This window comes from Allobosea sp. P4_C6, assembly GCF_056402015.1.
On sequence record NZ_JBFUIF010000021.1, the window covers coordinates 1 to 56314 of the forward strand.

Annotated in this window: 53 protein-coding genes and 1 pseudogene (1 of these 54 cut by a window edge); 15 read left to right on the forward strand and 39 right to left on the reverse strand. The window is 66.4% G+C overall.

Annotated elements, in window-relative coordinates:
• Positions 1-124 precede the first annotated feature (124 nt).
• From AC1DVA_RS16125 to AC1DVA_RS16135, 3 genes are all read right to left on the reverse strand, one after another.
• Complete coding sequence (locus AC1DVA_RS16125; protein ID WP_476806528.1) at positions 125-346, reverse strand: hypothetical protein; 222 nt, start codon at positions 344-346, stop codon at positions 125-127.
• Between the two features lie 10 nt (positions 347-356).
• Entirely contained in the window at positions 357-587 is a 231-nt protein-coding gene (locus AC1DVA_RS16130; protein WP_476806529.1) for a helix-turn-helix domain-containing protein, read from the reverse strand.
• Positions 588-906: 319 nt separating this feature from the next.
• Entirely contained in the window at positions 907-2127 is a 1221-nt protein-coding gene (locus AC1DVA_RS16135) for a vanadium-dependent haloperoxidase (protein ID WP_476806530.1), read from the reverse strand.
• A gap of 494 nt (positions 2128-2621) precedes the next feature.
• Between AC1DVA_RS16135 and AC1DVA_RS16140 the strand changes: the two genes are divergently transcribed.
• Positions 2622-3428: a class I SAM-dependent methyltransferase gene (locus AC1DVA_RS16140; RefSeq protein ID WP_476806531.1), complete on the forward strand. Its 807-nt coding sequence runs from the start codon at positions 2622-2624 to the stop codon at positions 3426-3428.
• Positions 3429-4167: 739 nt separating this feature from the next.
• Here AC1DVA_RS16140 and AC1DVA_RS16145 read toward each other — a convergent pair.
• From AC1DVA_RS16145 to AC1DVA_RS16185, 9 genes and pseudogenes are all read right to left on the reverse strand, one after another.
• A pseudogene (locus AC1DVA_RS16145) lies at positions 4168-4289 on the reverse strand (HNH endonuclease); the annotation flags it as partial.
• A gap of 150 nt (positions 4290-4439) precedes the next feature.
• Complete coding sequence (locus AC1DVA_RS16150; RefSeq protein ID WP_476806532.1) at positions 4440-5225, reverse strand: SDR family oxidoreductase; 786 nt, start codon at positions 5223-5225, stop codon at positions 4440-4442.
• Positions 5225-6154, reverse strand: a complete 930-nt coding sequence (locus AC1DVA_RS16155) for a dihydrodipicolinate synthase family protein (RefSeq protein WP_476806533.1) — start codon at positions 6152-6154, stop codon at positions 5225-5227. Before AC1DVA_RS16155 ends, AC1DVA_RS16150 begins: the two co-directional genes overlap by 1 nt.
• A gap of 8 nt (positions 6155-6162) precedes the next feature.
• Positions 6163-7587: an FAD-binding oxidoreductase gene (locus AC1DVA_RS16160; protein ID WP_476806534.1), complete on the reverse strand. Its 1425-nt coding sequence runs from the start codon at positions 7585-7587 to the stop codon at positions 6163-6165.
• A gap of 3 nt (positions 7588-7590) precedes the next feature.
• Positions 7591-8274, reverse strand: a complete 684-nt coding sequence (locus AC1DVA_RS16165) for an aspartate/glutamate racemase family protein (protein WP_476806535.1) — start codon at positions 8272-8274, stop codon at positions 7591-7593.
• Complete coding sequence (locus AC1DVA_RS16170) at positions 8271-8939, reverse strand: flavin reductase family protein (RefSeq protein ID WP_476806536.1); 669 nt, start codon at positions 8937-8939, stop codon at positions 8271-8273. The genes AC1DVA_RS16165 and AC1DVA_RS16170 overlap by 4 nt, the downstream gene beginning before the upstream one ends.
• A gap of 4 nt (positions 8940-8943) precedes the next feature.
• Entirely contained in the window at positions 8944-10188 is a 1245-nt protein-coding gene (locus AC1DVA_RS16175; RefSeq protein ID WP_476806537.1) for a hydantoinase/carbamoylase family amidase, read from the reverse strand.
• A 7-nt stretch (positions 10189-10195) separates the two neighbouring features.
• Positions 10196-11545, reverse strand: coding sequence for a dihydroorotase (locus AC1DVA_RS16180; protein WP_265050580.1), 1350 nt, complete (start codon positions 11543-11545; stop codon positions 10196-10198).
• 50 nt (positions 11546-11595) lie between these two features.
• Positions 11596-12693, reverse strand: a complete 1098-nt coding sequence (locus AC1DVA_RS16185) for a DUF917 domain-containing protein (RefSeq protein WP_476806538.1) — start codon at positions 12691-12693, stop codon at positions 11596-11598.
• A gap of 118 nt (positions 12694-12811) precedes the next feature.
• Here AC1DVA_RS16185 and AC1DVA_RS16190 point away from each other — a divergent pair, with 118 nt between their 5' ends.
• The 5 genes from AC1DVA_RS16190 to AC1DVA_RS16210 all read left to right on the forward strand — a co-directional run bounded on the left by AC1DVA_RS16190 (position 12812) and on the right by AC1DVA_RS16210 (position 16879).
• A complete protein-coding gene (locus AC1DVA_RS16190; RefSeq protein WP_476806539.1) occupies positions 12812-13738 on the forward strand; it encodes a LysR family transcriptional regulator in 927 nt (308 codons plus the stop codon).
• A gap of 143 nt (positions 13739-13881) precedes the next feature.
• On the forward strand, positions 13882-14757 hold the full coding sequence (locus AC1DVA_RS16195; RefSeq protein ID WP_265050577.1) for a substrate-binding periplasmic protein: 876 nt from the start codon (positions 13882-13884) through the stop codon (positions 14755-14757).
• Positions 14758-14771: 14 nt separating this feature from the next.
• Positions 14772-15521: an amino acid ABC transporter ATP-binding protein gene (locus AC1DVA_RS16200; protein WP_265050576.1), complete on the forward strand. Its 750-nt coding sequence runs from the start codon at positions 14772-14774 to the stop codon at positions 15519-15521.
• 9 nt (positions 15522-15530) lie between these two features.
• Positions 15531-16205 (forward strand): amino acid ABC transporter permease, encoded by a 675-nt coding sequence (locus AC1DVA_RS16205; RefSeq protein WP_265050575.1) that lies wholly within the window; start codon positions 15531-15533, stop codon positions 16203-16205.
• Positions 16205-16879, forward strand: coding sequence for an amino acid ABC transporter permease (locus AC1DVA_RS16210; RefSeq protein ID WP_265050574.1), 675 nt, complete (start codon positions 16205-16207; stop codon positions 16877-16879). Before AC1DVA_RS16205 ends, AC1DVA_RS16210 begins: the two co-directional genes overlap by 1 nt.
• A gap of 172 nt (positions 16880-17051) precedes the next feature.
• Here AC1DVA_RS16210 and AC1DVA_RS16215 read toward each other — a convergent pair whose 3' ends face one another.
• Positions 17052-17903 carry an NHL repeat-containing protein gene (locus AC1DVA_RS16215; protein ID WP_476806540.1) on the reverse strand — a complete coding sequence of 284 codons (852 nt, stop codon included), beginning with the start codon at positions 17901-17903 and terminating at the stop codon, positions 17052-17054.
• A gap of 74 nt (positions 17904-17977) precedes the next feature.
• On the opposite strand from AC1DVA_RS16215, the gene hydA reads away from it, so the two are divergent.
• Entirely contained in the window at positions 17978-19420 is a 1443-nt protein-coding gene (hydA, locus tag AC1DVA_RS16220) for a dihydropyrimidinase (RefSeq protein WP_476806541.1), read from the forward strand.
• Positions 19421-19438: 18 nt separating this feature from the next.
• On the opposite strand, the gene AC1DVA_RS16225 is transcribed toward hydA, so the two are convergent.
• Entirely contained in the window at positions 19439-20386 is a 948-nt protein-coding gene (locus tag AC1DVA_RS16225; protein ID WP_265050571.1) for an N-carbamoyl-D-amino-acid hydrolase, read from the reverse strand.
• Between the two features lie 341 nt (positions 20387-20727).
• Between AC1DVA_RS16225 and AC1DVA_RS16230 the strand changes: the two genes are divergently transcribed.
• Positions 20728-21675 carry a sugar-binding transcriptional regulator gene (locus tag AC1DVA_RS16230; protein WP_476806542.1) on the forward strand — a complete coding sequence of 316 codons (948 nt, stop codon included), beginning with the start codon at positions 20728-20730 and terminating at the stop codon, positions 21673-21675.
• 51 nt (positions 21676-21726) lie between these two features.
• Here the strand turns inward: AC1DVA_RS16230 and AC1DVA_RS16235 are convergent, their stop codons facing one another.
• The 8 genes from AC1DVA_RS16235 to AC1DVA_RS16270 form a co-directional block, all read right to left on the reverse strand.
• Positions 21727-22518, reverse strand: a complete 792-nt coding sequence (locus AC1DVA_RS16235) for an inositol monophosphatase family protein (protein WP_476806543.1) — start codon at positions 22516-22518, stop codon at positions 21727-21729.
• Positions 22511-23356, reverse strand: coding sequence for a phosphodiesterase (locus AC1DVA_RS16240; protein ID WP_476806544.1), 846 nt, complete (start codon positions 23354-23356; stop codon positions 22511-22513). The genes AC1DVA_RS16235 and AC1DVA_RS16240 overlap by 8 nt, the downstream gene beginning before the upstream one ends.
• Before the next feature lie 81 nt (positions 23357-23437).
• Positions 23438-24709 (reverse strand): extracellular solute-binding protein, encoded by a 1272-nt coding sequence (locus AC1DVA_RS16245; RefSeq protein WP_476806545.1) that lies wholly within the window; start codon positions 24707-24709, stop codon positions 23438-23440.
• 99 nt (positions 24710-24808) lie between these two features.
• Positions 24809-25687 (reverse strand): carbohydrate ABC transporter permease, encoded by an 879-nt coding sequence (locus AC1DVA_RS16250; protein WP_265050566.1) that lies wholly within the window; start codon positions 25685-25687, stop codon positions 24809-24811.
• Positions 25687-26610 carry a carbohydrate ABC transporter permease gene (locus AC1DVA_RS16255; protein ID WP_265050565.1) on the reverse strand — a complete coding sequence of 308 codons (924 nt, stop codon included), beginning with the start codon at positions 26608-26610 and terminating at the stop codon, positions 25687-25689. The genes AC1DVA_RS16250 and AC1DVA_RS16255 overlap by 1 nt, the downstream gene beginning before the upstream one ends.
• A gap of 2 nt (positions 26611-26612) precedes the next feature.
• Complete coding sequence (locus AC1DVA_RS16260) at positions 26613-27797, reverse strand: ABC transporter ATP-binding protein (RefSeq protein WP_265050564.1); 1185 nt, start codon at positions 27795-27797, stop codon at positions 26613-26615.
• A gap of 81 nt (positions 27798-27878) precedes the next feature.
• The gene (locus AC1DVA_RS16265; protein WP_265050563.1) at positions 27879-28700 is read right to left on the reverse strand and encodes a metallophosphoesterase family protein; all 822 of its coding nucleotides are present in this window, start codon (positions 28698-28700) and stop codon (positions 27879-27881) included.
• Positions 28701-28874: 174 nt separating this feature from the next.
• A complete protein-coding gene (locus tag AC1DVA_RS16270; RefSeq protein WP_476806546.1) occupies positions 28875-30116 on the reverse strand; it encodes an MFS transporter in 1242 nt (413 codons plus the stop codon).
• 382 nt (positions 30117-30498) lie between these two features.
• Here AC1DVA_RS16270 and AC1DVA_RS16275 point away from each other — a divergent pair, with 382 nt between their 5' ends.
• Together AC1DVA_RS16275 and AC1DVA_RS16280 are read left to right on the forward strand one after the other, a co-directional pair.
• On the forward strand, positions 30499-31209 hold the full coding sequence (locus AC1DVA_RS16275; protein ID WP_265050561.1) for an orotate phosphoribosyltransferase: 711 nt from the start codon (positions 30499-30501) through the stop codon (positions 31207-31209).
• Positions 31210-31213: 4 nt separating this feature from the next.
• Positions 31214-31849 carry a TIGR00725 family protein gene (locus AC1DVA_RS16280; RefSeq protein ID WP_476806547.1) on the forward strand — a complete coding sequence of 212 codons (636 nt, stop codon included), beginning with the start codon at positions 31214-31216 and terminating at the stop codon, positions 31847-31849.
• Between the two features lie 36 nt (positions 31850-31885).
• On the opposite strand, the gene AC1DVA_RS16285 is transcribed toward AC1DVA_RS16280, so the two are convergent.
• Complete coding sequence (locus tag AC1DVA_RS16285; RefSeq protein WP_476806548.1) at positions 31886-32380, reverse strand: MarR family winged helix-turn-helix transcriptional regulator; 495 nt, start codon at positions 32378-32380, stop codon at positions 31886-31888.
• 45 nt (positions 32381-32425) lie between these two features.
• Between AC1DVA_RS16285 and AC1DVA_RS16290 the strand changes: the two genes are divergently transcribed.
• Positions 32426-33316, forward strand: a complete 891-nt coding sequence (locus AC1DVA_RS16290; RefSeq protein ID WP_476806549.1) for an alpha/beta fold hydrolase — start codon at positions 32426-32428, stop codon at positions 33314-33316.
• A 189-nt stretch (positions 33317-33505) separates the two neighbouring features.
• Here the strand turns inward: AC1DVA_RS16290 and hemH are convergent, their stop codons facing one another.
• Complete coding sequence (gene hemH, locus AC1DVA_RS16295; RefSeq protein ID WP_476806550.1) at positions 33506-34570, reverse strand: ferrochelatase; 1065 nt, start codon at positions 34568-34570, stop codon at positions 33506-33508.
• Positions 34571-34745: 175 nt separating this feature from the next.
• Here hemH and AC1DVA_RS16300 point away from each other — a divergent pair, with 175 nt between their 5' ends.
• Together AC1DVA_RS16300 and ung are read left to right on the forward strand one after the other, a co-directional pair.
• Positions 34746-36266: a bifunctional metallophosphatase/5'-nucleotidase gene (locus tag AC1DVA_RS16300; protein WP_476806551.1), complete on the forward strand. Its 1521-nt coding sequence runs from the start codon at positions 34746-34748 to the stop codon at positions 36264-36266.
• Positions 36263-36961, forward strand: coding sequence for a uracil-DNA glycosylase (gene ung, locus AC1DVA_RS16305; protein ID WP_476806552.1), 699 nt, complete (start codon positions 36263-36265; stop codon positions 36959-36961). Before AC1DVA_RS16300 ends, ung begins: the two co-directional genes overlap by 4 nt.
• 115 nt (positions 36962-37076) lie before the next feature.
• Here the strand turns inward: ung and AC1DVA_RS16310 are convergent, their stop codons facing one another.
• The 11 genes from AC1DVA_RS16310 to AC1DVA_RS16360 form a co-directional block, all read right to left on the reverse strand.
• A complete protein-coding gene (locus tag AC1DVA_RS16310; protein ID WP_476806553.1) occupies positions 37077-38309 on the reverse strand; it encodes a phenylacetate--CoA ligase family protein in 1233 nt (410 codons plus the stop codon).
• A 170-nt stretch (positions 38310-38479) separates the two neighbouring features.
• Complete coding sequence (locus AC1DVA_RS16315; RefSeq protein WP_265050553.1) at positions 38480-39325, reverse strand: ABC transporter ATP-binding protein; 846 nt, start codon at positions 39323-39325, stop codon at positions 38480-38482.
• Positions 39326-39514: 189 nt separating this feature from the next.
• Positions 39515-40846 (reverse strand): ABC transporter substrate-binding protein, encoded by a 1332-nt coding sequence (locus tag AC1DVA_RS16320; protein WP_476806554.1) that lies wholly within the window; start codon positions 40844-40846, stop codon positions 39515-39517.
• Between the two features lie 124 nt (positions 40847-40970).
• Positions 40971-42050 (reverse strand): branched-chain amino acid ABC transporter permease, encoded by a 1080-nt coding sequence (locus tag AC1DVA_RS16325; protein WP_265050551.1) that lies wholly within the window; start codon positions 42048-42050, stop codon positions 40971-40973.
• A 166-nt stretch (positions 42051-42216) separates the two neighbouring features.
• Positions 42217-43131 carry a branched-chain amino acid ABC transporter permease gene (locus tag AC1DVA_RS16330; RefSeq protein ID WP_265054933.1) on the reverse strand — a complete coding sequence of 305 codons (915 nt, stop codon included), beginning with the start codon at positions 43129-43131 and terminating at the stop codon, positions 42217-42219.
• 337 nt (positions 43132-43468) lie between these two features.
• Positions 43469-44269 carry an ABC transporter ATP-binding protein gene (locus AC1DVA_RS16335; RefSeq protein ID WP_476806590.1) on the reverse strand — a complete coding sequence of 267 codons (801 nt, stop codon included), beginning with the start codon at positions 44267-44269 and terminating at the stop codon, positions 43469-43471.
• An 11-nt stretch (positions 44270-44280) separates the two neighbouring features.
• Positions 44281-46266 carry an AMP-dependent synthetase/ligase gene (locus AC1DVA_RS16340; RefSeq protein WP_476806591.1) on the reverse strand — a complete coding sequence of 662 codons (1986 nt, stop codon included), beginning with the start codon at positions 46264-46266 and terminating at the stop codon, positions 44281-44283.
• 329 nt (positions 46267-46595) lie between these two features.
• Positions 46596-46901, reverse strand: coding sequence for a hypothetical protein (locus AC1DVA_RS16345; RefSeq protein WP_265050549.1), 306 nt, complete (start codon positions 46899-46901; stop codon positions 46596-46598).
• A gap of 79 nt (positions 46902-46980) precedes the next feature.
• Positions 46981-47190 (reverse strand): hypothetical protein, encoded by a 210-nt coding sequence (locus AC1DVA_RS16350; protein WP_476806555.1) that lies wholly within the window; start codon positions 47188-47190, stop codon positions 46981-46983.
• A gap of 79 nt (positions 47191-47269) precedes the next feature.
• Entirely contained in the window at positions 47270-47944 is a 675-nt protein-coding gene (locus AC1DVA_RS16355; protein WP_476806556.1) for a Crp/Fnr family transcriptional regulator, read from the reverse strand.
• 166 nt (positions 47945-48110) lie between these two features.
• Positions 48111-51668, reverse strand: coding sequence for an indolepyruvate ferredoxin oxidoreductase family protein (locus AC1DVA_RS16360; protein ID WP_476806557.1), 3558 nt, complete (start codon positions 51666-51668; stop codon positions 48111-48113).
• Positions 51669-51980: 312 nt separating this feature from the next.
• Here AC1DVA_RS16360 and AC1DVA_RS16365 point away from each other — a divergent pair, with 312 nt between their 5' ends.
• Both AC1DVA_RS16365 and AC1DVA_RS16370 read left to right on the forward strand, forming a co-directional pair.
• Entirely contained in the window at positions 51981-52622 is a 642-nt protein-coding gene (locus tag AC1DVA_RS16365) for a DUF1007 family protein (RefSeq protein ID WP_476806558.1), read from the forward strand.
• Positions 52613-53638, forward strand: coding sequence for a nickel/cobalt transporter (locus tag AC1DVA_RS16370; protein WP_476806559.1), 1026 nt, complete (start codon positions 52613-52615; stop codon positions 53636-53638). The genes AC1DVA_RS16365 and AC1DVA_RS16370 overlap by 10 nt, the downstream gene beginning before the upstream one ends.
• 3 nt (positions 53639-53641) lie before the next feature.
• On the opposite strand, the gene AC1DVA_RS16375 is transcribed toward AC1DVA_RS16370, so the two are convergent.
• The 4 genes in view from AC1DVA_RS16375 to nthA are tightly spaced (at most 57 nt apart) and all read right to left on the reverse strand, a layout consistent with a single transcriptional unit that may run on beyond the window.
• Complete coding sequence (locus AC1DVA_RS16375; RefSeq protein WP_476806560.1) at positions 53642-54580, reverse strand: DUF6454 family protein; 939 nt, start codon at positions 54578-54580, stop codon at positions 53642-53644.
• Positions 54581-54637: 57 nt separating this feature from the next.
• Positions 54638-55045 (reverse strand): nitrile hydratase accessory protein, encoded by a 408-nt coding sequence (locus tag AC1DVA_RS16380; RefSeq protein ID WP_476806561.1) that lies wholly within the window; start codon positions 55043-55045, stop codon positions 54638-54640.
• Positions 55032-55691 (reverse strand): nitrile hydratase subunit beta, encoded by a 660-nt coding sequence (nthB, locus tag AC1DVA_RS16385; RefSeq protein WP_476806562.1) that lies wholly within the window; start codon positions 55689-55691, stop codon positions 55032-55034. The genes AC1DVA_RS16380 and nthB overlap by 14 nt, the downstream gene beginning before the upstream one ends.
• Positions 55688-56314 carry the 3' portion of a nitrile hydratase subunit alpha gene (gene nthA / locus AC1DVA_RS16390; RefSeq protein ID WP_476806563.1) on the reverse strand. Its footprint extends 12 nt past the window's final position, so the window shows 627 of its 639 coding nt (coding positions 13-639); its start codon lies beyond the right edge, outside the window — the gene reads right to left on this strand; it ends in the stop codon at positions 55688-55690. The genes nthB and nthA overlap by 4 nt, the downstream gene beginning before the upstream one ends.

The following is a 56314-nucleotide window of genomic DNA, read 5'->3' on the forward strand; positions in this document are numbered from 1 at the left end:
ATCGCCTCCGCGACCGGGCGCCCCTGGGACAACAGCACGTCGACCTGCCGCAGCTTCGCGACGATCTCTTCAGGCTTGTGCTTCTTCTGCGGCATCGCGGGCATCCTCCAAAGGCTCAAAACGCCTACTTCAGGGAGGGCCACTTTTCAGGGGGCAGGCCAGAGAAGCTGGCCCGCGCATGCGGCGCGGCGGCCTGTTGCTGTTCCAGAAGCAGGAGGGCGACCTCATAGATTTCTGTGATGTCGGCGGCCTGCAGAACGCCCTTTTGAACGAGGCAGCGCAGCAACCCGGCCATCGTCGCCGAGGAGACCAGAGTGCTGGCCGCCATCGCATCGGATGTGGTCATGTGCAGGCCCTCACTGAGCCGGATGCGCCGGCTCGGGCACATCGTAGCCATCGGCGGCGTATGAGCCGATCTTGTTGCGCAAGGTGCGTAAAGCAATGCCGAGCAGGTTGGCGGCATGGGTGCGGTTCCCGCCCGTTTCCCGCAAGGTTGCCAGAATCAGCTCTCTCTCGACATCKGCAACGGGCTGGCCGACAAGCTGATCCACGACGGCCTGCGCAGGCTGGCGATCGTGCATGGTCATGGTCCTTTCCGAGCTCCCCCAAGCCCCGTTGGACAGAATGCCAGTGGGCGCCCCCATGGTTAAGAAATGTTAAATGCGTTTGCATGCCGCGAAATGCCGGCCGTGCCGTGACTGCCGAACTCGTAGGAACAATAGGGCTGAAAAAGACCGACAAGTCCGGGCCCGCTCCGAATTGTTACATGGCCCAAGCGGGATCAGTTGAAATCGAGCGTCTTGTCAGGAATTTCTCAAATTTCCGATTTTGGGGCTGACTTCCATACCCAAAAAAGCCAGCCCCGAACCTCCTAAAACCGCGCCGTCCAATTTCGGTGTTGCGGCATCATTGCAAGGGCTTGAGCGAGTGCTCCACCATGTACTCGGCGATCTGTTTGCCCATGTCCACGCCGACCTCAAGCGAGGTGCGAAAATGGATTCCGCCCCAAACTCGCACATCACACTGCTCGTCCGCCAATTGTTTAATGCTGGCAAACTGAAGCGTCTTGGTCGGATCGATTAAGTCTGTCGCCGTCACCGGTACGCTTTGCGCGGACGGAACAACCAATTCCAACACGCGTACCGACACTCCGGCGACAATCGCCGCCTGTGACGGGTATTCCGGGTGCATCGGCGTTGCATTCGACGACGTCCAGCCGGCATCGCGTTCGGTGGCATCGTTGCCATCCATATCGCCGTTGCGTATCGCCGTAACTGGCCGCCAGAAGTTATAGGTGAACTTGGCATCCCAGTCGTTAATGAAGGTGTTCGCCATGGCCATGTTGAGCAATGCGAAGAGCCGTGCATTCTCCGCGAGTCCCAGTCCCTTGGCCGCCGAGATCTGGCGTGCCGCTTCCTGCCAGGCGGGGCTGATATTCGCTTGCGTCCAGAACTTCACGATGTCGGATTGCTCTGCTGTACGCGTGGTGTTTCGGATGCCACCTAAACTTTTCGTCTCGTTGTAATCGCGGGCATAAATCGCACTCGCCAATTGCGGCGGTGGACCCGGGCGGAACTGGTCAGCGCTCTTGAGCACCCAAGGTTTTGCTTGGGCATATTGTGCCAATAATGGCGGCGTCGTGGGTATCCAAATTCCCGGTGTGGCAACGGGTCGATAGGTGTCGGGGGCACTGGTACCGTCCGCCGCGCGATCGGCGTGGACGAGCGTAGCCACCTTTTCGCCGAGCGCTATGCCCGATGTCTTCCCTGCACCATCAGGGATCGCCTTGGTTGAGGTGGTGAAAGCCTCCTCAATTATGACCTTCTGAGCGGGATGGAGTTGGAGCAGGATCTGCCGGGCGGCCGACGCGGCTGCGGCTTCGGCCGAAGCATCGCGCGTCAAATCCCCTGTGGCAACATATCGGCCATATCGACCCTGCACCGAGTTGACGGCATCGGACATCGCAACATGGACCATCGCCATGCTGCGGGTCCACGGATTGCCGGCAATGTTCGCGTCCTTGAGAACCCCGATCGCTGTCTGATTCCAGTCTGTGACGGTGTCGGCGTTTGCCGTGCATGTTGCGAAAGACATCAGAAGGCCGATTGCTACGGCTGCATGTTTCATGTCGCTCCCCGTCTGCTGTAAATCCCTGCTCAGTTGGCTGGTGAAACGCAGCTTATCCAGTTTTCGAGCGAGCGGGAGGAAAAGAAGGAGCAGCTTACTGTGAGGAAGGCGGACATGGTTCCTGGTCGCAAAATGTCCGCTTCCGGCGTGACCGGTATGCGCAGGTGATCGACGTCAGAGTCAGTGATCTGGTTCATTTGGGACGTAGCAGGGGGATACTTCGACCCCAACGCGGCTTCTTCCGATTCGGCACGTCAGACGGAACCGCTTAGCGTTCGCTCGGCATCAATTCAGGCGGGCGTGGCAGCTATTGAAGCCGCTCACCCCTAAATGCACGGTGGAGAGCGACAACTGCGTCGGCGATTGGGATCGCCTGGGCCGCTGGTAGCTTGGGATCCCGCCTGATCGTGGTGGGCCGTTCTCCAACCTAGCCTCATCTCCGCCATTTCGCCTCGACAGGACGGTGTGTAGACTCACCGTTTGGGGGCGTGGCCATGACCGAGAGTGCACGACACGACGCTTGGAGCRCCGGAGACAGCTACAACCGCTACATGGGCCGGTGGAGCCGACAGATCGCACCACAGTTTCTTGATTGGCTCGATGCACCGGTCGGTGTGGACTGGCTCGATGTAGGGTCCGGAACCGGCGCGCTTTCGGCCGCCATTGTCGCTCGGTGTTCGCCAAAAAGTGTGCTTGCCATCGATCCCTCAGAGGGTTTTCTCCAGACAGCGCAGGGCGCGCTCTCGGATGAGCGCGTGCAATTTCGACTAGGCGATGCCCAGGCCCTTCCGGCTGAGGCCGGAAGCGTTGACGTAATTGTCTCCGCTCTGGTCCTGAATTTTGTGCCGGATCGTAAAATGGCGTTTGGCGAGATGCGGCGCGTTGGGCGTCCGGGTGCGCTGATCGGGTTCTATGTTTGGGATTATCCCGGCGGTGGCATCGAGTTCATCCGAGCATTTTGGCGGGCTGCGATCCAACTCGATTCAAAGGTCCTCGATCTGATGGAAAGCCGACGCTTCCCGTTTTGCACCCCAGATGAGCTGACAGCGCTGGTCAAGGATGCGGGCCTGGATGTCCTCGATCATGCGCTGATCGAAGCGCCCACGATATTCCAGGACTTCGACGACTACTGGCAGCCGTTCACGCTCGGAGCAGGCCCAGCCCCGGGCTACTGCATGAGTCTGAAGCCCGACCATCGCGAACGTTTGCGGCAGAAGCTCGCCGAGACATTACCCCGCCAGGAGGACGGTTCGATCCATCTGAAGGCGAGAGCGTGGGCGGTCAAGGCGCAGGTCGTGTGAAAGTTCATCGCACTCTGATGTCCTGACTTCTCGGACGACGCCGCGGATTGGCGAATCTGGAAGGATCATTATGGACGATGCGCATGAGCATGCCCGGATCATTCGGATCGCGCGGGCCATGTGTCGAGCGAAGCGATTGGATCCCGACCGCCCGCTCGACGGGGCGATACCCGCTGTCACTGGCGCTAGGCCATTCATTGATAGCCTGCCGAGCAGCGATGTTCCGACGTGGCTATTGTTCGTGAGCGAAGCAAAGAAATTTGTCGACGCGAACCAGGACGACACATCACAGTTGTGAGCATGTGGCGTTGTATGAAACGCGGGCTGGAAAATGCAAATGCACCACGCTCGCGGTTACCCCGCGGTTACAGTCTCCCCCCTCCACTGCAGTTCACGGAAGTCGCGTGGGTTCATGGCACTCAAACTCTTACGGACTGTACAATTCGTACTCCGACGTTCCAGAGCGACACTCCGGAACGCGAACGAACTACTGCGATAAGTTGCTAAATCGCTTGCCAAGGTTGGGGTCGAGGGTTCGAATCCCTTCGCCCGCTCCAGACAATCTCAAGGCTTGAGAAGCATGCAAGCGTCGGGTTTCCCGGCGCTTTTTGCTTTTTCGGCTCGGATAATTCGCCGCCATTTCTGAAAGTGCCAGAAAGCCCGTGGTTACCTGCGGGTTGCAAGTTCTCTCCGGCGCGATTCACACAGCTCACTGTTTGAAGCATTTCTCTCGGTGCCAGGGACGGATGTGAGCTGCAGCGACTTCAGCCCCGCCGCCACTGATCGGCTTTATATCGCGCAGCGTTCGTCGTAAGCGCGCAGGACGATGCGGCGAAGAACGCGATCGAGGACAATCCGGGAAGTCAGAGTGACAGGCAGCGGCGAGGGGCGCCATCGGCGCTTCTCGGAGGCGCTGCCTTACGCCGTTACTTCCTCGCCGCTTCCAGTCTCGATCAAGCTGGCAGAATGTCTGCGCCAGCCTCGACGGAGCTGGCGCAGGCGGATTTGCACTCAGATGCCCCTGATCAGACCGCCGTCGATCCGGATCTTGGCGCCCGTCACATAGCTCGCCCGCTCACTGGCGAGGAAGGCGACGACATCGGCGAATTCCTGCGGCTTGCCGTAGCGGCCGGCCGGGATCGCCGCCATCGAGGCTTTCGCCACCGCGTCGCGCGTGCCGCCGCTGCGGGCCGCCGCGGCGTCGTCGAGCTGGTCGACGCGGTCGGTGTGGATGCGGCCGGGCAGGACGACATTGACCGTCACGCCGCTGCCCGCGACCTCCGAGGCCAGCGTCTTCGACCAGCCGATCACGGCGGCGCGGATGCCGTTGGAGAGGGCGAGGCGCGGAATCGGCTGCTCGACGCCGGAGGAGGCGATGGTAACGATGCGGCCGAAGCCACGCTGCGTCATGCCGGGCAGGAGCTGCTGCGCCAGATGGAAGAGATTGGCGGCCATGGCCTCGAAATGAACGAGCCAGTCGGCCCGCTTGGCGTCGCGGGCCTCGCCGGGCGGCGGGCCGCCGGAGTTGCCGATGAGGATGTCGACGCCGCCTTCCGCGACGAGACGCTCCGCGAGCGCATCGACCGAGGCGAGATCGGCAAGGTCGAGCTTCGCGGCGCTGACGCGGGCGCGCTGCTCCGCAGGCAGGGCGGCGATCCAGCTTTCCGTGACATCGGTGCTGCGGGCGGCGGCGATGACGGTCGCGCCCTCCGTGGCGAGCGCCTGCGCGATCGCCGCGCCGAGCCCGCGGCTCGCGCCCAATACGAGCGCGCGCTTTCCAACAAGTCCCAGATCCATCAGCCGATCTCCTTCAGGCGCTGTTCCTGCCGCGCGATGAGCCGTTCGATATCGGCGATATCCGCCTTGGACAATGCTCCGCCCGGCTTGCGCAAAGCGCCGGAGGCGATGGCGCCGCGCTTCGCCAGGATATGCTTGCGGATGGCGAGGCCGAGGCCGGGCTGCTGCTCGTAGCGGGCGAGCGGCAGATAGGCGTCGAACAGGTTATGCGCGCGCTCGACATTGCCGGCCGCATGGGCCTTCCAGACATCCACCATCATCTCGGGATAGGCGAAGCCGGTCATGGCGCCATCGGCGCCGCGCGAGAGCTCTTCCGGCAGGAACATGCCGCCATTGCCGACGAGGATCGAGATGCGGCGGCCGCCCTGGTCACTTGCCGCGCGCAGCGCCGAGATCTTGGCGAGTCCCGGCCAGTCCTCATGCTTGAGCATGACGCAGCTCGGATGGGCGGCGACGATCTTGAGGATCACGGCCGGGGTGATCTGCACCTGCGTGACCAATGGGAAATCCTGCAGCACGAACGGCGTCTTCGGGCCCAGCGTCTCGGCCACCATCGCGTAGTAGGAGGTGATCTGGTCGTCGGTGCGCAGGTTGGAGGGCGGCGCGACCATGACGCCGGCGGCGCCGTCGCCCATCACGCTCTCGCTGAGCTCGCGCATAGCGGCGAAGCCGGCTGCGGAGACGCCGGCAACGACCGGAACGCGGCCCTGCACGCGCGCCAGCACGCGGCGTACGAAGATGCGGGATTCATCCGCCGTCAGCTTGGGCGCCTCGCCCATCATGCCGAGCACGGTGAGGCCGGTCGCGCCCTTCTCCAGATAGAAATCGACCATCCGGTCGGTGCTTTCGAGATCGAGCGCGCCGGTCTCGGTGAAGGGTGTCACCGCGATGACGTAGACACCCTCAGCGGTTTCATCGAGCAGAGCCATGATCGTCCTCAGTTGGTGGGGGAAGCGGGCAGGAGCTTGCCCGGGTTCAGCAGGCCTGCCGGATCGAGCAGGTGCTTGAGCTGGTGCATCAGTTCGAGTTCGAGCGGCGCCTTGCGCAGGGGCATCTCGCCGACGCGCAACTGGCCGATGCCGTGCTCGGCGCTGATCGAGCCGCGCCGGCGGCCGATCTCGTCATGGACGATGCGGGTGAGGCCCGGCGCGATCGCCGCGAAATCGGCCGGGGCCTGTCCCTCAGCCGGCAGCAGGTTGTAATGCAGGTTGCCGTCGCCGAGATGGCCGAAGACGATCGGCCTGATGCCGGGCGCTGCGGCCCGTACGGCCGCGTCAGTCGACGTGACGAAATCGGCCATGGCCGAGACCGGCATCGAGACGTCGTGCTTGGCCGCCTTGCCCTCCCGCACCAGTGCCTCGGAGACACCTTCGCGGATGCGCCAGAAGGCCTTGGCCTGGGTCCCGTCCTGCGCGACGGCCGCGTCGAGCACGAGGCCGGCTTCGACGCTATCGATCAGCCCGGCTTCGAGGCGCTCGCGCAGTCCGGGTTCGTCGTCCTGGTCCGACAGCTCGATCAGAACCGCGGCGGGCGGCATCGCGGCAAGCGGCAGGCGGGCGTCGCCGATATGGCGCAGGATCAGCGCCAGGCACTCGCCCGTCATGAACTCGAAGGCGGTCAGCCGGTCGCCGCAACGATCACGGACCGCCGAGAGCAGGGCGAGCGCGGCCGCCGCATCCTGAACGGCTACGAAGGCGGTGGCGCGGGCATGGGGCCGGGCGAAGAGCTTGAGCACTGCGCCGGTGATGATGCCGAGCGTGCCTTCCGAGCCGATGAAGAGGTCGCGCAGGGCGTACCCGGTATTGTCCTTGCGCAGCGCTGTCAGCCCGTCCCAGATGCGCCCATCGGCGAGCACGACCTCGAGGCCGAGGGCGAGTTCACGCATGGTGCCGTAGCGAAGCACCGCGACGCCGCCGGCATTGGCCGCGAGATTGCCGCCGATGGTGCAGCTGCCTTCGGCGCCGAGGCTGAGCGGGAAGAAGCGCCCGGCCTGCTGCGCGGCTTGTTGCACCTTCGCGAGCACGACACCCGCATCCACGGCGATGGTGTTGCTGATGGTGTCGATATTGCGAATGCTATTCAGTCTCATAAGCGACAAGACGATAGCATCGCCGGTCGTATCCGGTGTTGCACCGCCGGACATGCTGGTGTTGCCGCCCTGCGGGACGACAGGAATTTTGTGACGCGCGCAGATGCGCATCACGGCCGCGACCTCCGCGGTGGAGCCCGGCCGGACGACGGCTCGCGCGGTGCCACGATATTTGCCGAGCCAGTCGGTCAGGAAGGGGGCCTGGTCCTGCTCGGAGACGAGGACATTTGCCCCGCCGAGAGCCCCGGCGAGTTCGGCAATCAGATCATCCATGGTTCAGCCTTTGCGGAGGGGGCGGCCGCCCCAGCCCAGCCGGAAGCGCCCGATCGCCATCGTCACGGCGGCCTGCGTCGGTTCCACGATCGGGATGCCGAGTTCCCGTTCCAGCGGCTCGCGGAAGCGCGCCATGCCGGCGCAGCCCATGACCAGCACATCGGCATGGTGCGTGTCGCGCAGCGTGCGGCCGACGCCGATCATGCGGCCCAGTGTCAGTTCATCGTCGGCCATCTCGGCGATGGTGAGGTTCACCGGCAGGTCGCCGGCGAAGCGGTCCATCATCCCCATCGCGCCGAGATAGCGCAGATGGCGCGGGATCGAGTTCTGCAGCATGGCGACGATGCCGAAGCGATGGCCCAGCGTCAGCGCCGTCAGCACGCCGGATTCGGCGATGCCGAGCACGGGCTTCTCGCTCTGCTCGCGCAGGGAGTGCATGCCGGGGTCCGAGAAGCAGGCGATGACGAAGGCCGCGGCCTCGTTCTCGAGGCCGGCCGCGCGCTTCAGCAGGGCCGGGATCAGCCCGTCGACATCGCGTTGCGACTGGATGCCGGGCGGGCCATCGGCCAGCGTCAGGCATTCGATCGCGGGGCCGCCGGCCATGCGCAGCGGCGCGATCGCGACATCGATCTCCTTGGTCACACGCTCGGTCGAGTTGGGATTGATGACGTAGATCGTGCCGCTCACGATGCCTCTCCTTCAGCCGCAGCAGCAGCCTTTTGGCGCTCGCGCCAGCCATCGAGCGTCTGGCGCGGCGCCTGGAAGCGGTCGCGCAATGTGACGTACCAGTCGGCGCCATGCAGGCGGCCGACGAGATCGAGCTTGTCGATATCAACGTGCAGGCGCTCGTCGACGATGCCGTCGCGGATATGGATGTGCTGGATTTCGCCGACGACGAGATTGCGATGCCGGGTGCCGAGCGAGAGCGAGACCGTCTCGCGGCATTCGAGCTGGACGGGGGAAGCGGCGAGCCTCGGCGCCGCGATCGAAACACTCGCAGCCGTCTCAAGTCCGGCCGCCTCGATCTCGTCGATGTCGCCGGGGAAATCGATCGCGCAGACCTGCATCGCCTCGACCAGCGCCCGGTCGACGAGATTGACGACGAAGCCGCCGGTCTCGCGGATGTTGCGCATCGTGTCCTTCAGCGGCGAAGGCGCCTTGTCGCGTCCTTCGATGCCGAGCACGACCAGCGGCGGCGCGTGGCTGAAGACGTTGAAGAAGCTGAAGGGGGCCGCGTTGGCGCGCCCTTGCGCGTCGACCGTGGTGACGAGCGCGATCGGGCGCGGCAGCACGGTGTTGACGAGGAGCTTGTAGAGGTCGCGTTCCGGAAGGTCGCCCGCTGCCCAATCCATCGGCTCAGCCCAGGCTCACATCGAGCAGGCGCACCGTCTCGGCCAGCACGCGGGCGCCGTCGCCGGCCTGCTCGGGCGTGATCGATTCCTCCGGCGCATGGCTGCGCCCGTCGAGGCAGGGCACGAAGATCATGCCGATCGGGCCGGTCTGCGCGACGAAGACGCCGTCATGGCCGGCGCCGCTCGGCAGGTCGCGCGTGGCGAGACCGAGCGAGGTGGCGGCATTCGCGATGGCCGACCGGATTTCCGGCGCGCAGGCCGTCGGCGCGACATGGCTGATCGGCTCGACGGCGATGGAGAGCCTGAGGTCTTCGAGTGCGGGGCGCAGATCGCGCACCAGAGCTTCGCCGAAGGCTTTGACCGCGGCTTCGTTACCGGAGCGAACCTCAAGCGTCAGCACGGCTTCGCCCGGCACGGCATTGGCCGCGTTGGGACTGACCTCGATGCGCCCGAAGGTGGCGACCAGGGGCTGGTTGTCATGGGCGGTCGCGAGTGCCCGCTTGTAGGCGGCCTCGACCAGCTTCGCGGCGCCGACCAGCGCATCGGCCCGCAGCGGCATCGGCGTTGCGCCGGCATGGTCGGCGCGACCGGTCACGGTGATGCGCTCGCGCCGGATGCCGACGATGTCGGTGACGATGCCGATCGGGATGCGCTCGTTCTCCAGTACCCGACCCTGCTCGATATGGACCTCGACATAGGCAGCGACGCTGCCGGCGGCGCGCTTGACGGAAGCCAATTCCTCGGGCCGGCCGCCGACGAAGGCGATGCCTTCGCGCAGCGTCATGCCGTCAGGGCGGGTCAGCGCAAGATGCTGCTCGCCCAGGGCGCCGGCGAGCGCGCGGCTGCCGATGCAGGAGAGACCGAACTCGCTCGGCTCTTCGGCGAGGAAGTCGACGACCTCCAGCGTATGGCGCAAACGGTCGCCGCGCTCGCTGAAGCTCTGCGCGACCTCCAGCGCGGCGAGCACGCCGAGGATGCCGTCATAGCGGCCGCCGGAAGGAACGGTGTCGGAATGCGAGCCGATCAGGATCGGCTTCAGCGAGGGATCTGCCCCGGCGAGACGGCCGATCAGGTTGCCGGCCGCGTCGAGTTCGGTTTCCAGCCCGGCATCGCGGAATTCCGCTGCGAGCCATTCGCGGCCTTCGAGGAAGCGCGGCGTGAAGGAACGGCGCGTCCACGGGCGCTCCGGGTCTGTGATCCCGGAGAGAGCCTCGATGCGGCGCCAGAGCCGGTCCTGATCGATCGACATGATGCGCTTACGCCGCCGGACGCAGGAAGCGGCCGTCGCCCGCCTTGTTGCGGATCTCGGTGCCGTCCCAGGCGAGCTGGCCGCGGACGTAGGTGGCGGCGACGCGGACACGGAATTCGCGGCCTTCCATCGAGCTCCACTTCACCGCCGACAGGCTCTTGCTGGGGTCGTGGATGAAGCGGCCGGGCTCCAGCACGGTGATGTCGGCGTCGGCGCCCGCTTCGAGCCGGCCCTTGTCGGCGAGCAGGAAGGCCTTGGCCGGCCCCTCGCAGAGCTGCTTCACCACGATGGTCGGCGACAGTCCGTGCTCCTCGCAGCCGGTCCAGAGCGCCGGCAGCAGCGTCTCGATGCCCGGCCCGCCCGAAGTGTTCTTGAAGACCATCGGATCGCCCTTCTTCTCCAACCCCCAGGAGACGTGATCGGACGAGATGAAGTCGCAATGGCCGGCGGCGAGATGGCTCCAGAGCAGGTCGCTCTCGGCCTTCGGGCGGATCGGCGGGTAGTGCTTCACCTTCGCGCCGAAGCGCGGCACATGCTCCTCGGCGTTGAGCATGAAGTACTGCACGCAGCTCTCGACCGTCGCCTTGTAGCCGGCGCGCTTGTACATGTTGCAGATCTCGAAGCCGCGCGAGGTCGAGACGTGGACGGCGTGGGCGCGTGCGCCCGTCTCTGCGCCGATCTCGTAGATGCGGGCGGTGGCGAGGTTCTCGATCAGCGGGGTGTGGGCGCGCAGGAAGGCGTCCGGGCCGGTATCGCCGGCTTCGATCAGCCTGGCGATATTGCGCCGGGTCATCTCCTGGTCCTGGTTATGGACGCCGCAAAGCAGGCCGGTCGGCTCGATCAGCTTGAAGGCTTCGTAGAGCGTGTCGTCGCCGATGCGCGGAAAGCGCGTCGGATTGGCCTCGAAGGTCGAGAACTTGAAGGCGCAGGCGCCGGCCTCGACGAGGCCCGGAATCGCATGAAGCCCGTTCTCGATCGTGATCGTGGCATAGAGCGCGACATCGACATGGGCGTCGCGTTCGACCACCGCGACCTTCTCGTTGAAGAGCTCGGCGCTGGTGACGGGCTCCGGCTCGTCATAGGGCATGTCGACCATGACGGTGACGCCACCGGCCGCCGCGGCGCGCGAGCACATGCCGATGCCCTCGTGATTGGCCTGGCTGCCGGAATGGACCTGCCCGTCGATGACGCCCGGCATGATCCATTGGCCACGGAAATCCTGGGTCTCGCGGGCCGAGGGTGGCGTGCCGGACCCGACCTTGCCGACCTTGCCGCCGGTGACGGCGACATAGCCATCCTCGATGATCCGGTCGGACAACACGATGTTGCCGCGGAGGACGAGATCGAAATCGCTCATGGTCGGGGGGTATCCGGTTGATCCTGCGGGGGCGTTAGGGCGGGCGCGGACTAGTCTTCGCGGCCGAGCGCGTATTCGGTGAAGTTCATGCCGAGCGCCTTCTCGACGATCGGATAGACGCTCGGATCGGTCACGCTGGAGCTCAGCGGGATCTTGCTCTTGGGCACGCGCAGCACCGAAAGCTCCATGCCTTCGCGGACATGGCCGGCGCTGACCGGCTGGCCGTCGGTGTCGAAAGTGGTGATCACATCCGGGAAACAGGCGTGGCGGGCGCCGTCGAGATCGGTGACGGCCATGTACTCGTTCATGACGTGGATGACGCGCGCGGCCTTGCCGGTCCCGACCTGGATCGTGCCGATATCGAAGGCCTCGTTGGTGTAGCGGACATCCTTCTTGGCGACTGTGCCGCGCGCGATGATCGAGCCGCCGGTCTGGTCGCAGATCGCGTCGATCACGGCCGTGCCGCCCTTCGGCTTGGCGTCGAGGATGCGCTCGCCCAGTGCCAGCGCCATCGAGATGCCGCCGAGCGCCGCGTTCTTGCGGACATAGGCGGCCGAGACCGGGTTGCGGCAGGAGGCGATGAAGCCGCCCGACATGTCCGAGGCCGTCCGCAGGATCGGCGAAACCTTGGCCGTGGCGCCGCGCGTCACCAGCTCGATATACTGGTTCTTGGCGCGATTGCCGCCGACGGCGACCTGGATCGTCGCTTCCGGGCTGTTGGCGAGGCCGATCGACCCCATGTCGCCGGTGGGATGGGCGCGGATGTCGCCGACCGCGTCGACCACCTTGACGCCGAGGATGGCGCTGGCCAGCCAGGCGTTCAGCGTGCTCGACATGCCGTTCTGGCCGATGATCAGGCCGTAGATCGGCTTGCCCAGCGCCTCCTGCAGCAGCTGGACGGCCTTGACGTAGTCGATGCCCCACATCTCCCATTCGGTCGTGCCGGCGGGAGCGCCGATGGCGGCGGCCGTCGCGATGATCGCGTCGTCGGGGATTTCGTCCATGGTGACGAGCTCGGGCTTGCCGGTGTTGACGGCTGCGGTGCCGAGCATGCGGCCGTGATCGGCCCAGCCGCCACCACCCGCCGCGAAGACCGAACCGCCGGCCACGGCGGCCTCGACATCCCTCGTCGTCAGAAAGCGTCTCATCGGCCGGCCTCGTCCCGTGACATTGCCGGTCGTTGCCGGCGCGGGCCGAGCTTAGAGCGCTATTGCGCGAAATGAATCATGCTTATTATGCGGCAGACCATAATCGGATGTTATCGCCATGCGCCTCAACCTCAGGCAGATCGAAGTCTTCCGGGCCATCATGATCACCGGCTCGATCAGTGGCGCGGCCCGGCTGCTTGCGGTCTCGCAACCGGCGATCAGCCGCCTGCTGGCCTATACCGAGGACAGGCTGGCGCTGCGCCTGTTCGAGCGCGTGCGCGGCCGGGTGCAGCCGACCCCGGAGGCCCGCCGACTGTTCCAGGAAGTCGACCAGGTCCACCAGGGCGTGGTCCGGGTCAACGAACTGGCCGAGGAACTTCGCGAGCGCGGCACGGGCTCGGTGCGGATCGTCGCGAGCCCGAGCGTCGGGCAGGCATTGGTGCCCGACGCCATCGCCCGGCTGCGCGAACGCTTCCCGGATCTGCGCGTCGAGTTCGAGGTGCTGACGCTGCTCGAGATCGTCGCCAAGATCGTCAGCGGCCGGGCCGATCTCGGCGTCTCCATCCTGCCGATCGACGAGCCCACGCTCGACATGGAAATCCTGACCGAAGGGCGCCTGATGGTCATCATGCCGCGCGACCATGTCCTCGCGCGGCTGCGCGTCATCCGGCCGGCCGATCTCGCGCCCTATCCGCTGATCGGCTTCGGGCCGCAGACGCCCTATGGCGATGTCGTCGGGCGCGCACTCGCGCTGAAATCGGCGCCGCTCAGGATCAGCACCGTCGTGCGCTTCACGCCGGTCGCCTGCGCGATGGTGCGGGCCGGGGCCGGCATCGCGGTCGTCGACGAGTTCGTGCTGCGCGGGCGCACCTGGCCGGAGCTGGTCTCACGCCCGCTCGCGCCCAAGACGCGGGTGCGCGCGCATCTGCTGACACCGCGCTTCGAGCCGCTCTCGCGGACGGCGAACGCTTTCGTCGATATCCTGCGCGGATTGGTGCCGCCCCCGCCGAAGGACAAGGAGGCGGACACGATCGAAAGCGCTTAACATCATGTTATGGAAACCCGACAACAAATGATTGGCAGGGCATGATTTCGCCCTGTTAGCTTCGCTCCAGACGTGGCCGGATTGTTGCAAGAACAGGGGCGCAACGATCGCGGCATGGCCGTCGCACAACGGGAGCGGGAAGCATGAAGCTGAATTCGATCAGGATGGCGCGCGCCGCCATCAGGGGCGTGGCGCTGGCCGCGCTCATCGCCATGCCGGCCATGGCTGACGATGCCGACCATCCGCAGAACGAGAAGCTGAAGGTGGCCTGCGATCTCGGCTTCGCGCCGTTCTGCTTCAAGACGCCGACGGGCGAGACCACCGGCTTCACCTACGACATGTCGGTGGCGCTGGCCGAGAAGCTCGGCCGCCCGGGCGTCGAGGTGACGGATTCGAACTTCTCGGCGATCTTCGCCGGGCTGTTCTCCAAGCGCTACGAGATGATCCCGGCGCCGACCAACATCACGCCCGAGCGCGCCGCGCAGATGCTGTTCAGCGAGCCCTATATGCCGACGGGCCTCGGCTTCCTCGTCAAGAAGGGCGGCAAGATCGCCAATCTCGACGACCTGAAGGGCAAGGCCCTGTCCGTCAACAACGGCTCGATCTCGGACAAGTGGCTGACCGACAACGAGGCGAAGTACGGCTACACGATCCAGCGCTACAACAAGAACGCAGACGCCGTGCAGGCGGTCATGATCGGCCGTGCCTTCGCCAATGTCGCCGATGCGCCGGTCTCACGCTATGTCGCGACGCAGACGCCGATGGCGGAAGTGCCCTTCGTGCTCGACGGCGGCCGCAATTTCGGCATCGCCTTCCGCAAGGAGGATGCCGCTTTCCGCGCCCAGGTCGAGGTCGCGCTGGAATGCATCAAGACCGACGGGACGCTGGCCAAGATCCATGAGAAATGGTTCGGCGTGAAGCCGGAGACGGCCTCGTCGACCGCGACGGTCTATCCGGGCACGGGTGCGCCGGGCTTCGAAGGCTACGACACGACCGAGCACAAGGCCGCCTGCAAGTGACCTCGCAGCCCGCCATGACGGCCGCGCCGCCCGAGACGATCGTTTCGATCGAGGGGCTGCGCAAGAGCTTCGGCAATGTCGAGGTCTTGTGCGGTGTCGATCTCAAGGTCGGCAAGGGCGAGGCCGTCGTGATCGTCGGCTCCTCCGGTTCGGGCAAGAGCACCTGCCTGCGCTGCATCAACCGGCTGGAGGAACCGACGGCGGGCGCGATCCGTGTCGGCGGGCAGGAGATCACCGGTCCGAAGGTGGACCTCAACCTCCTGCGCCGCCGGATCGGCATGGTCTTCCAGGGCATCCACCTCTATCCGCACAAGACGGCGCTGGGGAACGTGATGCTGGCGCTGCGCAAGGTCGTGGGCTTGAGCAAGGAGGAGGCGGAGCGCAAGGCACGGCACCATCTCGAGGTCGTCGGCCTCGCCCACAAGGCCGATGCCTATCCGGCCGAGCTGTCCGGCGGCCAGCAGCAGCGCGTCGGCATCGCCCGCGCCATGGCGCTGGAGCCGCAGGTCATGCTCTTCGACGAACCGACCTCGGCGCTCGATCCCGAGCTCGTGGGCGAAGTGCTCAACGTCATGGTCCGCACCAAGGAGATGGGCATGACCATGATCGTGGTGACGCATGAGATGAAGTTCGCGCGCGATGTCGCCGACCGCGTCGTCTTCATGGACCATGGCGCGATCCTGGCCGAGGGCACGCCCCAGGACATCCTGATCAACCCGCAGCACCAGCGCATCCGCGATTTCGTGATGCGCTCGCACGGCTGACGGGCACCCATGGACCAGATCGTCCGCTACTTCTTCGATTTCGGGCTGTTGTCGGCCTATTGGCCCGACATCCTGCGCGGCTTCCTCATCACCGTCGAAATGTCGATCCTGACGGTGCTGATCGGCATCCCGCTCGGTCTCGCGCTGGCGGTGCTGCGGCTTTACGGCATCCGGCCGCTGAACTGGCTGATCATCTTCTATATCGATTTCTTCCGCTCGATCCCGCAGCTCGTGCTGATCGTGCTGGCCTATTTCGCGCTGCCCTATTTCGGGCTGGTGCTGGAGCCCTTCACGGCGACGGTGCTGGCGCTCGCGATCGTGCTCTCGGCCTTTGCCGAGGAGATCTTCTGGGCCGGCATCAACGCGGTCTCGAAGGGGCAGTGGGAAGCGGGGCGCTCGACGGGCCTCGGCTTCACCCAGACGCTCGCCTACATCATCCTGCCGCAGGTGGTGCGGATGTCGATCCCGCCGCTGACCAACCGCGCCATCGGCATCAGCAAGGGCACCACGCTGGGCTCGGTCGTGGCCGTGCCCGAACTGCTCAACGTGACCTCGAGCATCCAGTCCAACGTCGCCAATCCGACCGCGCTGACCGTTGGCGCGCTGCTCTTCCTGCTGCTGTTCCTGCCCTTCGTGCGCTTCACGCGCTGGCTGGAACATGTCTACGCGCATCCGAGGTCATGATGGACGAGCTCGTCACGACCTTCTTCAACTTCGACGTCCTCCGCCAAGTCTGGCCCCTGCTGCTGCAGGGCTTCTGGATGACGCTGGCACTGGCCGTGGTCGCCGTGCCGCTCTCGGTACTCTCAGGCATCGCCATCGCCATGGCGCAGGACGTGCCGAGCAAGCTGCTGCGCTTCCTGCTGATCGCCTATGTCGATGTGATGCGCGCCATCCCGCCGCTGGTGCTGCTGATCTTCATCTTCTTCGGCCTGCCTTTCCTCGGCCTGAAGCTCAACGAATTCACGGCGGCCGTGCTGGCGCTGACGCTGAACGGCTCCAGCTACTTCGCCGAGATCTTCCGCGCCGGCATCGAATCCGTGCCGAAGGGCCAGCGCGAGGCGGCGCGCTCGACCGGGCTGAGCTGGTACCAGAGCATGGTCCATGTCGTGGTGCCGCAGGGCACGCGCAACGTGCTGCCGGACCTGATCAGCAACACGGTCGAGCTGGTGAAGCAGACCTCGATCGCCTCGGCCGTCGCCCTGCAGGAACTGCTACGCTCGGCCCAGCTCGCCCAGGGCCTGCTCTACAATCCGACGCCACTGATCGCGGTGGCGATCGTCTACTTCCTGATGTTCTGGCCCTTCGTGCGGCTGGTCTCGCGCCTGCAGAACCGCACGGCCATGTCGGCTGCGTGAGGTGAAACCGACCCTGGCCGAGCTTGCTGCTTTGTACGGAACCACGCGGTCATCCCGGGCTTGACCCGGGATCCATGCCAGAACGCTCTCGATAAAGGTTCAGGCATGGATCCCGGCTCGCCGCTTCGCTCCGTCCGGGATGACGGGCGCTTCTCTTAGAACGCAGCAAGCGTCAGGGCGCGACGGGGAAGAGGCGCGTGATGCGGTTCGGGTTGGTCTCGGCGAGGAAGATGTCGCCGGACGGCCCGAGCCAGAGGCCATGGGCGCCGTTGAGGACCGGGCGGCAGCGGCCGAGCAGGGTGCCATCCGCCGAGAGCAGGCTCAGCGTCGGGATCGAATCGCAGACATGAATCCGGTCTTCCGCATCGGCGACGACATCCTGGGGACGCAGGAAGGCGTCCCATACCGCCAGCAATTCACCGTCCGCCGTGAAGCTCTGTACGCGGCTGTTCTCGCGATCGGCGACGATGACGCGCCCGTCGCTGAGCACGCAGATGCCGTGCGGCGTCAGGAAGGCGCCCGGCGCCGTGCCGACCGAGCCCCAGCTCGTGATCGGGGCGCCATCGGCGTCGAAGCGATGGATGCGGCCATTGCCATAGCCGTCCGCGACGTAGAAGCCCCCATCGGGCGCGAAGGCGATGTCGCTGGGATGGTTGAAGGGCTGGCCAGGACGGCGGCTCTCGCCGATCTGTCGCCGCACCTGGCCTTCGACATCGCAGAACAGGATGCGATGCGCATCGCGATCGACGATGGCGAGGCCGCCGCCGGGTATCGCCGCGATCTTGTGGGCATCGAGGCAGAGTGCCTCGCCCCAGCTCCGGCGAAAGCTGCCATCGGCCGCGAGCGTGACGACGCAAGGCCCCTCCGGATCGACGGCGCTGTCGCGGCGCAGCAGGACATGCACGAAGCCGGCCTCGTCGATTGCGAGATCGGTGATCCGGCCCGGCGTCGAGGGCAGGGCGCCCCAGGGTCGCTCGATGCCGAACAGTCTGTCGCCGAGCGCAACGCGCAATTCCGTTTTCATCCTGACCTCGTCGCCGTTTCGCGTGCTGTGAGCTGCCATCGCCTCGATGGCCCGGCCGCCCCGGGAGTAAGACCATGAGCGATTTCGATCTCGTCATCCGCGGTGGAACCGCGGTGACCGCTTCCTATATCGGGCCGTTCGATATCGGCATTGCCGATGGCGTCATCGCCGCGATCGGCGCGGGGTTGCCGCGCGGCCGGGACGAGGTGGACGCGCGGGATCTGCTCGTCCTGCCTGGCGGCGTCGATGCCCACGTCCATCTCGACCAGCCGTTCTCGTCGGGGGCGGAGATCGCCGATGGTTTCGACAGCGGCACGGCCTCGGCCGCAGCGGGCGGGACGACCACGGTCGTCTGCCATGCGCCGCAAATCCGCGGCGGCTCGCTGGCCGGTGCGGTCGTCGCCTATGCCGAGAAGGCGAAGCAGGCGCGGATCGACCATGCCTTTCATCTGCTGGTCAACGACCCGACGCCGGAGGTGCTGGAGCGCGAGCTGCCGGCGCTGGTCGAGGCGGGGCACCGCTCGGTCAAGATCTTCATGACCTATGACAGCAACCGCCTCGGCGATGCGCAGATCCTGCAGACGCTCGCCGCCGCGCGCCGTGCCGGTGCGCTCGTCTGCGTGCATGCCGAGCATCACGAACTGATCGGCTGGCTGACGCAGGCGCTGCTGGCCGCCGGCCTGACGGCGCCACGCCATCTCGCCTGGGCGAAGCCCATGGTGGTCGAGCGCGAGGCGACGCATCGCATCCTGGCACTGGCCGAGGCGCTGGATACGCCGATCCAGATCTTCCATGTTTCGGGCGCGCAATCGGGCGAGGAGGTCAAGCGGGCCCAAATGCGCGGGCAGAAGGCCTGGGCCGAGACCTGCACGCAGTATCTAGTACTGGACGAGGCCGACATGGACAGGCCGGGCTTCGAGGGCGCGAAATTCATGATCTCGCCGGCGCTGCGCTCGGGCGCCGATCGCGAGGCGCTCTGGCAGTTCCTGCGCGACGGCGTCATCGACATCGTCTCGTCCGACCATTCGCCGCTGCGCTACGACGATCCGCGCGGCAAGAAGCAGCACGGCGAGAACGCGCCCTTCAACAAGATCCCGAACGGTGTGCCCGGTCTCGCGGCCCGGTTGCCCATTCTCTATTCGGAGGGCGTTGCAAAGGGCCGCATCGACCTGCGCCGCTTCGTCGACCTCGTCGCGACCAATCCGGCCCGGCGTTTCGGGCTGGCGCCGCGCAAGGGCGCCATCGCCGTCGGGGCGGACGCCGATATCGTGCTGTTCGATCCGAACCGCCGCGTCACGCTCACCAACGACATGCAGCATCACGGCAGCGATTACACGCCCTATGAAGGCATGGAGCTGCAGGGCTATCCGGCCGCCACCTACCAGCGTGGCCGCCTCGTCTTCGACGGCAAGCGCGTGCTGGCGCAGCCGGGGCAAGGGCAATTGCTGGCGCGCGGCCCCTATGCCGAGATCGTGCCGACGGGGCGGTTTCCGACGCCGTTCGACCCGTTCCGCTAACGCGGCCAAGGAGGGCGCTCAGGCGCCCTCCGGCTTTCCGAGCGGGGCGCCGACGCCGGTGCGCTCGGTGAGCAGGCCATAGTGCTCGACGCGGCGATGGCGGGCGAAATCGAAGATCGTCGCCTTGCCGAAACGGGTGTCGTCGAGGTCGCAGGCATGGACGAGCACGCCGTCCTCCTCATGAGTGAGCTCGCCGACGATCTTGCCGTCGGGCGCCGCGATCAGCGTGCCGCCGAAGAGATGGTGACCATCCTCGCTACCGGCCTTGGCGACGGCCACGACCCAGGTCGAGTTCTGATAGGCGCCGGCCTGCACCGACAGGCGGTGGTGGAAGAGGCGATCGGCCGCCGTCTCGTTCGGGGATTGCGAGTTGACTGACGGGGTGTTGTAGCCGAGCACGACCATCTCGACGCCCTGCAACCCCATGACCCGGTAGGTCTCCGGCCAGCGCCGGTCGTTGCAGATCGCCATGCCGAACAGACCGCCCTCGAACTCCCAGACGGGGAAGCCGAGATCGCCAGGCTCGAAATAGCGCTTCTCGAGATGCTGATGCGCCCGCTCCGGATCGAATTCGACATGGCCCGGCAGATGGATTTTCCGATATTTGCCGACGATGCGCCCCGTCCGATCGACCAGGATCGAGCTGTTGAAGTGGCGCCCCTCCGGGGTGAGCTCGGCATAACCGAAGCTCATGGCCAGCCCCAGCTGCTTCGCCTTGTCGAAGAGCGGCTGCGTCTCCGCGCCCGGCATCGCACGCTCGAACCAGTGATCGGCCTCGGCGCGATCCTCGCTGTACCAGCGGGGGAAGAAGGTCGTCAGCGCCAGCTCGGGATAGACGATGAAGGTCGCGCCCTGCGCCTTGGCCGCTTCCATCAGCGCGACCATCCGGTCGACGACTTGCCGGCGGCTTTCGGCCCGTTGAATCGGACCCAGTTGAGCGGCAGCGACGGTGACGAGACGTGGCACGAGGCGTTCCCCGATCAGATGATGGTTGCGGATCGCCCGATCGGTCTCAAGCCAGGCCCGCGAAGGCCGATGCGTCGCATTCGAGCGTGGCTTTTGCCAAGGCGGCCCCCTTGATTGTTGGACCATGCCCAGCCTTAAAGCGTCGCCTTCCATTCTTCATATGCTTTGTTTGGGAGCAGCTATAAGCCGGTGTTATGCTTTCTGGCGCCCGTGGAGCGGGAAGGCAGATCGGGCATGCGCTGTGAATGGCAAGTCCGGGTGCCGCGACGTTGCGACAGATGTATCAATCATAGTTACATTGGTTGTGTTCGCATGCCGCGGACAGCCGACAGGATGCCGTGATGCCGGAGGATTCGCAGACCCAGGTCAGAGCAGCCTGGCTCTATTACAGGGAGGGCCTGACCCAGGCGGAGATCGCCGCTCGCCTGAAGATGACGCGGCTCAGGGTCAACCGCCTGCTGGTCGAGGCGCGCAGCAGCGGCCTCGTCAACATCACGATCAATTCGCGGCTGGAAAGCTGCGTGCGGCTGGAGCACGCCTTGGTCGAGACCTTCGGTCTCAAGGAGGCGATCGTCTTGCCCGCTCCCGATGATGTCGAGCAAGTCGCGGCGCAGATCGGCAAGGCTGCGGGCGAGCTCCTTTCGCGTATTGTCGAGGAGAAGCCTTCCGGCATCGTCGGCGTCGGCTGGGGCGGGACCCTGCGCGAGACCACCCGGCATGTCAGGGCCGGACAGTACCGCGACCTCACGGTCAGCTCGATGATGGGCGGGCTGACCTACGGCATCGAACTCAACACCTTCGAGATCGCCGGCCGCTTCGCCCAGCTCTGGCAGGCGGAATGCCACTACCTCGCGGCACCGATCTATGCGGGCACGCCACAATCGCGCGACACCATCCTGGCGCAGGACGTGTTCGAAGCCGCTTTCGCGCGCATCCGGGCCACCGACGTCGCCATCCTCAGCGCCGGCGACCTGAGCGAGCGTTCCTTTCTCGTGCGCTACGGGCTTCCGCGCGACATCAGCCCGGCGGACTTGGCGGCGCATGGCGCCGTCGGGGACATGCTCGGGCAATTCATCGACAGCCGCGGCGATCCGATCGACCATTCGATCAACCGCCGGGCCATCGCACTGCCGCTCGAGGGGCTGCGCCGCATTCCCACCGTGATCCTGGCCTCCGGCGGCAAGAACAAGGCCGCGGTGATCGCGGCGGCGCTGCGCGCCAGACTGGCATCGGTCCTGGTCACGGATGAAGACGCCGCAGCGGCAGCGCTGGCGCTGCATCGGGGCTGAAGCTGCAGGGTTCGCGCGCGACCCGGCCAGACCGTGGGCCGAGGCTTTCGTTCAGGCGCTTCGGATCGCCTCCAGAAGCTCATCATGGATCAAGCCGTTCGAGACGATCTTCTCCAGGTCCTCGTCGCGTGAATCGATGCCCGCAACCGTCGTCACCCTGCCGCCCGCTGCGCGAACCAGCGGCATGGCGGCGGCGTGCGAGACGATGTCGGCCTTGAGCCCGATGAAGGCATCGAGCTGGCCTGCCGCCACCAGCGACATTTCCAAGCCCCCGGAGACGATCACCCGCACGCCGCGGCACAGCCCTGCCAGCCGCCGGATCACGGCGCAGGTCCGTTCCGAATCCTCGGGCGAATAATGCGAGGTCAGGCAGATCGAGATGACGCCGTCGGCGAGGCTCGTCGTTCCGGAGACCGCGACCGGGCGCTCGTTGACGGTTGCCGGGCCGCCCTCGACATAGCGCGCGACGAGGCCGGCGAGCGGCGCATGCGTCAGGCCGAGCAGGGTGCGCCCCTGTTCCTGATAGGCCATGGTCACGGAAAACCAGGGCAGGCCGCTGGCGTAATTCACCGTGCCGTCGAGCGGGTCGACGATCCAGCGTGGCGCGTCGTGTGCACCGGAGAAGCCGGCTTCCTCCGACAGGATCGCGGCCTCCGGCGTCAATCGCGTCAGGCCGTCGATGACGAGTCGTTCGGCGGCGAGGTCCGCGGCGGTGACGACATCCCGGAATTCCTTGCGGCTGATGACGAGCTGTTCGCCTTGCATCCGGACGAGCAGCTCGGCCGCCTGCCGCGCGAGGGCGTCGGCTTCGTCAAGCAATGAGATAAGGCGGGTATCAGGCATCTGCCGGAGCCGCCTGCTGCTTGCCGGGATAGGCGGGGTCGAGCAGGAAGGGCCGGCGCGGGCCGTAATCCCCGATCGGCTGGAGATGGCTGACGACGCCCGTCCCGGGCTTCCAGACATGGATAGCGATGGCGGGCGGCTCCATGACGAACATGTTCTCGGTGCCGGCGCGCAGGTCCAGCGCAACCTGATGGGCCGTTCCCGGCACGACATAGCCGATCGTGCCGGCGAAGCGCAGCTGGATCGGCCGGTGATAATGCCCGCAGAGCACGCGCTCGATCTCCGGGTGGCGGGCGATCAAGTCGACGAAGCCGGGCGAGACCCGGCAGGGCATGGTGTCCATGCCGTCGACGCCGACGGCGAAGGGCGGATGGTGCATGAAGATCAGGGTCGGGCGCCCCTGGCCCTCGGCGAGGCGCTCGGCCAGCCAGGCTTCGCGCTCGGCGCAGATCTCGCCGCCATCCTCACCGGCGATCACGGTGTCGAGCCCGATCAGCCGGACCGGGAAGTCCTCGACCGTGTAGTGCAGGAAGCCGCTCTTCGGCAGATAGGGATGGTCCTGCCCGAGTTCCGCGGCGAAGCTTTCCCGCCGGTCGTGATTGCCGGGCACGACATAGACCGGCATCGGCAACCGGGCGAGYTGCTCGCGAACGATGCCGTATTCCTCCGCCAGGCCGCAATCCGACAGGTCGCCCGTCACCAGCACGCAATCCGGCCGGGGTTCCATCGCCAGCACGGCGTCGATGGCCTCCCGGATCGCTGCATTGGTATCGACGATGCCATAGGCAGGTCGGCCATGCGGCCGGGCATGGAAGTCGCTGAGCTGGGCGATGATCATCGGAAGGCGTCCCGCATATGGAAGAGAGCGTGACCGCCCGGCCCGAAGCCGAGCGGTCGTATCATCAGCCGAAATCGCGGTTCACTTCATCAGGGCTTCGGTCTCGGAGACGATGCGCTCGATGCCGGCCTTGGGCTGGATCTCGCCACGCATCACGCCGGCGACGACCTCGCGCTGCTGGCGCCAGATGCGCACCGAATTGCCGCCCGGATAGCCTTCCCACGGCGCAGCGCGGGAGACCTGGCCGTTGATCGTGCGGAAATTGGCGTTCTCCTTGTAGAACGGGCCGAGGAACGCATCCTCGCCGGCGCGCAGATTGGTCGGCATGTAGCCGGCGGTCTCGACCACGATCTTCTGGGCTTCCGGCCCGGTCACGAACTTGATGAACTCCCAGGCCGCCTTCTGCTTGGCAGCGTCCTTGGCGGTGATCAGCGCGGCGTTGCCGCCCGTCGGCAGCTTGCCCTTGGCCTTGTCGTCGACCGGGAAGAGCGCGGTCTTCAGCGTGAAGCGGTCGCCGATCAGGTCGGTGACCTGGCGCAGGCGGGCGGGGGTGTCGAAGAAGATGCCGATCTTGCCGGCGATGAACTGCTGGCGCGACTGGTCCCAGTCGATCAGCGGCATGCCGCCTTCCGTGACGAAGCTGCGCAGCGTCGCCAGCGTCTTCTCGCCGACATCGCCGCCGAAGGCGACCTTCTTGCCGTCGGCCGACAGCATGGAATGCCCGCCCTGCAGGATGATGCCGCGCCAGAGCCAGTCATCCGGCCAGTCATGGATGTTGTAGGCGAGGCCGGCGGTGTCGCCGCTGCGGATCTTCTTGGCGAGCGCGACGAGATCGGCCCAGTTGTCCGGCATCTTCTCGGGATCGCCGCCGGCCTTCTTCACCAGCTCGGCGTTGAAATACATCAGCGGCGTCGAGGCATTGAAGGCGAGGCCGGCCTGCTTGCCGGCGACCTGGCCGAGCGAGAGCAGCGCGTCGGAGTAGTTGGCCTTGCGCCAGGCTTCCGGCTCGGCCTTGAGCAGGGGGCCGAGATCGACGATCTGTTTGCGCTTGTCGAGGGATTCGACCAGCTCGGTCAGCAGGTGGAAGCCTGAATAATAGACGTCCGGCAATTGGTTGGTGACGGACTGACGCAGCATCGCCTGATGCCCCTCGTCATAGCTCGCCGCAGGCGCCCGGAAATTGATCTTGATGTCCGGGTTCTTCTTCATGAATTCCGCGGCGATCGGCTCGTGGAACTTGGCGAAGGCCGGGAAGGCGTAGAGCACGTCGAGCGTGACTTGCTCGGCCCTGGCCGCCGTCGAGGCGAGGAGGGCGAGTGCTGCCGCGGCAAATGCTTTGCCGAGAGGTTTCATGCGTGATCTCCTTGGCATGACAGCGGTGCTGTCGGGGTTGGACGATGCTTCAGGCCTGAACGTCTTGCGGGGGGGCGCGGCCGGGTCATGCGGCGCCGGCTACTTCACCCCGGTCATGGTGATGCCGTCGATGAACCGGCGCCTGGCGACGAGGAAGGCGATGACGAGCGGGGCGGTGAGGATCGTCGCCGCCGCCGTGAGCGCGCCGTAGTTCGATCCGGTCTCGGCATCGGCGAAGAACATCATGCCGAGCGGCGGCGGCGCGAGCCTGGTGTCGGAGATGACGATCAGCGGCCAGTAGAGGTCGTTCCAGTGCGCCACCGCCGAGAATACCGAGAAGGCGGCGATGGCGGGCCAAGCGCTCGGCGTCACGATGCGCCAGACGATCTCGAACTCGCTCATGCCGTCGAGCCGGGCGGCGTTGATGATATCGTCGGGGAAGCTGCGAAAGAACTGGCGGAACAGGAAGATGGCGAAGACCGAGAGGAAGAACGGCACCATCATCGAGAAATAGGTGTTGAGCAGGCCGAGCTGGGCGAGCGCGATATAGAGCGGCATCGCCGGCACCTGCACGGGGATGCAGAGCCCGAGCAGCACCAGCACGAACAGCGCGTTGCGGCCGGGGAAGTTCAGCTTCGCCAGCGCGTAGGCGCAGGGGATGGCGACCAGGAGCTGCACGATCAGGATGCCGCCGCAGAGGATGACGCCGTTCAGCGCGAAGCGCAGCAGCGGCGCTTTCTCCAGGGCGAAGCCGTAATTCTGGATGCCGTAGAACTGCTTCGGCCAGAGCGAGATCTCGGCGTTGAAGATCTCGGCCGGCGGCTTGATCGAGGTCACCAGCATCCAGATGAAGGGCGCCAGCATGAAGATCGCCCCGGCGATCAGGACGCCATGGATCAGCACGAGCGAGAGGAAGCGACGCAGCACCGAATGGGCGGGCGTGACCGGGGCGGCGGCAGCGAGCGTGAGATCGGCCATCAGTAATGCACCTTCTTGTCGAGGGCGAAGGTCTGCGCGGCCGAGAAGACGAGGATGAAGGCGAGGAAGATGAAGGTCAGCGCTGCGGCGTAGCCGGTGTGGAAGTACTGAAAGCCTTCGAGATAGATGTTGTAGAGCAGCACCTCGGTCGAGCCGACCGGACCGCCGCGCGTCATCACCGCCACCGTGTCGAAGATCTTGAACGCCGTGATCATCGTGGTGACCAGCACGAACATCGTCGTCGGGCCGAGCAGCGGCCAGGTGATGGTCAGGAAGCGGTCGATGCCGCTGGAGCAGCCGTCGATATCGGCGGCTTCGTAGAGATCGCGCGGGATCGCGGTCAGCCCGGCGAGGAACAGGATCATGTTGAAGCCGAGCAACTGCCAGATCCCGATCACGGCGAGCGTCGCCAGCGCCGTCGAGGGCTCGCTGAGGAAGGCGACCGGACTGAAGCCCAGCCATTTCAGCAAGCCGTTGACCGGGCCGAGCGAGGGATGGAGCAGGAACTGCCAGACGGTCGCCATGGCGATCAGGGTCGAGGTCACCGGCAGGAAGTAGATCACCTCGTAGAAGGAGCGGCTGCGATGGCGCCGATGCACGAGCACCGCGATCAGCAAGGCACCGAACACCCCGCCGGGCACGACGATCGCGACATAGAGCAGCGTGTTGACGAGCGAGCGCCGGATGATCGGATCGGCCAGCGCCTTCTGGAAGTTGGCGAGGCCGACCCAATCCATGTCGACGCCGCCGAATTCGTAGTTCGTGAGGCTGAGCAGCAGCAGGACCGCGAGCGGGATCAGGATGGTCAGCAAAAGCAGGACGAAGGCCGGCAGGGCGAAGCCGAGCCCGGTGAAGCGCTCGATACGAAGCCTGCGGCGGGCGACCGGGGCAAAGTCTGCGGGGGATGCGAGGGCGAGCGTCATGCTCAGGCCCTCAGCGGGATGACGGAGCCGGTGGCGACGCCCTGGCCGCGCGGCTCGATGCGATCGCCATCGGCTCCGAAGATATGGGCCGCGGCCTCGTCGAAACCGAGCGTGACTTCGCTGGCCTCGTTCACGCCGGCTGCGATCGCGGGCGAGGTGCGCATGGTCACGCCCTCGGCATCGCGCCCGGCGAGATCGAAATGCAGGATGTATTCGGAGCCAAGATTCTCCTTGCGTCGTAGCCGCGCCGAGAACCACGCGCGTCCAGGTCCGGGCTCGCCATGGACGAGCGTCAGCGCCTCCGAGCGGATGCCGAGCGTGACCGCCTGACCGTGCGCCTCGGTGACCGCGAGCGACATCGGCCGGCCGAAGAGCTCGAGGCGCCCGGAGGTTCCGACGGTCGCGGGCAGGAGGTTGATCGCCGGGCTGCCGATGAATTGCGCGACCTTCAGCGAGGCCGGTTTCTCATAGAGCTGCGAGGGCGTGCCGAGCTGCAGGATCGAGCCCGAATCCATCATGGCGACGCGATCCGACATCGTCATCGCCTCGACCTGGTCGTGGGTGACGTAGATGAAGGTGGCGCCCAGCCGCTTGTGCAGCTCGGCCAGCTCGGTGCGCATATGGACGCGTAGCTTGGCGTCGAGATTGGAAAGCGGCTCGTCCATCAGGAAGACGTCGGGGCTGCGCACCATCGCGCGGCCGAGCGCGACACGCTGGCGCTGGCCGCCGGAAAGCTGCGCCGGCTTGCGGTCGAGCAGGTGCTCGAGCTGGAGCTGCGCCGCGACCGCCCCGACATCGGCCTCGATGCCGCGCATGACCTCGCGCCGCCGCGGCGACAGCCATTTGAGGAGCGGCAGGCGCTGCCTGAGCTTCAGCCGCGACATCGTCAGCGGCAGCGCGATGTTCGCCCGCACGCTCATATGCGGATAGAGCGCATAGGACTGGAACACCATCGCCACGCGCCGCTCATGCGGCCGCAGATGATCGACGCGATTGCCGCCGATGGCGACGCTGCCGCCGTCCTGATGCTCGAGCCCGGCGATGATCCGGATCAGGGTCGATTTCCCGCAGCCGGAGGGGCCGACCAGCGTCAGGAACTCGCCATCGGCGATGTCGAGATCGACGCCGCCGAGAACCTTCGTCGAGCCGAAGGATTTCGCGATGGAGGACAGTGCGACTTTGGCCATCTCGTTTCGCCTCTTTTGGGGCCCTGAGGGCTCTTCGGTGGGCGTGTCTTGCTCGGCCGCTGCAGGCGGCCGGGCGGAGCGTCAGGCGGCGCGCGGCGGGTAGACCTCCTGGATCACATCATCGATCCAGAGCGTCTTCAGCGCGGCGATCTCGTGAATCTCGGCGGAGAAATCCCGGCCGTCGAAATCATAGGAGACTGCGCCGAGGGTGGTCGTTCCGGCCATGCCGGGCTGCAGCTCCGGGCCGACGACGAAGCCGGAGGAAGGTCCCCAGATGTAACGCGTGCCTTCGACCGTGAAATCATGGGCGCGGTGCAGATGGCCGCTGGCGACGAAGGCGACGTCATGGCGACGAACGAGATCGAGCAGATGCGCGCGCGGCTGCGGCGGCACGCTCCAATAGCCCCGGTCGCCCTCATCCGGCGCTGCTACGAAGAGCGGGCGATGCAGGAACCAGCCGAGCCTGCGTCCCCGGGCCTCGGCAATCTGGCGGTCGAGCCAGGCGAGCTGGCGCTGCTCCTCCGCCTCGTCGCTGCCGAACAGCATGGAGTTGAGGCCGATCAGCCGCCAGCTTTCGAGGTCATGAACCCAGAAGTCCTCGCCGATATGGTCGCGCCAGCGGGCGAGCCTCCGGTCGTTGACCGGCTGGTGCGGGTGATGGGCCTCGCCGACATCGTGGTTGCCGGGAATGCTGAGCACCGGCACGCCAAGCGTATCGAGCAGCGCGCGGCAATGGCGCATGTCCTCTTCGACATCCGCGCCGTCGACCGTCACATCGCCGGTGTGGATGACGAGATCAGGCGCTTGCGCTGTCAGCCACGTTGTCAGCGGCTCCCAGTTGCAGGCGAAATGCTGCTTGGCCGGGCTGAGATGGGTGTCGGAAATCTGCACGACCCGCTGCATGGCTTCCCTCCGGAACACGCTGCCCGAGCGGGCAACGCACTGCCTCCGTGACGTGCGGGGCAGCAGTTTTGCCATGGATCATACAAATGAATGTTTGATGACACAAATGTATTATTGAGGCGAAGCCAACTTGCCCGCCTTGGCCTGCCAGGTCTCCAAATGTGAGGCCAACGCCTACTGCAGTTCCTCGCCACGTCGCTCCGGAATCAGGAACCACATGGCGACGATGTCGAGCAGATAGAGGGTCGCCAGCAGCGCGATCGCGGTCTGAAAGCCGTAGGCCGCAGCGATGGCGCCGACGACGACGGGCCCGAAGCCGCCGACGCCGCGACCGATGTTGAACAGGACGTTCTGGGCCGTGGCACGAGCGGATGTCGGAAAGAGCTCGCTGATCAGCGCGCCGTAGCCGCCGAGCATGCCATTGACGAAGAAGCCCATCACCGCACCCGCGACCAGGAGCTGCATCGGGTCGGTCAGGCGCGAATAGACGATGACCATCACGGCCGCGCCGAGCATGTAGCCGAAGAAGGCCGGGCGCCGGCCGATGCGGTCGGCGATATGGCCGAAGGCGAAGATGCCGAGCGCCATGCCGGCGATGGTGACGGCCGTCCACACCGCCGATTGGGTGAGCGCGAAGCCGAAGCGGGTCGCCAGATAATTCGGCAACCAGATCATCACGCCATAATAGCCGAAGTTCTGGACCGAACAGAGGACGACCATGCCGAGGCTGAGCTTGGTGGTCTCCCAGTCCTTGACCAGCAGGCGCAGCGCCGATTCCTTCGGGCGGTCCTTGCTGCGGGCGACGAAGACCTCGGGCTCGTGCAGCGAATGGCGGATGAAATAGGCGGCGACAGCCGGCAGGATGCCGATGGCGAACATGCCGCGCCAGCCGATCGTCGGCAGCAGGATCGGCGTGGCGATGGCGGCGGCGAGCACGCCGACCTGCCAGCCGAGGCCGACATAGGACGAGGCGCGCGCCCGTTTCGAGGCCGGCCAGGCCTCGGCGACCAGGGCCATGCCGATGCCGAACTCGCCGCCGAGGCCGAGGCCGGCGATGGTGCGGTAGACCAGCAGGTCCCAATAGCCCTGGGCCAGCGCGCACATCCCGGTGAAGACGGCGAAGAGCACGATGGTCCAGGTCAACACGCGGACGCGGCCGATGCGGTCCGAGAGCATGCCGAAGCCGATGCCGCCGAGCACGGCGCCGATCAACGTCGCGGTCACCAGCGAGGCGGCCTGTGCCTGGCTGAGCTGGAGATCGGCCGAGATCGCCCGGAGCATGAAGCCGAGGATCAGGAGATCGAAGCCGTCCATCGCATAGCCGATGGCCGCGCCCCACAGCGCCTTGCGGGCTTTCCCGTCGACGCTGATTGGCGCCAATGGTGCAGCCGCAGATGCCACCAGACGATCGTTCATGACTTCAGCCTCTCGTTCCCGTTACGCCGAAGCGATGCCGGGTCGCATGCCACGTCGGGGCAGGCGCAAGTTCGCGATACCGGCCCGCCTTGTCACGCTGCCGGAGCCGGCGCAACGATCGATACGGTTTCTGCCTGTGGATGCGTCCGGAAATGGCTGTTCAAGCCGCGTCGTTCGCCGTCCGGGCGCGCGGCGCTCGGGCTCGCATTTCCTGGCCGCCGAGGAAGAAAGGCGCCGCCCCGCGCGTCGCGGTGGAAATGATGGCGCGGGGATTGACCTGCCGGGCGCGGGCGATCAGAAGGGGCCGTTTGCCAATTCGACCTGCCCCTGCGCCCTTGCCGTCCCCGGCGAGCGGCGTCGCTCAGCCTGGAGAGACCGCGCCATGCCCAACCTGTTCACCCCCACCGACAGGACCGTGATCGCGCGCGAAGCGGCCAAGATGCTGCTCGAGATCAAGGCGGTCCATTTCTACAGCGACAAGCCGTTCTTCTTCACCTCGGGCTGGGCGAGCCCGGTCTATATCGACTGCCGCAAGATCATCTCCTATCCGCGCCTGCGCTCGACGCTGATCGATTTCGCCGCCACCACGATCGTGCGCGACATCGGCTACGAGTCGCTCGACACCATCGCCGGCGGCGAGACGGCCGGCATTCCCTTCGCCGCCTGGATCTCCGACCGTCTTTCGCTGCCGATGCAGTATGTCCGCAAGAAGCCAAAGGGCTTCGGCCGCAATGCCCAGATCGAGGGCTCGGTCGTCGAGGGCGCGCGCACGCTTCTGGTCGAGGATCTCGCCACCGACGGCCGCAGCAAGGTGAATTTCTGCGAGGCCCTGCGCAATGCGGGCGCCGACGTCCAGCACTGCTTCGTGCTGTTCTACTACGACATCTTCCCCAAGAGCCGCGAGCTGATGACCGAGATCGGCATCAACCTGCACTATCTCACGACGTGGTGGGATGTGCTGGCGGTCGCGAAGGACAGCGGCCATTTCGAGCCGAAGGTGCTGGCGGAGGTCGAGAGCTTCCTGAACGATCCGGCGAGCTGGTCGGCCAAGCATGGCGGCATCTCGGCCTTCGGCGAAGAAAAGCCGGCCTGAGCCGGTGCTGCGGCTTCCGCAACTGCGCCTCGATATCGAGGGCGGGCGACTGCACGATGCTGATGGCCGGGCGTTCGATCCGGCCATGCGGCAATGGGGCGACGCGGCGGATAGCCGGGGCGGAGAGCCGGTCTCGGCTGCCCGCGCCTTGCGCTGGCTGCAACGCGAAAGCGGGACGCCGCTGCGCACGCCCGTCGCCGTGATCGGGACGCGCACGCCGACCCCTTCCCAATCCGTTGCGGCGGAGAGGATGGGCCGGCTGCTCGCGGAGCATGGCGTCACCGTGCTCTGCGGTGGCCGCTCCGGCGTGATGGAAGAGGTCTGCCGCGGCGTCGCGCAGGCGGGCGGGCTGTCGATCGGCCTGCTGCCGGATGATGAGCCCGAGGCGGCCAACCCTTATGTCACCGTTCCCCTCGCGACCGGCATCGGCGTGGCGCGGAATGCCCTGATCGCCCGGGCGGCCTGCTGCCTCGTCGCGATCGGAGGCGGCTACGGGACGTTGTCCGAGATCGCCTTTGCCTTGCAGTTCAAGCGGCCGGTCTTCCTGCTGGACGGCGCGCCCACCGTCGACGGCGCGCTGGCCTGCTCCAATGCGGAGGCGGCGCTGGATGCCGTCGCAGGCGTGATCCTAGCGCTCTGACCGGGCGTCGGTTTCAGGCCCGTCGAGGTCAGCCGGTCAGCGGCCCGCGACGGTGCGGGCCTCGAGAGCCTTGGCGACACGGCGCATCGACTCACCGACGGCGCTGCACTCGTCGTCGCTCAGCACCGTCATCATGGCCTCGATCTCGGCGACATGGATCGCCATGGCCTTGCGCGTCAACGCCTCGCCCTGCGCCGTCAGCCAGAGCCGGCGCAGGCGCCGGTCGGCTTCGTCGTTGCGTCGTTCGATCAGGCCGCGCCGCTCCAGCACGGGCAGCAGCATGCTCATGGCGCTGCGCCCGACCAGGAGCTTCTCGGCGAGGGCCTGCTGGGTCAGGCCCGGCGTGTGGAAGATGTTGGCCAGCACGTCGTAATGCGCGAGCTGGATGTCCAGCGGTGCCAGCGCTTCGGTGAACACCTTCTCCCAGACGCTGTGCACGCGGGCGACGGCGAGCCAGTTGCGGAAGCGCGGAAGGTCCCAGGGCAGGAGCTGCGCTTGTGTCGCAGCGGAAAGGTCTTGCTTTTTGTTCATGGCTGAACATATTTGTTCATCGTTGAACAAAATCGAGACGTTCCCATGGCCGCTTCCGCGCTCCGTTACATGCGCCCGCTGGTCCGGGCCGCGAGCTTCGTGGCTCCTTCGGCAGCCGGTCGACTGGCCTTCAGATTATTCTGTACCCCGCCAAGGCCGCCGAGGCGAAGCGGAAACGGCAAGCCGGCTGCGTCCGCCGCCAGCATCAAGCTGCAGCACGCCGCCCAGCGCGCCATTCCATTCCCTTGCGGCAGCGTGCAGGCCTATGTTTTCGAGCCTGAAACGACCGGCCCGGCGCGGACGGTTCTGCTGATCCATGGCTGGACGGGAGAGGCGGCCTCGATGGCCGGCTTCGTCGATCCGCTGCTGGCGGCGGGTTTCCGCGTCGTCGCCTTCGACCTGCCGGGCCATGGCGCCTCGACCGGGCGGGAACTGAACATCCCGCTCGGCGTGGCCAGCCTCGCGGCGGTGGCACGGGTCTTCGAGCCGCTGCATGCGATCGTCACCCACTCCTTCGGGGGCGCGATCGCGCTCGCCGCGTTGGCGGGCTCGGTCAGGGCGCACCCCCTGGTCAGCGCCGACCGGCTCGTGCTGATCTCGGCGCCGTCCTCGATCACCGAGATCACTCGCCAGTTCGGCACGGCCTTCGGCCTCGGCCGCCGTGGGCAGGCGGCGCTGGAGCGGCGCATCCATATCGTCGCGGGCAATCCGATCGAGGTCTTCGAGGGGCCGGCGCAACTGGCGGCGATCGGCTTGCGGACGCTGGTGATCCACGACCGGGAGGATCGCGAGCTCGGCTTCCAGCATGCGCAGGCGCTGGCGGAGGCCGGTCCCTTCGTCACGCTGGAGGTGACGGAGGGGCTCGGCCACCGCCGCATTCTGAAGGCGCGGCCGGTGGCGGAGAGCGTCGCGCGCTTCGTTGCTGGGGCAGGGTAACGCGCCGTCATTCCGGGGCTTCGCGTAGCGAAGAGCCCGGAACCCAGAACTGAAGGCTTTTCCACGAAAGGCGCGGGGGCGAGCTGAGGCCTGGCTTCATGTCGGCATCGGTTCTAGGCTCCGGGCTCAGGCCTGCGGCCTGCCCCGGAATGACGGCGCGCCTTTTTTGAACCGCAGCCTGAGCTTAGCTCAGAGCCAGCCCATCAATTCGCGCTGCACGACTTCGGCGATGACGTCGATGCCTTCGGCGGAGTCGTTGAGGCAGGGCAGATAAGCGAATTTCTCGCCGCCATTGTGCAGGAAGATCTCGCGGTTCTCGCCGTCGAGCTCTTCCAGCGTCTCAAGGCAATCGGCCGAGAAGCCCGGCGCGACGATGGCCATCGACTTCCTGCCGGCCAGCGCCAGGGCCTTCACCGTCTCGTCGGTATAGGGCTGCAGCCATTCATCCGGGCCGAAGCGCGACTGGAAGGTCAGCGGGAAGCGCTCTTCGGAGAGGCCGAGCTCGGCGCGCAGCAGGCGCCAGGTCTTGACGCACTGGCAATAATAGGGGTCACCCTTGAGCAGATACTCCTTCGGCATGCCGTGGAAGGAGCAGAGGATGACCTCCGGCTCGAAATCGAGCTTCGCCAGCGAGGCGCGCATCGAGCGGGCGAGCGCGCCGATATAGACGGGATCGTCGTGGTAGGGCGGGGCGACGCGCACCGAGGGCTGCCAGCGCATCTGCATCAGGGCGCGAAAGGCCTGGTCGCAGGCGGTGGCCGAGGTCGGAGCGGCATATTGCGGGTAGAGCGGCACCAGCAGGATGCGGTCGCAGCCTTGGTCGAGCAAGGCCTTCAGCCGGCTCTGCACATCGGGAAAGCCGTAGCGCATCGCCCAATCGAAGACGACGCGCTCGCCCGCCAGAGGCTTCAGCCGGTCAGCGAGCTGCTCGGCCTGCGAACGGGTGATGGTCTTGAGCGGACCCTCGTTGCGCTGGTTGTTCCAGATCGAGGCGTAATCCTTGCCCTTCCGGCCGGGGCGCGTCGACAGGATGATGAGGTTGAGGATCGGCCACCATTTCCAGCGGGGCTCCTCGATGACGCGCTGGTCGGAGAGGAATTCCTTGAGATAGGCGCGCATCGGCCAATAGCCGGTGCCCTCGGGCGTGCCGAGATTCATCAGGAGGACGCCGATGCGCCCATATTGCACCTTGGGATGATCGGGCGGCAGGGCGGCGGCCTCGCGGCCCGGCGCAGCGGCGATGTCAGCAGTCATGAGCGCATGCTCTCCTTGCCCCCGTGATTTAGACGAGTTCGCGCTTTCGTCCAGCCTTGAAGCTTGTCGAAAACCCGGGTGCGACACTGCTGACCTTGCGATGGAGATGCTCTGGTCAGCGCGGCCCGACCTTTGCTAGTCTGGAGCCGTTCTCAAGACGTGAAGGGCACCCGCCATGACGAAGCTCACCCGCCGCAAGGCTCTCGGGGTCCTGGCGGCGCCGGCGACGCTCGCCGCAACAGCGCCGGTCGCCATGGCGCAGCAGCCGGCGCCGAGCTTCACGTTGCTGCTGCTCAACGACATCTACAAAATGAGCGACGACAAGGGGCGCGGCGGCTTCGCGCGCGCCGCCGGCATCGCCAAAGCCGAGCGGGCCAAGGGCCTGCCGGTGCTGTTCTGCCATGCCGGCGACTGCTACTCGCCCTCGCTGATGTCGGGCTTCGACCAGGGCGCGCATATCGTCGCGATGCAGAACAAGATGGGCATCGACGTCTTCGTGCCCGGCAATCACGAGTTCGACTTCGGCAAGGAGAACTATCTCAAGCTGACCGCAGCCCAGAAGTACCCGACCTTCGCGGCGAACCTGCGCGACGCCGCCGGCAACACCCTGGCGCACCACAAGGATTCGCAGATCTTCGAGCTCGGCGGCATCAAGGTCGGCGTCATCGGCACGACCTTCGATCCGACCCCGCAGCTCTCCAATCCCGGCGATCTGAAGTTCTCCTCGACGATGGAGGCGCTGCGTCGGGAGGCCAGGGCGCTGAAGGGGCAGGGCGCCGACATCCTCGTCGCCGTCGTCCATGCCGACCGCGCCACGGACTACGAGATCGTGCGCTCGCGCGTGGTCGACATCGTGCTCACCGGCCACGACCACGATCTCGCCATCGCCTATGACGGCAAGGTCGTGATGGTCGAGTCGAACGAGGAGGGCAATTACGTCACCGCCATCGACATCGCCGTCAGCGTTCGGGGCGAGGGCGCCGCGCGGCAGGTGACGTGGACGCCGACCTTCCGCGTCAACGATTCCCGCTCGGCCACGCCGGACCCCGACGTCGCCGCCATCGTGAAGGGCTACGAGTCGGAGCTGTCGAAGGAACTCGACGTCGATATCGCCACGCTCGCCGTCCCCCTCGATTCCCGCACCGGCGTCATCCGCACGCAGGAGACGGCGATCGGCAACCTGATCGCCGACGCGATCCGCGCCTCGACCGGCGCGCAGCTTGCGATCACCAATGCCGGCGGCATTCGCGCCAACAAGCAATACACCGCCGGGCAGAAGCTGACGCGCCGTGACGTGCTCAGCGAACTGCCCTTCGGCAATGCCACCGTCATGGTCGAGATCACCGGCAAGGATGTGAAGGACGCGATCGAGAACGGTTTGCGCGACGCGCCGCAGGGCGCCGGCCGCTTCCCCGTGGTGTCCGGCCTCAGCTTCGAGGCAGACCTCAAGCAGCCGCAGGGCTCACGCGTCACAGCGGTCACGGTCGACGGCAAGCCGATCGACCCGGCCGGCAAATACACCGTCGCCTCCAACAATTTCATGCTGGAGGGCGGCGACGGCTACACGGCGCTCGGCCGCGGCCGGACGCTGATCGGCCTCACCGACGGCAAGCTGATGGCGAACGAGGTGATGGTCTATGTCCGCCGGCTTGGCACGGTGGACGCCAAGGTCGAGGGCAGGGCTGTCCTGAAGTGAGCTGCACCGACGCGCTCGCGGCCTTCCTGGCGAGCGGGACTTCCACCGGCTGGCGCGACCTGCCGGTCTTCGCCGCGGGTGGAGCCGCTGCTCGCGCCTGCGCCGCGGTCGATGCCGAGCGGGCTGCGGGGCATGTCGTGGCCCCTGTGCCGGAGCGGGTCTTCGCGGCGCTCGCGCTGACGCCGCTCGATGCGGTCCGTGCCGTCATCCTCGGGCAGGACCCCTATCCGACGCCGGGCCATGCCAACGGGCTCGCCTTTTCCTATGTCGGCCCGCCGCCGCTGCCGCGCTCGCTCGTCAACATCTACAAGGAGCGAGCCGAGGATCTGGGCCAACCCGCGCCTGTCGATGGCGACCTGACGCGCTGGGCGAAACAGGGCGTGCTGCTGCTCAACACGGCGCTGACGGTGCGGGAGGGGGCGAGCAAGGCCGGCTCGCATCTCTCGCTGGGCTGGGGGGCGATCACGGATGCGATCATCGCAGCGGTGTCGCGCGAGCAAGAGCACGTCGTCTTCCTGCTGTGGGGCAACCCGGCGCAGGCCAAGCGAAACTTGATCGACGAGAGCCGGCATCTCGTCATTGCCAGCGTGCATCCCTCGCCGCTTTCGGCAAGGCGCGGCTTCTTCGGATCGAAACCGTTCAGCCGAGCTAATGCGTGGCTCGAAGGGCAGGGGGAAAAGGCGATCGCTTGGTGAGTGACTTGCCGTCATGCTCGGGCTTGACCCGAGCATCTCGTGCAAGAAAAGGCGCCTCGTCCGGCGAGAGATTCTCGGGTCGAACCTGCGCTTCGCCCGAGAATGACGGCCGAGTTCACCCCACCGGGCGCTCATCGGCGATGACCTTGCCGTCGTTCGGCAGGGCGCCGAGCGGCAGGACTTCCACAGTTCCCTTCAGTTTGGTGACCTGCTGCAGCGTCGACGAGACCGCGTCGATCAAACCTTTCGGCTCGGCGTAGATCTCGGCCTTGAGGGTCATGGTGTCGACTTCGTTGGCGCGGCCGACGACGAGCCTGAGCTTGGCGATCTCGGCGTGGCGCTTGGCGATTTCGGCGACCTGCTCGGGGCGCACGAACATGCCCTTGATCTTGGCGGTCTGGTCGGCGCGGCCCATCCAGCCCTTGATGCGCGTGTTGCTACGCCCGCATGCGCTCAGCCCGGGCAGGACGGCAGTGAGGTCACCGACGGCGAGCCTGATCTGCGGGTGATGCGGGTCGAGATTGGTGATGACGACCTCGCCGACCTCGCCCTCCGGAACCGGATCGCCGGTGCCGGGGCGGACGATCTCGACGATCAGGTTCTCGTTCAGCACCATGCCTTCGCGTGCCGGGGTTTCGTAGGCGATGACGCCGACATCGGCGGTGGCATAGATCTGATAGGCTTCGATGCCACGCTCCCTGACCCAGGCCTGCAGCGAGGGCGGGAAGGCGGCGCCTGAGACGACGGCGCGCCTGATCGAGGAGATGTCGACGCCGCGCGCATCCGCCGCCTCGATCAGGATCTTGAGGAAGTCGGGCGTGCCGGTATAAGCGCTCGGGCGGTAGGCGGAGATCACTTCCACCTGCTGCTCGGTGTTGCCGGGCCCGGCCGGGATCACGGCGCAGCCGACGGCGCGGGCGGCGGAATCCATGATGAATCCGCCCGGCGTCAGGTGATAGCTCAGCGTGTTCAACACGATGTCGCCCGGCCGGAACCCGGCGGCATGGAGACCGCGCGCGGCATTCCAGGCGTCGGCGGCAGTGCCCTCGGGCTCGAAGATCGGGCCGGGCGAGGTGAAGAGCCGGCCGAAGGAGACGGGCGAGGCCGCGACGAGGCCGCCGAAAGGCAGCGCCTCCTTCTGAAGCGCGGGCAGATCGGACTTGCGCAGCACGGGCAGGCGCGCCAGTGCCTTGCGGTCGGTGATGGAGGAGGGGTCGACGCCGCGCAGGCGCTCGGCATAGGCCGGAGCGTCGATGGCGGCGGCGATCAGCTTCGGCAGCCGCGCGAAGAGATCGGCCTCGCGTTCGTCCGCCGAGCGGGTTTCGAGCGCGTCGTAATGCTCGGTCATCGAAGCGTCCTCAGATCAACTATGAACCAGCGTGGTCATCCCGGGCGAAGCGAAGCGTAAACCTGGGATCCATGCCTGAACTCTTTTCAGCAATGCTCCGGCATGGATCCCGGATCGGCGCGGCTTCGCCGCTTGTCCGGGATGACATGGTCCAGGAGACATGCGGCCGGTCACGAGAGCCAGCGCTTGCGGCGCTTGTAGCTCTTCACCTCGCGGAAGGACTTCTTGTTGCCCTCGGCGACGCCAAGGTAGAATTCCTTCACGTCCTCGTTCTCGCGCAGCATCTTGGCCTCGCCGTCCATGACGACGCGGCCGGTCTCCATGATGTAGCCATAGGTGGCGTAGCGCAGCGCCATGTTGGTGTTCTGCTCGGCGACGAGAAAGGAGACGCCGTCCTCGGCGTTGAGGCGGCGCACGATCTCGAAGATCTCCTCGACGATCTGCGGGGCGAGCCCCATCGAGGGCTCGTCGAGCAGGATCATCTTCGGCTTCGACATCATGGCGCGGCCGACCGCGCACATCTGCTGCTCGCCGCCGGAGGTGTAGCCGGCCTGCGAATTGCGCCGCTGCTTGAGGCGCGGGAACAGCTCGTAGATCTTCTCGAGGTCGCGCTTGATCGCGGCGTTGCCGTCGCGGCGTGTGAAGGCGCCGGTCAGCAGGTTTTCCTCGATCGAGAGATGGCCGAAGCAGTGCCGGCCTTCCATCACCTGGATGCAGCCTCGCTTGACGAGCTCGTTCGGCGACAGCTTGTCGACGCGCTCGCCGTCGAACACGATTGAGCCCTTGGTGACCTCGCCGCGCTCGGCCTTGAGCAGGTTGGAGATTGCCTTCAGCGTCGTGGTCTTGCCGGCGCCGTTGGCACCGAGGATCGCGACGATGCCCTGGCGCGGCACGGTGAGCGAGACGCCCTTCAGCACCAGCACGACATGGTCGTAGATGACCTCGATATTGTTGAGCGACAGGATGGTGTCGCTCGCGGTCGCAGCGGCGGGTTTTTCGAGGGTGGCGGTGGACATCGCAGCTCCTCCCCTTCTTCCCTTGCGGGAGAAGGTGGCGCGCAGCGCCGGATGAGGGGTCGCGCTGCGCGTCGGGATTTCTCGTGGAGAGTCGCAAACGTCCAAGGACGCGCGACCCCTCATCCGTCTCGGCTTCGCCGAGCTCTCTTCTCCCGCAAGGGGAGAAGGGAGCCGCGGCGCCTCGTCAGATCAGGATGACTTCTCGCAGGACTCGGTCCGCTTCGGCCAGGTGCCGGCCTTTTCGGTGTAGTCCTTGGCGTTGGCCTCGATCAGCGGCCGGACCTCCTCCTTGAGGGGTTCGAGCCAGTCGCCCTTCTTGGTCCATTTCGTACCGTCCCACTCCGCGACATAGGCCTTGCTGTGGCCGGAATGGTCGGTGCAGGAGATCGTGGTCGGCGTGGCGAAGCCTTCCATGCCGATTTCCTTCAGCCTGGCCTCGGTGATGTTGAGGGTTTCCAGGCCGCGGCGCATGTCCTCTGAGGTGACGACCTTCTTGCCGGTCAGCTTCTGGGCATTGCGCATCGCCTCGACCACGAGCATCGAGTTGTAGACGCCGCGGTTATAGAGGTTCTCGCCGACCTTATCCTTCGGCGCGAGGCTCTTGCCCTTCTCCACGACATACTTCTGGATGTCCTGAATCACCGGGAAATTGGTGCCGGCGGCATTCAGGTTGAGCGACTTGTAGCCCTTCGCCTCCGGCCCGCCGGCGCGCGCGTCGTCGTCACCGCCGGCCCACCAGACGCCGACCAGCTTGTTGATCGGGAAGTTGTTTTTGATCGCCTCCTTGACCGCGGTCGGGTTCATCGCGCCCCAGCCCTGGTTGTAGAGGTAGTCGGGCCGGTCGCGGCGGATCGAGAGCCAAAGCGAGCCCTGGTTCTGCATGTCGGCGGCGGCAACCGGATAGAGCTTGACCTCGAACCCGTACTTCTTGGCGAGGTTCTCGAGCACCGGGATAGGCTCCTTGCCGAAGGGCGCATCGAGATGGATCAGGCCGAGCTTCTTGCCCTTGAGCTTGTCCATGCCGCCGAGTTCGGCGGCCATGTGCTTCACCATCAGCGAAGCGCCGTCCCAATAAGTGAAGGGCGGAATGAACACCCAGGGGAAGGCGGTACCATCCGCCGAAGCCGAAAGGCCATAGGCCATCGACAGGATCGGGATCTTGTCGACATGGGCGCGCGGGATCGCGGCGAGCGTAGCCCCGGTCGACCAGGGCGAGTAGACGATCGTGTTCTTCGATTTGGCCTGCTCGTAGCACTCGATCGACTTCTTGGTGTCGTAGCCGGTCTCGCACTCCTCGTAGACGATCTTGACGCCGTTCACGCCGCCGTCGCGCTCATTGATCATGGTGATGTAGTCACGCATGCCGTCGCCGATCGGGATGCCGGAACCCGAGAAGGGGCCGGTGCGATAGGCGTTGTTGGCGAAGTAGACGCTGTCCTGCGCCGCAGCCGGGGCGACCGCGCCGGCCGCCGCGAGCAGGGCTCCGAATGCCGCGCCCTTCATCAGATTGCTGGTCTTCATGGACTTCCTCCGTTCGTTTCCTCCCGACCAGACTGCTGTCGGATCGGTCTTTATGCGCCGGCGCTTCGATGTCGCCGGTCGTTTCTTGGGCCTTCCCTTGAGCCTCAATAGGGCAAGGGCCGATTCAGTAAGGGAAGGGCCATGTGCGCAATTTCTGCTTCCCGATCTGCCAGAGCCGGGCGAGGCCGTGCGGCTCGACGATCAGGAAGAGGATGATCAGCGCGCCGACCACCATGAAGGTGACATGCTCGGCGGCGGCGCCCGCGATCGGGACACCGAGCGCCGGCAGGCCGAATTTCAGCGCCGTCGGCAGGATCGAGAGGAAGGCCGCGCCGAAGAAGGAGCCGATCAGCGAGCCCAGGCCGCCGATGATGACCATGAACAGGATGTTGAAGGAGAGGCGGATCGAGAACACGTCTGCCGCCTCGCCGCCGCCGTACCAGAGGAAGATCATCATCGCCCCGGCGACGCCGGCGAAATAGGACGAGACGGCGAAGGCCATCAGCTTGGCGTTGAGCAGCTTGATGCCCATCAGCTCGGCGGCGATGTCCATGTCGCGCACGGCCATCCACGACCGGCCCAGCTTGCCATGCACCAGGTTCGAGGCGAACCAGGTCAGCACCACGACGAGGCCGAGGCAGACGAAATAGCGCGTCTCGGGCGTGGCGGAGGCGCCGGTGAGCGGGATGCCGAAGAGCGTGCGCTGCGGCACCTCGATGGCGCCGGAGGCATTGTAGTTGAACAGCCAGGGCACGCGCACGAAGGCCCATTGCAGGAAGAACTGCGCGGCGAGCGTCGCGACGGCGAGATAGAAGCCCTTGATGCGCAGCGAGGGCAGGCCGAAGAGCACGCCGATGCCGGCAGAGAACAGCCCGGAGACGAGAATCAGGACGATGATGTTCACGTTCGGGAAGACGGTCGTCAGCTTGTAGCAGGCATAGGCGCCGACACCCATGAAGGCGGCGGTGCCGAGCGAGATCAGCCCGGTATAGCCGGTGAGGATGTTGAGCCCGATCGCGGCGAGCGAGAAGACCAGGAAGGGGATCATCACCGAGGCGATGAAGAAGTCGCTGCCGAAGAAGGGGATCGCGACGAGCGCGATCGCCAGGATGATGCCGAGCCCGATCCGGTCTTCCCGCAGGGGGAAGACGGCCATGTCGGCGGAATAGGTCGATTTGTACTGGCCGGCCTCGCGGTAGAGCATGGTTACACCGTCATTCCGGGGCGACGCGAAGCGCCGAGCCTGGAATCCATGAACATTGTCGGCTGCGAGGAGGTCGCGCCTTTGCCGGCGCCACCTGCGTTTATGGGTTCCGGGCTCGATCCTGCGGATCGCCCTGGAATGACGGAGAGGTTCGTCCGCATCGCCGTCAGATCCTCTCGATGATCTTGTCGCCGAACAGGCCCTGAGGCCTGAACAGCAGGAAGCCCAGCGCAATGAAATAGGCGAGCCAGCTCTCGATGCCACCGCCGATCAGCGGGCCCCAGTAGAACTCGCCGAGCTTCTCGCCGATGCCGATGATGAGCCCGCCGACGATGGCGCCCGGGATCGAGGTGAAGCCGCCGAGGATCAGCACCGGCAGCGCCTTCAGCGCGACGATCTCGAGCGCGAAGGAGACGTCCGAGCGCGCGCCCCACATGATGCCGGTGATCAGCGCCACGATGCCGGCGGTGAACCAGACGATGACCCAGATCTGGTTGAGCGAAATGCCGACCGAGAGCGCCGCCTTGTGGCTATCGGCGACGGCCCGCAGCGCGCGCCCGATGCGGGTGTACTGGAAGAAGGCGGCAAGCGCAGCGATCATCAGCGAGGCGATGATCGCGGCGGCGATGTCGATCTTCTGCAGCGAGACCAGTCCGCCCAGAATCTGCAGATCGAGCGCGCCCTTGGGCAGATAAAGCTGGTCGGCGATCATCTGCTTGGGATTGCCGCCAAACAGGGCTTCGCCGAAGCCGATCAGGAAATAGGTGATGCCGAAGGTCGCCATGAACAGGATGATGTCGGGCTGGTTGACCAGGGGCCGCAGCACCACGCGCTCGATGGTGACGGCCAGCGCGAACATGACGCCGAGCGTGATGATGACGGCAAGGAAGGCCGGCACGCCCTTCTCGTAGAGGCCGACCAGCGTCAGCGCCGCGAACACCACCATGATGCCCTGGGCGAAGTTGAACACGCCCGACGCCTTGAAGATCAGGACGAAGCCGAGCGCGATCAGGGCGTAGAGCACGCCGGAGACGAGGCCCTCCCAGATCGTCTGCACGAGCAGGTCGGGCGCCTGCGCCATCTGCTGGAACGGATCGACGAAGATGGCATGAAGCGTGCCGGAGCCGTCGAGCCGCGCGCCGACGATCGCGGCGATCACGATGGCGGCGAGGATCAGGCCGGCCTTGATCCAGGGATTGGCAAGAAGGCTCGGCGCGGGGCGGGTGGCGACGTCGCTCATGGCTGCGCCTTCCAGATTATCGGCAACACAAACGAGCCCTCATCCTGAGGAGCCGCGAAGCGGCGTCTCGAAGGATGGTTCAGCTCGCGCGGGAAGAGCCCACTGGAGCATCCTTCGAGACGCGCTCCTGCGGAGCGCTCCTCAGGATGAGGGCTGAGAAAGAGGGGGAGAGCTGTCATCAGTGCGCCACTCCCAGATAGGCGTCGATGACGCGCTGGTTGGCCTTGACCTCGTCGGGTGTGCCGTCGGCGATCTTGCGGCCGTATTCGAGCACGACGACACGGTCGGAGAGGTCCATGACCACGCCCATATCGTGCTCGATCAAGGCGATCGTCGTGCCGAACTGATTGTTCACGTCGAGGATGAAGCGGCACATGTCCTCCTTCTCCTCGAGGTTCATGCCGGCCATCGGCTCGTCGAGCAGAAGCAACTCGGGCTCCATCGCCAGCGCGCGGCCGAGCTCGACGCGCTTCTGCAGGCCGTAGGGCAGCTTGCCGACGGGGAGCTTGCGGATGTGCTCGATCTGCAGGAAGTCGATGATGTCCTCGACGACGCGGCGATGCTCGATCTCCTCCTGCATCGCCGGGCCGTGACGCAGCGCCTGCCAGAAGAAGCCCTTCTTCATCTTGAGGGTGCGGCCGGTCATGATGTTGTCGAGCGTCGACATGCCCTTGAACAGCGCGACGTTCTGGAAGGTGCGGGCGATGCCGCCGCCGGCGGCGCGATGCGGGCGCATCTTGGCGCGGCGCTCGCCCTTGAAGACGMTCTGGCCTTCCTGCGGCTGGTAGAAGCCGTTGATGCAGTTGAGCATCGAGGTCTTGCCGGCGCCGTTGGGGCCGATGATGGCCCGGATCTCGCCCTTGCGGATGTCGAAGGAGACGTCGGTGATCGCCTTCACGCCGCCGAAGCGCAGCGAGATGTTCTCGACCGAGAGCAGGGTTTCGCCCTTGGCGCTGATGGGGGTGCCCGTCACGTTCATCGGCTCCGCGTTCATGCCGCCTTCGCCGCTGCCGGCGCCTCCTGCGGAGCCACCGGATAGAGAGTGGCGTCGCGCACCTTGACGCGGGCCGATATCGCGCCCTTGCGACCGTCCTCGAAGGTCACTTCCGTCGAGATGTCGGCGGCCTCCGAGCCATCATAGAGGGCGGCGACGAGCGGCGCATAGCGCTCGGCGATGAAGCCGCGCCGAACCTTCTGGGTGCGGGTCAATTCGCCGTCGTCGGCGTCGAGTTCCTTGTGCAGGATCAGGAAGCGCTTGATCTGGGCGCCGCCCATCATCGGCTCGCCGGCAAGTGAGCGGTTCACCTCGTCGACGTGCTTGGCGATCATGTCGTAGACGAGATCGTGGCCGGCCAGTTCCTGATAGGAGGCATAGACCACGTTGTTGCGCTCGGCCCAGTTGCCGACGGCGGTGAGGTCGATGTTGAGCGCGACGGTGGCATAGTCGCGGCCCTGGCCGAAGGCCACGACCTCCTTGATGTTCGGATAGAACTTCAGCTTGTTCTCGATGTATTTCGGCGGGAAGAGGTCGCCGCTGTTGAGCTTGCCGACATCCTTGGCGCGGTCGATGATCTTGAGGTGGCCGCCCTCGTCGAAGAAGCCGGCATCACCGGAGCGGACATAGCCGTCGGCCGTCATCGTCTCGGCGGTCTTGTCCGGGTCCTTGTAGTAGCCACCGAAGATCGAGGGCGAGCGGTAGAGCACCTCGCCATTGTCGTCGATGCGGATCTCGACCAGCGGCGCCGGCTTGCCGACCGTATCGGCCTTGATCTCGCCGTTGGGCTGCATGGTGATGTACACCCCGGCCTCGGTCTGGCCGTAGAGCTGCTTCAGGTTGACGCCGATCGAGCGGTAGAAGCGGAAGAGTTCGGGGCCGATCGCCTCGCCGGCCGTGTAGCCGACCTTGATGTTGGTCAGGCCGAAGCGATTGCGCAGCGGGCCGTAGACCAGCATGTCGCCGAGCTTGTAGAGCAGCCGGCCCTTCAGCGGCACGCTCTCGCCGTTCAGGATCTTTTCGCCGTATTGCTTGGCGACGCCGAGGAAGTAGTGGAACGCCTTGCGCTTCAGGGCGCTCGCATCCTCCATGCGCACCATCGTGAGGGTCAGCATGTTCTCGAAGACGCGCGGCGGGGCGAAGGCATAGGTGGTGCCGACCTCGCGGCGGTCGTCGATGACGGTGTCCGGGCTTTCCGGGCAGTTGACGCAGAAACCGGCCAGCATCGCCTGCGCATAGGAGAAAATGTGGTCGCCGACCCAGGCGATCGGCAGATAGGCGATGACCTCGTCGCTCTCGTTCAGCCCATCGAAGCCGCAGCCGATCTCGGCGGCGACGATGACGTTGTAGTGGCTGAGCATCACGCCCTTGGGGCGCCCGGTGGTGCCGGAGGTGTAGAGGATGATGCCGAGGTCGGAGCCCTTGCCCTGCTCCATCTCGCGGGCCAGCGCGGCCTCGGCCTGCTGGTCCTGAAGCGCCTTCGCGCCGGCCTGGATCACCGTCTCGATGGCGTGGAGCTTGGTGTGGTCGTAGTCGCGTAGGCCGCGCGGCTCGTCATAGAGCATGTGCCTGAGATGCGGCAGCCGGTCGGCGATGGAGAGCAGCTTGTCGACCTGCTCCTGGTCCTGCACCACGGCGAAGACGGCCTCGGCATGGTCGAGGACATAGGCCATCTCCTCGGCGACGCCATCGGCGTAGACCGGCACGGGGATGGCGCCGATCCACTGCGCCGCGCACATCGACCAGTACAGCCGCGGCCGGTTGTAGCCGATGATCGCGACTTTCTCGCCGCGCTTCAGCCCGAGATCCTGCAGCCCCTTGGCGAGATTGCGGACATGCTCAGCCACCTCGGCCCAGTTCCAGGACTGCCAGATGCCGAGATCCTTGTGACGAAACGCGACGCGCGAGGCGCGCTCCCTGGCATTGCGCAAAAGCAATTTCGGAAAGGTATCCGCCTGGCCGGCGGTGCCGCTTGCCACGATTGCGTTCTCCCCTGACGAGCCGCCATGCGTCGTGGCAGCTTCCTGTGAGCCGGTTTCCGGTCTCGTTGTCATGCAAGACTTGCAGGCGGCCATCATCTTCGCAAGGACCCGCTTGACAGACAATTCGCCTTTTGGTGATTACTCTCCCGCCGAAGTTCGATCAGCGGCTGCTGCCCCGAGTTTCGCCCCAAATCGCGTTCAATTTACCGTGATTTCTGGCACTGCCGGCAGGCCGTCGACAGGTCGCTATCGCGCGCAACGAAAGTCTTATGCAAAAAAACCGCCCGCAGCTCGGACGAACTGCGGGCGGGCCGGGACGACGGCGAGGGTCAGTAACGCTCGTAATAGTTCCGGCGGTAGCCATAGGCCGGAGCATGCGGCGGCGGACCGCCATAGCGGCGCTCATAGCCGTAGCCGCGGTCATAGCCACGGCCTTGACGATAGTAGTCACGGCGCTGCTGCCGCTCCATGTTGTGCTGGATTTCCCACTCGCGGTGCTCGCGGGTGTGGCGAGTATATTCGGCGGGCAGCCTGTCCAGCGCTTCGGTCTGTGCAATGGACGGGGTCGTCGCGCCGGCTGGCGTTGCCGCGATCGCGGCGAGGGCGAGGCCGGCGGCCATCAGGAAGCTACGCATGGTCGTCTCCTTCGGTTGATGAACCCGATCAGACCAGTCCTCGGCCCAACAAAGCCTGAACGGCTGGGTTGGCTGCCGTTCAGAAAGACCGGCCGCCCCGCGCTGCGGGTTCGCTGCGGGATGCCTTGCCACGCATCGGGCGCTCGGGAGTGACCTTTGCCGGTTGAAGGACATGGAAGGGGTCGAACCAACCTTCCCATGCGCGGCTCGCGACCTTCGACTGGGCGGCGGCGTATTCGGCGGCCTGGTCGTTGACCCGTTTCATGAGCGTGTCGAAGAAGCCAAACATCGCGTCGTTCCTTTACTCAGCTCGGGGCTGTTCGAGAAAGGCAACGCGCGAAGTGCGGATTGGTGCCGTGAAGGACGTCTCAACCTTCGTAGCGGGTCAGCTTGTCGAGGTCGCGGATGGTGATGCTGCCATGGCCGATCTCGATCATGCCGAGATCGGCGAGCTTCGCCAGACCCTGATTGGCCATCTGCCTGGAGATGCCGGCGAGCATGCCGAGCTCCTCCTGCGATATCGCCAGGGTGCGGCCGAGATCGGGGTAGAGGGTCGGGTTGAACAGCCAGGCGAGATTGCGGGCGAGGCGGCCGGTGGAATCGAGCGTGCGCTCGGTCTCGGCGAGCGAGATGAACTGGGCGAGGCGCTCGTTGAACTGGTGGACGAGGAAGCGGTTGAAGGCCGCCGAATGCTCGAACAGCCAGAGGAAGGTCGAGCGGCGCATCAGGGCGATCCGCGACTCGCGCAGCGCCACCAATTCGTAGCGTCGCGGCTCGGCCTTGATCACGGTGCCCTCGCCGAACCAGGCGCCGGCGCGCAGGCCGGCGAGCGTCGCCGATTTCCCGGCCTTCGAGGTGGTCGCCATCTTGACCAAGCCTTCGGCGACACCGGTCCAGGATTCCAACCGGTCGCCGACATGGCAGATCGAGGCGCCCTTGCCGTAGCTCTTGAAGGAAATGCCGCGCCGCGCCTCCTCGAACTCGTCTTGCGACAGGTCGCGGGACCAGGAGGCGATGGCGCGCAGTTCCTCGGGGGTGATCAAGATGGCGGCTGTCCGGGTTCGCAAGGGGCAGGCTTCGGGCGGCGTGGCGTCATTCTCGGGCGAAGCGGAGCGTAGACTCGAGAATCTCCTTCAGGAAGAGGCTCAGGAGCCTCCTTGTCACGAGACGCTCGGGTCGAGCCCGGGCATGACGATGCGGAACGGCGCGCTATTCCGCAGCCTGCGGCAGGGCCGATATGCTGTTTCCCTCGCGCAACTGGGTCAGCAACTCCGCCTCCTCGGCCTTCGCGGCGTTCAGATGCCGCTCCTTGACGTGGCCGAAGCCGCGGATCTTCTCCGGGATCGCGGCGAGCGCGACGCAGAGTGCATGGTTCTCCGGGGAAAGCCGTGTCAGCAGCTCGCTCAGCAGGGTTTCGTAGTCCGTGATCAGGCTGCGTTCCGTGCGGCGCTCCTGCGTGTAGCCGAAGGGATCCAGGGCGGTGCCGCGCAGGCCCTTGAGCCTTGCCAGAAGCCCGAAGGCGCCCATCATCCACGGGCCGAAGCTGATCTTGCGCGGCAGGCCGGTGTTCGGATCGCGCCTGCCCAGCAGCGGCGGCGCGAGATGGAACTCGTAGCGCAACGGCTTGCCGTCCGCGCCGTCGGCCTCGAAGGTCGCGGCGACCTGCCTGCGGAAGGCGCCGTCGCTGTAGAGGCGGGCGACTTCGTACTCGTCCTTGTAGGCCATCAGCTTGAAGAGGTAGCGCGCGACCGTTTCGCCGAGCGCGGACTGGCCGGGCACGATCGCAGCCTCCCGCGTCTGCACGCGGGCGACGAGGTGGCGGTAGCGCGCCGCATAGGCGGCGTTCTGATAGGCAGTGAGGTGGACGACGCGGCGGGCGATGATCTCCTCGAGCGTTTGCGAGAGTTCGCGGGCAGGCGTCGCCGCCCGGTTAGGCGCCAGCAATTCCATCAGCGCGTCCGGATCATGCGCGGCGCGGCGGCCGAGCTCGAAGGCCTGCCGGTTCATGGCGACGGCCTCGCCGTTGAGCTCGATCGCCCTGAGCAGCGACTCGCGGGAGAGGGGCACCGTGCCGAGCTGCCAGGCATGGCCGAGCATGAACATGTTGGCGGCGATGGCATTGCCGAGGAAGGCGACGGCGGCTGCCGTGGCATCGAGGAAATGGGTCCGGTCGCGCCCGGCCGCCGAGAGGATGGCGCGTTTCAGGCGCTCGGTCGGCAACGAGAAATCGGCGTTGCGGGTGAAATCGCCGGGCAGGCTCTCGGCGGTGTTGACGATGACCGTGCCGCGCTCCGGCCGGATCGCGCCGAGCACCTTCTTCGAGCCGGTGACGGTGAGGTCGCAGCCTAGGACGAGATCGGCCTGGCCGGCGGCGACACGGATGGCGTGGATGTCGTCGGGCCGGAGGGCGAGCTTGACGTGGCTGAAGACGGCGCCGCCCTTTTGCGCAAGGCCGGCCATGTCGATCATGCCGCAGCCCTTGCCTTCGAGATGCGCGGCCATGCCGAGGATGGCGCCGATGGTGACGACGCCGGTGCCACCGACGCCTGTGACAATCACCGCGAAGCTGCGGTCGAGCGCCGGCACGACGGGTTCCGGCAGATCGTCCTGGCCGAGCATGCCGGCATCGAGCTTGAGCGGATCGGCCTTCTTCGGCCGCGCGCCGTGGACGGTGACGAAGGACGGGCAGAAGCCCTTGAGGCAGGAGAAATCCTTATTGCAGTTCGACTGGTCGATCTGGCGCTTGCGCCCGAACTCAGTCTCGAGCGGCTGCACCGAGACGCAGTTCGACTGCACGCCGCAATCGCCGCAACCCTCGCAGACCAGCTCGTTGATGAGGACGCGCTTGTCGGGATCAGGGTAGGCGCCGCGCTTGCGCCGCCGCCGCTTCTCGGTGGCGCAGGTCTGGTCGTAGAGCAAAAGCGAGACGCCCGACGCTACCGCCAATTCGCGCTGGACGGCGTCGAGTTCGTCGCGGTGGTGCAGCGTCGTGCCGGCAGGCCATTGCGTGCCGGGCGGGTATTTGCCGGGGTCGTCGCTGACGACGGCGATGCGCTGCACGCCCTCGGCCGCAACCTGCCGCGCCATCTGGTCGGGAGAGAGATGGCCTTCGGCCTGCTGGCCGCCGGTCATGGCGACGGCGTCGTTGTAGAGCAGCTTGTAGGTGATGGTGACGCCGCTCGCGACCGCCCAGCGGATCGCGAGCGAGCCGGAATGGGTATAGGTGCCGTCGCCGAGATTCTGGAAGACATGGCTGCGGGTCGAGAACGGGGCTTCGCCGACCCAGTTCGCGCCTTCGCCGCCCATCTGGGTGAAGCCGGCGGTGTCGCGGTCCATCCACTGCACCATGTAGTGGCAGCCGATGCCGGCATAGGCGCGCGAGCCCTCGGGCACGACGGTCGAGGAGTTGTGCGGGCAGCCCGAGCAGAAATAGGGCGTGCGCTTCGCGATCTCCTGCGCCTCGGCGAGGCGGCCCTGCGCCTGGGCGATCTCCTCCAGCCGGGCGCGCAGGCCGGGATCGTCGCGGTATTGCAGGATGCGGCCGCCGAGCGCGATGGCGATGTCGTTCGGGTCGAGTGCGCCATGGACGGGGAAAAGCCAGTCGCCCTTCTCATCCTTCTTGCCGATCACCATCGGCTGGTGCTTGGCGCCGTAAAGCTCTTCGCGGACCTGCACCTCGATCAGCGAGCGCTTCTCCTCGACCACCATGATCAGGTCGAGGCCTTTGGCGAAGGCCTTCAGCTCGGCCGGGTCGATCGGCCAGGGGCAGGCGAGCTTGAACAGGCGGATGCCGAGATCGTTGGCGCGGACCTCGTCGATGCCGAGATCCTCCATGGCCTGGCGCACGTCGAGATAGGATTTCCCGACCGTGGCGATGCCGATGCGCGGCTTCTTCCCGCCATGGGTGACGATGCGGTTCAGCTTGTTGGCGCGCAGATAGGCCAGCATCGCGTCGCGCTTGTAGAGATGGAGCCGGCGCTCCTGCTCGACGAAATCGAGCTCGCGGCGGATGGCGAGGCCGCCCGGCGGCGGGACGAAATCGGTCGGCGCGACGATCGTGACGCGGTCGAGCGAGCCATCGATCGAGGCCGTCGATTCGATGTTGTCCTTGACGCATTTGATGCCGACCCAGACCGAGGCGAAGCGCGAGAGCGCGATGCCGTGCAGGCTGTAGTCGATGATCTCCTGCACCCCGGCCGGGTTGAGGATCGGCATCATCCGGTCGACGAGGACGAATTCGGTCTGGTGGGCGTTGGTCGAGGATTCGGCGGTATGGTCGTCGCCCATCAGGCAGATCACGCCGCCATGGGGAGCGGTGCCGGCCATGTTGCCATGGCGCAGGACGTCGCCGGAGCGGTCGACGCCCGGGCCCTTGCCGTACCAGAGCGCGAAGACGCCGTCATGCTTGCCTTCGCCGCTCAAGCCGGCCTGCTGCGTGCCCCAGATGGCGGTGGCGGCGAGGTCCTCGTTCAGGCCGGGCTGGAAGACGATGTTGGCCGCCTTGAGCGGCTTGGCCGCGCGCATCAACTGCTGGTCGAGGCCGCCGAGCGGGGAGCCGCGATAGCCCGAGACGAAGCCGGCGGTATCGAGCCCGGCGCGCCGGTCCCGCTCGCGCTGCATCAGCAGCATGCGGGCGACCGCCTGGGTGCCGGTGAGGAAGACTTCGCGCTTGTCGAGGTCGTATTTGTCGTCGAGCGCGACTTCGCGCAGTCCGATCTGGCGCAGCGCGCCCGCCTCGGTGCCGGATTTCCGCGGTGTCTCGGCCATGATCGGCCTCCCGGATCGTCGTTCCCGCCGACGGGCCGGTTGTTCCGGCCTCGTGTTCTGCCGTCATCGCGGCAAATATGTCAGCAACGCTGACATATCGGCCGGAGGCGGTCAATCAACTTGGTATCATTCCAGTTTTAGGGGCTGCGTCCAGAGGCTTGCGGGAACGGCCGAAGCGCGTCATGCGGAAGGCGCCGCGATTTGGCCCCGTTTGGCGGGGATGGCTGTTCGCGCGGTCGCACGCCTGTCGTCGTGGCCGTTGACGATCGGTCATGATCCGCCCGGGGTGCCGGAGCTTGGAGGGGTTCGCCCATGATGCGACGCGCCTATCTGACAGCCCTGACCGGGCTCCTGCTGGCCGCCATGGCGGGGCCGGCGGCGGCGCATCCGCATGTTTTCGTCAATGCCAAGGCCGAGATCGTCTTCGCCCCGGACGGCTCTGTTCGGGCGATCCGGCATCACTGGAGCTTCGACGAGGCCTATTCGGCCTATATCACCCAGGGTCTCGACAAGAACGGCGACGGCAAGCTGACCTCGGACGAACTCTCCGAACTCGCCAAGATCAATGTCGAATCGCTGCCGGATGTCGAGTTCTTCACGGCCGCCAAGCTCAACGGCCGGAAACAGGAGTTCGGCACGCCGGGCGAGCAGGTGATGTCCTATGAAAACAAGATCCTGACGCTGGTCTACACGCTGCCGCTGAAAAGTCCGTCGAAGGCGCGCTCCTTCGGCATCGAGATCGGCGACCCCACCTATTTCGTTGCCTTCACCATCGTGGATGCCCCGGATGCGGTCGTCACCAAGGACGCGCCGCAGGGCTGCGTGGTGCGCGTCAACCGGCCGCCCAAGCTCGACGATGCCACCCAGAAGCGCCTCGCCGAGGCCGATATCACCGCGACGCCGGATGTCAGCGGGCTTGAGGTGACGACGCGGGCGCTGGTGGCATGTCCCTGACGCCGGCCGAAACCGCTCGCCCTGCGGGCGCGCTGCTGCCGCGAAGGCTGCTCGCCTGCGTGCTGGCGCTGCTGCTGGTCGCCGGGGTGCTGACCGCCCTGGCGATGGCGATAGCGGCGGTGAGCCCGCCGCCTCCGCCCCCGCCACGCAATCCTTTCGGCACGGCCCTGCCGCGCGAGGCACTGCCCTCGACGACCGGCTTCGGCGCCTTGCTCATCGCCTGGCAATCGAGCTTCTATCGCGAGCTGACGGCGACGCTGAAGGCGATCGCGACCGCGCCGGGGGCGTTGTGGGGGCTGCTCGGGCTCTCCTTCGGCTATGGCGTCTTCCACGCGGCCGGGCCGGGTCACGGCAAGGCGGTGATCTCCGGCTATATCGTCGCCGACAATCGCAGCCTGAAGCGGGGGCTCGGCCTGAGCTTTGCGGCTGCGCTGCTGCAGGCTGTCGTCGCGATCGCGATCGTGGCCGTGGCGACGCTTCTGCTGAGGACCACGGCCATGCAGATGAACGCGGCGACGAGCATGATCGAGCAGGGCAGCTTCCTGCTGGTCGCGCTGGTCGGGTTCCTGATGCTCTGGCGGAAGGCGGGAGCCTTGGTCGGGCTCGAAGCGGGTGCGGCCGCGCATGATCCGGCGGCCTGCGACCACGTCCATATGCCGGATGCCGATGCGGTCGCGCGGCTCGCGGGCTGGCGGGACATGGCCGGCGTCGTGCTGGCGGCGGGTTCGCGCCCCTGCGCGGGAGCGCTGATCATCCTCGTCTTCGCAGCCTCGCAGGGGTTGTTCTGGGCGGGCGTCGCCGCGACTTTCGCAATGGCGCTGGGCACGGCGATCACCACAGGGGCGCTTGCCGCCTTCGCCGTCTTCTTCAAGTTCGCGGCGCTGAAATTCGCCGGCGGCGGCAGCCTGCGCTCGGCGCGATTGATCGCCGGACTCGAACTCCTCGCCGCCGCCTTCGTCGCCGTGCTGGGCACGGCGCTGTTCACCGGCCTGTGGGTCGGCGGGATGGGAGGCTGAGCGCTACGGCGCCGCCTCGTAAACGAAGAGCGTCGACTTGTCGTCATCCGGCATGAAGTAGGCGCGCACGCCCTGGCCGGCGGGCTCGACCCAGAACGGATTCTGCGTCATCGGCAACCCGGATGGCGACCAGAGCTCGATCGGGAGCTGGTAGACCGGTCGGTTGTCGCGCAAATCGACGATCTCCAACCCGCCAAGCCGGAAGACCGGGGCATCCGGTGCTGTCCGGTAGGTGTTGAGGCCGGCGCAGAGCATCCTGCTGCGACCGAGGAAGTGGCAATCCTGATAGTCGATATAGAGCGCGGGGTTGGGCACGCGCAGCTGCTCCGGCGGCGCTCCGGCATTGGTCACCTTGCCGTCGGTGTCGAGCGGCCATTTGTAGAAGCGACGCGAGCCCCAGCTGACGCCGTGCAGCGACTTGTCGTCGGTGTTGTGGACGATGCCGCCGATATGGTCCTTGAAGCGGAATACCTCGGTGGCCTTCATCGTCGCCGGGTCGACCTTGTAGATGATCGACTGGCTGTTGGGCCGGTATTCGGCGACGGGCACCCAGATGTGCTGGCCGTCGAAGTCGATCCCGCCGGGATGGTAGATCGAGCCTTCGCCAAGCGTGAGATCGGCGAGCAGGCGGCCTTCGGCATCGACCTTGAAGAGATGGCCCACGCCTTCGCCGGTGTCGCGGTCATAGCCGCCCTGCGGAGTCGGGAAGCGCGTCGTCGGCTTGCGGATGTCGACGGAGGAGACGAAGAAGGCGTCGCCGATCTTGACCATGCCCTGCGGGTGGAAGGTCGGGAACTGCAGGGTTACCGCGGCCTTCTGCTGCCATGGCGTCGCGCGAGTCAGCTTCGGGATCGCGTCGTTGAGTGCGGGATCAGCGGCCAGAGCGGAGCCCCAGGACATGAGGGCGGCGGCGAGCAGCCCGGCGGCAAGGCGCGTCTTCATCGGGGTTCTCCCAGGTTGTGACGACGCCCTGTCGGCGTTCTCTCCGATTATAGCGCTTTACCTGATCGATGGCGCTTCCGTCTGACGCCGCGGATCATTTTCCAGCAGGATCGGCTTGCCGTGCGGCGTCGCCTCGGCGGCGCGGGCCCAGGAGGCAGCGAGCGCATCGACGCCGTCATGCGAGGCGAGGCCCTTCTCGATCAGCAGATGCTCCAGCGCCTCGCACCAGCGCTCGTAATAATCCGAGCCGTCGCGGCAGCCGCCGGCAGCGAGCGCCTCGCGGATTTCGGCACCGAGAGCCTGCGCCCATTCCTCCGCCGTGAAGACGCCCCTGTTCTGGAGCGCGACGACAAGAGCGAAGGCCTGGGCCTGCCAGGGCTCGGCGAAGATCGGACCCTCGGCATCGCGCGGGATCGGCGTATCGGCGGCAAGGGCCTGCGCCAGATCGGCCTCAGGCCGGCTCAAGATAGCTCTCCCAGGCCTCGATGCTGACGGTGGAGGTGGGATCGGCGTCGCGGCCCCAGAGTGCGCGGCCGTCGAAGACGACGGTGTAGAGCCACTGCGCCGTCTCCGGCTGCCCTTGAGCGCCCGTATCCGGGAAGACATGGCAGCCGGTGACGCGCTCGATTACCCCTTCCTTGCCGCGGGCATAGCGCGGCAGGCGGGTGTGGTGCTGCGGGTGCATCACGATGGTGCGGACCTTGTCGCCGACGGCGAAACGCGCAGGTGCCTTGGGTTCGCGCTCATAGGGGAAGCCGCGGCGGAGCACGCCCGCGACCTCCTCGCCCTTGAGCACGCGCTTCGGCTCGCGGCGCTGCGGTGCGGGTTTGCCGGAGGCGAGTTCGTCCGCGCTCAGGAAGCCGTGCTTGACCAGCACCTTGTCGAGCGCGGCGAGCCAGATTTCGTAATAGGTCGAGGAGAGATACTGCGCCGGCGGCAGGCTCTCGCGGGCGTGGCGGATCTCGTCGATCGACCAGGCGCCCATGGCGCCGGCCGCGACGTTGATCGCAAGGACGCGCTTTTCCCAGTCGCCGTGGAAGACCGGCTCGTTCGGCTCCGGCACGACAGGACCGAAGGCCATCTGGCCGCCGAGGTCATGGGCGCTGTTCATGCTGTGCCCTCCGCCGCATCCTCCACGTGGGGCAGACCGGTGCCGATCATCGAATCGCGGCTGACGATGCTCGCCAGCTTCTCCTCGCTCCAGCCCTCGGTGCCGGCCGGGCGCATGGGGATGACGATGAAGCGGGTCTCGGCAGTCGAATCCCAGACGCGGATGCGCTGGCCTTCCGGCAGCGTCACGCCGAAATCGGCGATGGTGCCGCGCGGGTCGATCACCGCCTTGGCGCGATAGGGCGGGGATTTGTACCAGACCGGCGGCAGCCCCAGCACCGGCCAAGGATAGCAGGAGCAGAGGGTGCAAACGATCAGGTTGTGCTGCTCGGGGGTGTTGAAGCAGGCGACGATGTGCTCGCCGCCGCGCCCGCCATAGCCGAGTTCGGCGGCCGCCGCCGTGCCATCAGCCTTGAGGCGATCGGCATAGGCCGGGTCCGTCCAGGCCCTGGCGACGATGCGGGCCCCGTCGCGCGGGCCGACCTTGGTCTCGTAGGTCTCGATGATGGCGTCGAGCGCGGCGGGATCGACATAGCCCTTCTCGACCATCAGCGTCTCCAACGCCTTCACCCGCGCCTCTATGGCGGTGAAGTGGTTATCGTGGCTGTGGTCGTGATCGTGGTG

What these genes read in the sequence shown, in the direction of transcription:
- AC1DVA_RS16125 (WP_476806528.1), bottom strand. Translation starts at nt 346, where the DNA reads ATGACCACATCCGATGCGATGGCGGCCAGCACTCTGGTCTCCTCGGCG.
- AC1DVA_RS16135 (WP_476806530.1), bottom strand. Translation starts at nt 2,127, where the DNA reads ATGAAACATGCAGCCGTAGCAATCGGCCTTCTGATGTCTTTCGCAACA.
- AC1DVA_RS16150 (WP_476806532.1), bottom strand. Translation starts at nt 5,225, where the DNA reads ATGGATCTGGGACTTGTTGGAAAGCGCGCGCTCGTATTGGGCGCGAGC.
- AC1DVA_RS16155 (WP_476806533.1), bottom strand. Translation starts at nt 6,154, where the DNA reads ATGGCTCTGCTCGATGAAACCGCTGAGGGTGTCTACGTCATCGCGGTG.
- AC1DVA_RS16160 (WP_476806534.1), bottom strand. Translation starts at nt 7,587, where the DNA reads ATGGATGATCTGATTGCCGAACTCGCCGGGGCTCTCGGCGGGGCAAAT.
- AC1DVA_RS16170 (WP_476806536.1), bottom strand. Translation starts at nt 8,939, where the DNA reads ATGGATTGGGCAGCGGGCGACCTTCCGGAACGCGACCTCTACAAGCTC.
- AC1DVA_RS16175 (WP_476806537.1), bottom strand. Translation starts at nt 10,188, where the DNA reads ATGTCGATCGATCAGGACCGGCTCTGGCGCCGCATCGAGGCTCTCTCC.
- AC1DVA_RS16180 (WP_265050580.1), bottom strand. Translation starts at nt 11,545, where the DNA reads ATGAGCGATTTCGATCTCGTCCTCCGCGGCAACATCGTGTTGTCCGAC.
- AC1DVA_RS16185 (WP_476806538.1), bottom strand. Translation starts at nt 12,693, where the DNA reads ATGAGACGCTTTCTGACGACGAGGGATGTCGAGGCCGCCGTGGCCGGC.
- AC1DVA_RS16190 (WP_476806539.1), top strand. Translation starts at nt 12,812, where the DNA reads ATGCGCCTCAACCTCAGGCAGATCGAAGTCTTCCGGGCCATCATGATC.
- AC1DVA_RS16195 (WP_265050577.1), top strand. Translation starts at nt 13,882, where the DNA reads ATGAAGCTGAATTCGATCAGGATGGCGCGCGCCGCCATCAGGGGCGTG.
- AC1DVA_RS16200 (WP_265050576.1), top strand. Translation starts at nt 14,772, where the DNA reads ATGACGGCCGCGCCGCCCGAGACGATCGTTTCGATCGAGGGGCTGCGC.
- AC1DVA_RS16205 (WP_265050575.1), top strand. Translation starts at nt 15,531, where the DNA reads ATGGACCAGATCGTCCGCTACTTCTTCGATTTCGGGCTGTTGTCGGCC.
- AC1DVA_RS16210 (WP_265050574.1), top strand. Translation starts at nt 16,205, where the DNA reads ATGGACGAGCTCGTCACGACCTTCTTCAACTTCGACGTCCTCCGCCAA.
- AC1DVA_RS16215 (WP_476806540.1), bottom strand. Translation starts at nt 17,903, where the DNA reads ATGAAAACGGAATTGCGCGTTGCGCTCGGCGACAGACTGTTCGGCATC.
- hydA (WP_476806541.1), top strand. Translation starts at nt 17,978, where the DNA reads ATGAGCGATTTCGATCTCGTCATCCGCGGTGGAACCGCGGTGACCGCT.
- AC1DVA_RS16230 (WP_476806542.1), top strand. Translation starts at nt 20,728, where the DNA reads ATGCCGGAGGATTCGCAGACCCAGGTCAGAGCAGCCTGGCTCTATTAC.
- AC1DVA_RS16235 (WP_476806543.1), bottom strand. Translation starts at nt 22,518, where the DNA reads ATGCCTGATACCCGCCTTATCTCATTGCTTGACGAAGCCGACGCCCTC.
- AC1DVA_RS16245 (WP_476806545.1), bottom strand. Translation starts at nt 24,709, where the DNA reads ATGAAACCTCTCGGCAAAGCATTTGCCGCGGCAGCACTCGCCCTCCTC.
- AC1DVA_RS16250 (WP_265050566.1), bottom strand. Translation starts at nt 25,687, where the DNA reads ATGGCCGATCTCACGCTCGCTGCCGCCGCCCCGGTCACGCCCGCCCAT.
- AC1DVA_RS16255 (WP_265050565.1), bottom strand. Translation starts at nt 26,610, where the DNA reads ATGACGCTCGCCCTCGCATCCCCCGCAGACTTTGCCCCGGTCGCCCGC.
- AC1DVA_RS16260 (WP_265050564.1), bottom strand. Translation starts at nt 27,797, where the DNA reads ATGGCCAAAGTCGCACTGTCCTCCATCGCGAAATCCTTCGGCTCGACG.
- AC1DVA_RS16265 (WP_265050563.1), bottom strand. Translation starts at nt 28,700, where the DNA reads ATGCAGCGGGTCGTGCAGATTTCCGACACCCATCTCAGCCCGGCCAAG.
- AC1DVA_RS16270 (WP_476806546.1), bottom strand. Translation starts at nt 30,116, where the DNA reads ATGAACGATCGTCTGGTGGCATCTGCGGCTGCACCATTGGCGCCAATC.
- AC1DVA_RS16275 (WP_265050561.1), top strand. Translation starts at nt 30,499, where the DNA reads ATGCCCAACCTGTTCACCCCCACCGACAGGACCGTGATCGCGCGCGAA.
- AC1DVA_RS16285 (WP_476806548.1), bottom strand. Translation starts at nt 32,380, where the DNA reads ATGAACAAAAAGCAAGACCTTTCCGCTGCGACACAAGCGCAGCTCCTG.
- AC1DVA_RS16290 (WP_476806549.1), top strand. Translation starts at nt 32,426, where the DNA reads ATGGCCGCTTCCGCGCTCCGTTACATGCGCCCGCTGGTCCGGGCCGCG.
- hemH (WP_476806550.1), bottom strand. Translation starts at nt 34,570, where the DNA reads ATGACTGCTGACATCGCCGCTGCGCCGGGCCGCGAGGCCGCCGCCCTG.
- AC1DVA_RS16300 (WP_476806551.1), top strand. Translation starts at nt 34,746, where the DNA reads ATGACGAAGCTCACCCGCCGCAAGGCTCTCGGGGTCCTGGCGGCGCCG.
- AC1DVA_RS16310 (WP_476806553.1), bottom strand. Translation starts at nt 38,309, where the DNA reads ATGACCGAGCATTACGACGCGCTCGAAACCCGCTCGGCGGACGAACGC.
- AC1DVA_RS16315 (WP_265050553.1), bottom strand. Translation starts at nt 39,325, where the DNA reads ATGTCCACCGCCACCCTCGAAAAACCCGCCGCTGCGACCGCGAGCGAC.
- AC1DVA_RS16320 (WP_476806554.1), bottom strand. Translation starts at nt 40,846, where the DNA reads ATGAAGACCAGCAATCTGATGAAGGGCGCGGCATTCGGAGCCCTGCTC.
- AC1DVA_RS16325 (WP_265050551.1), bottom strand. Translation starts at nt 42,050, where the DNA reads ATGCTCTACCGCGAGGCCGGCCAGTACAAATCGACCTATTCCGCCGAC.
- AC1DVA_RS16330 (WP_265054933.1), bottom strand. Translation starts at nt 43,131, where the DNA reads ATGGCGCAGGCGCCCGACCTGCTCGTGCAGACGATCTGGGAGGGCCTC.
- AC1DVA_RS16345 (WP_265050549.1), bottom strand. Translation starts at nt 46,901, where the DNA reads ATGCGTAGCTTCCTGATGGCCGCCGGCCTCGCCCTCGCCGCGATCGCG.
- AC1DVA_RS16350 (WP_476806555.1), bottom strand. Translation starts at nt 47,190, where the DNA reads ATGTTTGGCTTCTTCGACACGCTCATGAAACGGGTCAACGACCAGGCC.
- AC1DVA_RS16360 (WP_476806557.1), bottom strand. Translation starts at nt 51,668, where the DNA reads ATGGCCGAGACACCGCGGAAATCCGGCACCGAGGCGGGCGCGCTGCGC.
- AC1DVA_RS16365 (WP_476806558.1), top strand. Translation starts at nt 51,981, where the DNA reads ATGATGCGACGCGCCTATCTGACAGCCCTGACCGGGCTCCTGCTGGCC.
- AC1DVA_RS16370 (WP_476806559.1), top strand. Translation starts at nt 52,613, where the DNA reads ATGTCCCTGACGCCGGCCGAAACCGCTCGCCCTGCGGGCGCGCTGCTG.
- AC1DVA_RS16375 (WP_476806560.1), bottom strand. Translation starts at nt 54,580, where the DNA reads ATGAAGACGCGCCTTGCCGCCGGGCTGCTCGCCGCCGCCCTCATGTCC.
- nthB (WP_476806562.1), bottom strand. Translation starts at nt 55,691, where the DNA reads ATGAACAGCGCCCATGACCTCGGCGGCCAGATGGCCTTCGGTCCTGTC.